Origin of the sequence: Streptomyces sp. NPDC000075, from assembly GCF_040301925.1 — a bacterium.
GTDB classification, from domain to species: domain Bacteria; phylum Actinomycetota; class Actinomycetes; order Streptomycetales; family Streptomycetaceae; genus Streptomyces; species Streptomyces polychromogenes.
This window is the reverse complement of the sequence record NZ_JBEPFL010000047.1, coordinates 1-53500: the sequence shown is the minus strand read 5'-3', so window position 1 is coordinate 53500 and position 53500 is coordinate 1. Positions and strand designations below refer to the sequence as shown.

Sequence of the window (53500 nt, the reverse complement as noted above, 5' to 3'; positions counted from 1 at the left end):
TCTTCTTGGCATCCACGATCCGCTTGGCGACGCGCTTGATGCCCTCGGCATCGGCTACGGAGGAGCCTCCGTACTTCTGCACGACAAGGCCCACGTGCGCTCCTCGCTCGGTCCGTCTCATTGCGCGTGCAGTCTAACGAGCGGCCGGGATCCGACCGCTCCGTACCGCATCATGAGACGGGATTATTTACGGCCGAGCCTACCGAGCTCCTGCTCCATGACCTGCCCCGCCTGCTCCACGAGGTCCTCCTCGGTGAGGTCCTCGTCGGTGTCCAGGCCGTCGAGGGCCGCGAGCGGCTGGTTGAGGCGGACGTGCGAGATCAGCGACTGGAGGGCACGCAGGGTGGCCGAGGCCGTCGGCCCCCAGTTGGTGAAGTACGAGAACTGCCACCACCACAGCGCCTCGGTGACCCGGCCCGCCTGGTGGTGGATGAGGCCGTGCCGCAGGTCGGCGACCACGTCCGCCAGGTCGTCGGAGATCCGGTGCGCGACCGGGGCCTTGCGCGGCTCGTACGGGTCGAAGACCTCGGAGTAGACGTCGACCGGCTCCAGCATCACGGCGAACCGCTCGCGCAGGACGTCCACGTCCGGCTCCGGGCCCAGGTCGGGCTCGTAGCGCTCGTCGGGCAGGACGTCCTGGTACGCGCCCAGCCGGCCGCCCGCCAGCAGCAGCTGGGACACCTCCAGGAGGAGGAAGGGGACGGCGCTGTCCGGGTCCTCGCCCTTGGCCACCTCGGTGACCGCGACGATGAAGGACTCGATCTGGTCCGCGATCGAGGCGGCGAAGTCGTCCGGATCCTGTCCCAGGGCGTGCAGCGTTGCGTCAGACATCAAGAAGTCGCCTTCCTTCAAAGGCCCGCCCGAGCGTGACCTCGTCCGCGTACTCCAGGTCTCCCCCGACGGGGAGCCCGCTGGCCAGGCGGGTGACCTTCAGGCCCATGGGCTTGATCATGCGGGCGAGGTAGGTGGCGGTCGCCTCGCCCTCCAGGTTCGGGTCGGTCGCGAGGATCAGCTCGGTGACCGTCCCGTCCGCGAGGCGCGCCAGCAGCTCGCGGATGCGCAGGTCGTCGGGGCCGACGCCCTCGATCGGGCTGATCGCGCCGCCGAGGACGTGGTACTTGCCCCGGAACTCGCGGGTCCGCTCGATCGCGACGACGTCCTTCGGCTCCTCGACCACGCAGATCACCGACGTGTCGCGGCGCGGGTCGCGGCAGATGCCGCACCGCTCCTCCTGCGCCACGTTCCCGCAGACCGCGCAGAACCGGACCTTCTCCTTGACCTCCAGCAGCGCGTGCGCGAGGCGCCGGACGTCGGTGGGCTCGGCCTGCAGGACGTGGAAGGCGATCCGCTGCGCGCTCTTGGGCCCGACGCCGGGCAGCCTGCCCAGCTCGTCGATCAGGTCCTGGACCACGCCTTCGTACAACGGACTGCCTTCTTTCGGTTCTGGTGCTGTGTTCTACAGGGAACGGGGACGGGACGGGAAGGGGCGGGGGCTAGAAGGGGAGGCCGGGGCTGCCGCTGCCGCCGCCCAGGCCCTGCGCCAGCGGGCCCAGCTTCTGCTGCTGGAGCGCCTGCGCGTTCTCGTTGGCGGCCTGGACCGCCGCGACGACCAGGTCGGCGAGGGTCTCGGTGTCCTCCGGGTCCACGGCCTTCGGGTCGATGACCAGGGCCCGCAGGTCACCGGAACCGGTGACGGTGGCCTTCACCAGACCGCCGCCGGCCTGGCCCTCGACCTCGGTCCGGGCCAGTTCCTCCTGGGCCGTGGCGAGGTCGCGCTGCATCTTCTGGGCCTGCTGGAGCAGCTGCTGCATGTTGGGCTGGCCACCACCGGGAATCACGGGTACTCACTCCATCTGCGCATCGGCCTGGCTGCGGCCGTCGGGAACGCTCGGTCAATCCGAGCCTACGTGCTCCCCGGGCGCCGCGCCCTACGCCGGGAGGACCAACTCTTTCGGGTGAGAGACGGGGCGTGCGCGTCCCTGTTGGGGACCTCCTTGCGGGCGGAAAACCGGGGATTCGTCGCCCATCGCGTGTCATTCGAAGGTAGGAAGAGCATGCGCACCATTGCGCACACGCGCACCACGACACGTCAGTGCAGGCAGAGGGAGTGCCCGGGTGAGTCAGCCGGAGATGCAGCCCGAGGGGCCACCCCGGGATCCCGCAGAGGACGGCGACCTGACCGGCCGGCCGTTCCCCCTCGGCGACTGGGGCGAGCCCGCCGAGCGGCTCGACGAGCTCTACCGGCGGGTGGAGGCCGACGCGCTGCGCACCGCCGAGTGGTACCTGTCGGACCGGGCCTGGAAGCGGCGGGGCGCGCGGACCCTGCGGGCGGGCGCGGCCGTGGGCGCCGTCACGGGCGCCGCGATGCCGCTGCTGGAGCTGACCGGCTCGGCCCCGGGCGTGGCCCCGTACGGTTACCTCTCCCTGCTGCTGGCCGCCGCCTGCCTGGCCTGCGACCGGTTCTTCGGGCTGACCTCGGGGTGGATGCGGGACGTGGCGACGGCGCAGGCGGTGCAGCGCCGGCTCCAGACGCTCCAGTTCGACTGGGCCTCGGAGAACGTGCGCGAGGTGCTGGGGCCGACGGAGGGCACGGCGAGCGAGGCCGCCGAGCGCTGCCTGACGGTGCTGCGGCGGTTCTCCGAGGACGTCACGGAACTGGTGCGCTCCGAGACGGCCGACTGGATGGTGGAGTTCCGGGCGGGGCCGACGCCGCTGGCCATGCAGTCCCTGGCCGCCGCCCCGGCCCGGCCGGACCCGGGCGTCCCCCCGGCCCGTTTCCCCCTCCCGCCGGGCACCCGCCCGAACATGCCGCGCCAGCGGCCCCCGGAGCAGCCGCGCTGAGGGGGCCGGGTCCGGTCAGCTGAAGATGATCATCGAGCCCTGGCCCAGGCTCCGGGTGGCCGCCGCGTGCAGGCCCAGCCATACGTGCCGCTCCCGCGCGAAGGGGCTCGCGTCGTACGGGATCGGTCCCGCGGGCTCCTCCAGCGCCGTCGGCCCGCCCGGCGGCGCCGGGGCGGCGGGCGGGTTCATGGGGTCTATCCCGATCGCGGGGGCGACGAAGGCCAGCTCGCGCAGCAGCCCCTGCGCCGACCCGAGCGGCCCGCCCCCGGCCAGCAGCTCGTCGTTGGCCAGTGGCGCGGGGAAGTCCACCGGGACGTAGGCCCCGGCGTGGTCGTAGTGCCAGACCAGGTGCGACTGCTGGGCCGTGGCCTCGAACATCTCCAGCAGCTGCTCGTAGTCCCCGCCCAGCTCGTCCACCGGCGTCACCGGCAGCCCGCAGATCTGGAGCAGGTACGCCCGCCGCAGGAAGTGCAGGGCGTCGTAGTCGAAACCGGCCACCGGGGCCACGTCCCCGCTCAGGCCCGGCATGTAGGCGAACACGGGCACCGACGGCAGACCCGCCTCGCCCAGCGCCTTGTCGTACGCGGCGATCTCCTCCGCGAAGGGGTTGTCGGGGCTGTGGCACAGCACGTCGACAAGGGGGACCAGCCACAGGTCACAGGCCACGCGGGCTCCGATCAGTCGTTGCCGCCGATCCGGCCAGCGTAATGCGCCGGACACGCTCCGCGAAGGGGTGCGCAGAACCCGGCGACGGGGTCCGGGCGGGAAGGGAGCCCCTCAGAGGGTCGCGGCCCAGTCCAGGCCGTGCTGGTTGTACCCGCGCACGATGCTGCGGACCGCCTCGGCGTCGGCCCGCGTCACGGCGTCGACCAGCTCGCCGTGCTTGTCCCACAGCGCGGCGGCGGGCTGGGGGGCCCGCTGGAGGTGGGGGACGGAGAAGACCCAGCACTGCACGCGGATCCGGTGCAGGAACTCGGTGATGTAGGTGTTGCCGACCAGCCCGCTGAGCTCGCGCCAGAACCTGAGGTCGTAGCCGATCAGCACTTCGAGCGAACCGCTGTGCGCGGCCCGCCGCGCCTCCTCCGCGCGGCGGCGCACGGACACCAGCAGCTCGGCCGAGCCGGGCGCGGTCCCGCATTCGACGAGCCGGCGGAAGATCCCGTCGAGTATCAGCATCCGGGCCTCGATCATGCCGCGGAAGTCGTCGACCGTGTAGACGCGGACCCGGAAGCCCCGGTGCTGCACGGATTCCAGCAGGCCCTGCGCGGAGAGGTCGACGAGCGCCTCGCGCACGGGGGTCGCGGAGACCTCGTACTGCTCGGCGATCTGCTTGACGGTGAACTCGGTGCCCGGGGGCAGCCTGCCCGCGAGCACCTCGTCACGCAGCGCGTCCGCGATCTGCTGTCGCAGGGTGTTGCGGGTGACACCTCCGCCGCTGCCTGACATAGGGGTCCGTCTCCTCGGTAGAACTTCGGACACCTTAGGCCAGGCAGCGCGGCCGAAACCGATCGGTTCCCCTCCGCTATACGGAGATAACGGCCGATATGCGGATGATCAGCTGCCCGTGGTGTGGCGGTCGGCGACCGTCAGGGCCTCGTCGAGGAGGGCCAGGCCCTCCTTGGCCTCGGCTTCCGTGACGGTGCACGGGGGGACGACGTGCGTCCGGTTCATGTTGACGAACGGCCACAGGCCGGACGCCTTGCAGGCGGCCGCGAACTCGGCCATGGGCGCGTTGTCGGCGCCGGCGGCGTTGTACGGGACGAGCGGCTCGCGCGTCTCCTTGTCCCGTACGAGCTCCACCGCCCAGAAGGTGCCCAGCCCGCGGACCTCGCCGACCGACGGGTGGCGCCCGGCGATCTCGGCGAGCCCGGGGGCGATCACCTCGGCGCCGACGCGGGCGGCGTTGCCGACGACGTCCTCCTCCTCCATCGCGTTGATCGTCGCGACGGCGGCGGCGCAGGCCAGCGGGTGGCCGGAGTAGGTCAGTCCGCCCGGGTAGGGGCGGGTGGCGAAGGTCTCGGCGATGGCGCCGGAGATGGCGACGCCGCCGAGCGGCACGTAGCCGCTGTTCACGCCCTTGGCGAAGGTGATCAGGTCCGGGGTGACGTCCCAGTGCTCGGCCGCGAACCACTTGCCGGTGCGGCCGAAGCCGGACATGACCTCGTCGAGGATGAAGACGATGCCGTAGCGGTCGCAGAGCTCGCGCACCCCGGCCAGGTAGCCGGGCGGCGGGGTCATGATCCCGGCGGTGCCGGGCACGGACTCCAGGATGACCGCGGCGACGGACTGCGGCCCCTCGAAGGCGATCGTGTCGGCGAGGTGGGCGAGGGCGCGCTCGCACTCCTCCTGCTCGGTGGTGGCGTGGAAGGGCGAGCGGTAGAGGAACGGGCCCCAGAAGTGGACGACGCCGGCGGAGGCGGTGTCCGAGGGCCAGCGGCGCGGGTCGCCGGTCAGGTTGATCGCGGCGGCGGTGGCGCCGTGGTACGAGCGGTAGGCGGAGAGCACCTTCTGGCGGCCGGTGTGCAGCCGGGCCATGCGGACGGCGTTCTCCACGGCCTCGGCGCCGCCGTTGGTGAAGAAGATCTTGTCGAGGTCGCCGGGGGTCCGCTCGGCGATGAGGCGTGCGGCCTCGGAGCGGACGTCGACGGCGAAACCGGGCGCCAGGGTGCAGAGCCTGGCGGCCTGCTCCTGGATCGCCGCGACCACCTTGGGGTGCTGGTGGCCGATGTTGGTGTTGACCAGCTGGGAGGAGAAGTCGAGGAAGCGGTTCCCGTCGTAGTCCCAGAAGTACGAGCCCTCGGCCCCGGCGACGGCCAGCGGGTCGATCAGGGCCTGGGCGGACCACGAGTGGAAGACGTGCGCGCGGTCGGCGGCCTTGACGGACGCGCCGGTGACATGAGGGGTCATGGCGTCACGCTAGAAGTGCGCAGGTGGGAAGGGATATCGGCGGACTGTATGGGGGTGGGGGGCCACCCTCGGCAGTCTGTCGGCCCCGGCAGCCGTTGACAGCATGCTGTCATGGTGGGAGCGTGGTTCCGTACCCGCCGCCTCGTCCTTCCGCATTCCCCGTCGGAGGCGTCCCATGAACGGCAGTCCCGTGAACGGCAGTCCCGTCACCACGGCTTACAAGCCCGTCCACCTCGCGGTCTACGACACGTACGCCGACTGGGAGACCGGGCACACCACCGCCCACCTCGCCCGGCGCGGATACCGGATCCGTACGGTCGGCCCGGCCGCTGGCGTCCCGGTCACCACCATGGGCGGCCTCCGCGTCCAGCCCGACCTGGCCCTCGCCGAGCTGCGCCCCGAGGACTCCTCGCTGCTGATCCTGACGGGCGCCGGGCTGTGGGACACCGGCGCGGACCTGGACCCCTTCGCGGCCAGGGCGCGCGAGTTCCTGGCGGCCGGGGTGCCGGTGGCGGCGATCTGCGGAGCCACGGCGGGCCTCGCCCGGGAGGGCCTGCTGGACGACCGCCCGCACACCAGCGCGGCCGCCGCCTACCTCGCGGCGCAGCCCGGGTACGGGGGTGCGGCCTGGTACGTGGAGGCCGACGCGGTCACCGCGGGCGACCTGATCACGGCGGGGCCGACGGAGCCGGTGGCCTTCGCGCGGGAGGTCTTCGCCCGGCTGGGGGTGTACGAGCCGGAGGTACTGGACGCCTGGTACCGGCTGTTCCACGACTCCGACGCCTCCGCGTTCCCGGTCCTGATGGCCGCCGCGGAGGCCGGCGGTGCCTGACCCGCTGCCGCGGGACCCCGCGCGGCCGCTGTCCGGGCGGGAGCGGCAGGACCTGCTCAGCCGGACCGCGCTGGGCGTGTTCCAGCTGAACGGGCAGTTCCTGGCCGTCTCCGAGGAGCTGGCCCGTCCGGCCGGGCTGACGGCCGCGTGGTGGCAGGTGCTGGGCGCGGTGCTGACGGAGCCTCTGCCCGTCGCGGGGATCGCCCGGCGGATGGGGATCACCCGGCAGAGCGTGCAGCGCGTGGCGGACCTGCTGACGGCGAAGGGCCTGGCCGAGTACGTGCCGAACCCCGCGCACCGCCGGGCGAAACTGCTCCGCCCGACGGAGGAGGGCCGCGCCGCGATCGCCCGCATCGACCCGGCCCACGCGGAGCTGGCGGCCCGGCTGACGGCCTTCCTGGGCGAAGCGGCCTTCGCGGAGACGGCGGCGGTGCTGGAGCGGCTGTCGACGGCACTGGCGGCGCTGGCGCCGGACGCCGGGCCGTCGGACACCGGGCCGTCGGACCGGGGTGGTCCGGAGGGAATGTGTCGAAGTCAATAAGCCTGCAAGCAAACCTTGTTGCCTCCGAGTAGCCCATCGCACACTGCGGCACATGGAGCCGTTGAAGGTAGTGGCACGACTGTGGGAGCGGATCGAGGCACGCGACTGGCACGGCGTGGCCCGGCTCGTCGCGGAGGACGCGGTCATCGAATGGCCGGTCAGCGGGGAGCGCATCGTGGGCAGGGCGAACTTCATCGCCGTGCTCAGCGACGAGGGCCCGGATACGGAGGAGAGGTCCATCGGCGGGGTGGAGGTGCTGCGCATCCTCGCCGACGGGGACCTCGTCGTCACCGAGGTGGAGATACCCGAGGACCACGTCCTGTACCGGGCCGTCTCCCTCTGGACGGTGCGGGACGGGGAGGTCGTCGCCGCGAGGGAGTACTGGACCAGCCCTGGACAGGACCCCGCGCCCCGCTGGAGGGCGGGGTACGTCGAGCCGCTGGCGGTGGACCGGGTGGCAGACTGAGCCGCGTGCTCACGCAACTCGCCGCCGCGACCGGGGTCCTGGCCCTGCTGACCGTCGTGCCCGGGCCGGACATGGCCGTCGTGACCCGGCGGGCCGTCTCGCGGGGGCGGGCGGACGGGCTGCGGACCGTCGGCGGGATCGCCGCCGGGCTGCTGCTCTGGGGCGCCCTCACCGTGGCCGGTCTCGCGGCGCTCCTCGCCGCGTCGGCGGAGGTGTACCTGGCGGTCAAGCTGGCGGGGGCCGCGTACCTGTGCCTCCTCGGCGTGCAGTCGCTCCGCCGGCCGGGGGTGGGGGCCGCGGCGGACGGGGACGGTGGCGGCGCGGCCGGTGGTGTTGACGGCGCTGGCGTTGGCGGCCCGGACGGCGGCGGTGGCGGGGGCCTTGGCGGCCCGGACGGCGGGCGGCGCGAGCGGGGCGGGGCCTGGCGGACCGGGCTCGTCAGCAACGCCCTCAACCCGAAGATCGCCGTGTTCTACACGGGCCTGCTCCCCACCCTCGCGCCGCCCGGCCTGCGCCCGGCGGCGGGGATGGCGCTGCTGGTGCTGGTCCACGTCCTGCTGACGCTGGCCTGGCTGGGGACGTACGTCTACGTGCTGTCGCGCGCCCGGCGCTTCTTCGCCCGGCCGCGCGTCCGCCGGGCGATGGACCGGGTGACGGGTGTGGTCCTGATCGGGTTCGGGCTGCGGGTGGCGACGTCGGCGTCGTAGCCGGGGTACCGGCGGGGGCCTCGCCGGTGGCGGGGCCGTCCGGTCCCTCAGCCGGTGAGGCGGTCCAGTTCCTCCGTGAGGGCGGCGCGCAGCGCGTCATGGCGGGGGGCCAGGGCGTGGCGGTCGCCGCGCCAGTACTCCTCGTCGGCGTACATCCAGACCGGCATCCGTACGCGGTGCTCGGGCTCCCAGTCGTAGCGCGGCCAGATGTGGGCGTGGAGGTACGGGTCGGTGTTGCCCAGGATCTCGATGTTCACGCGGCGGAAGGCCGGGTCGAGGCGGGCGCAGGCGCGCTCCACGGCCTCGGCGAACCGCTCCAGGTCGGTGAGGTAGGCGGCACGGCGGGCCGGCGGGAGGTCCGAGAGGCGGGTGACCGCGGGGTCGTCGGTCAGCAGGACCGAGTAGCCCGGGAGGAACTGCCGGTCGCCGATCACGGCGAATCCGGCGTCGAGGCGGCGCAGGACGGTCGGGTTCTGCCCCCGGTGCGCGCTGCCGATGCGGTCGTGCCGCCAGTCGTGGTCGCTCATTCCCGGACCCTAGCCGAGCGGACCTGGCTCTCAGGTAGGGCGTGTCATACCTGAGAGCCATCCGCGAAGCCCGCTCCGCAGTGTGATGCCGACCAGGGGTGCGGATTCCTAACTTCGTTACCGGAGCGGGCGAGTGCCCGATCGGGAGCGAGGCACGGGGGGCACCGCCATGAACGGCACCGGCACGAACAGCAGCAGTACGAGCGGCAGCGTCGCGAACGGCACCGCCACGAGCGGCACCGCCACGAACGGCAGCGGTACGAACGGCAGCGGCGCGAACGGCAGTCTGCGCGGCAGGGGCGTCCGGCGGGGCCGGGTCCTGCGCACGGTGCTGGCCGGGCTCGTCGCCGGGGCCGTGGTCGTCCCCGTGTCGGCCGCCGCGTCCCCTGGGGTGCCGGCGCCCGCACCGGCGGTGCTCGCCGGGTCCGCCGGCCCGCAGGAGCGCTACGCCGCGAACCTCGCCAACCTCGCCGAGGCGGCGCGTACGGCCGAGGAGGCGGGCCAGAGCGGCCGGGCGGCGAAGCTGCGGGAGATGGCCTCGGCGGGAGCGGGGGACGCCCGGTTCCTCACCTTCGACGGGCGGGGCGGGGGCCGGGTGGTGGAGGTGTTCGGCGATCTGGGCACCGCCGACCGGATCGCGGTGCTGGTGCCCGGCTCCGATACGACCCTCGACACCTACCGGCGCTTCCGCGACGGGGCGCTGAGCCTCCAGCGGCGGCTGGAGGAACAGCACCCGCGCTCCGCCGTGGTCGCCTGGCTCGGGTACGACACACCGGGCACCGTCAGCACCACCGTGCTGACCGCCGACCGGGCGGACCGGGCCGCCGCCGAACTGGGCCCGTTCCTGTCACGGTTGCGGGGGCTCACCACGGACGGGGCCCGGATGTCGCTGCTCTGCCACTCCTACGGCTCGGTGGTCTGCGCCCGTACGGCGACCGGGCCCGGGGTGACGGACATCGCGCTGTTCGGCAGCCCGGGTACGGGGGCCGACACCACCGCCGCACTGCCGACCCGGGCCCGGATATGGGCCGGCCGGGGCAGCGGGGACTGGATCGGGGACGTGCCCCATGTCCGCCTCGGCGGGATCGGCTTCGGCACCGACCCGGTGGACCCCGCGTTCGGCGCCCGGGTCTTCCCCGCGGGCAGCGCCGGGCACAGCGACTACCTCAAGCCCGGCACCGCCTCCCTCGACGGCCTGGCCCGCATCGTGCTCGGCACGGAGGTGCCCCGTGTCTGAGGTGCGCGGGCGCTGGGCCGCGCTCGCCGACCGCGTCGACCGGGCGACCCCGGAGGGACGGGACCGGTCCGTGGACGCCCTGCGGGCCTTCGCGATCCTCGGGGTCGTGTTCGGGCACTGGCTGGTCACCGCACTGACCGCCGAGGGCGGATCCCTGCACGGCACCAGCCCGCTGGTGCGCATGCCCTGGCTGGCCCCGCTGTCCTGGGTGTTCCAGACCCTGGCCGTGTTCTTCCTGGTCGGCGGTCATGTCGCGGCCCGGGGGTACGACTCGGCGCGGGTGCGCGGGGTGTCGTACCGGGCCTGGGTCGGGCAGCGGCTGGGCCGGCTGTTCCGGCCGGTGGCGGCGGTCGTCGCCCTGTGGACCGTCGTGGCGGCCGGGCTGCTGCTGGGCGGGGCCGAGTGGGACACCGTACGGACGCTGCTCACGCTCGTGTGGTCGCCGCTGTGGTTCCTGCTGGTGTTCGCGGCGCTCACCGCCGCGACCCCGCTGGTGGCCCGGCTCAGCCCGGTGTGGCTGGTGGCCGTGGTGGCGGGGGTCGACGCGTGGCGGTTCGGCTTCGGCGGGCCTCAGTGGGCCGGCTGGGTCAACGTCGCCGCGGGCTGGCTCGTGCCGTACACGCTGGGGGCCGCCTGGGCCCGGGGCGCGTTCACCCGGAGGCGGCGTCCGGCCCTGCTCCTGCTGGGCGGTGGGGTGGCCGCGGCCGCCGCGCTGGTCGTCTGGGGCGGGTACCCGGCGTCCATGGTGGGGGTGCCCGGTGCGGCGGTGTCGAACCTGAACCCGCCGACGCTGGCCGCCGTCGCCTTCGGTCTGGCCCAGTGCGGGCTGGCCCTGCTGGTGCGCGAGCCGCTGGGTCGGGCGATGCGCCGGCCCCGGCGGTGGGCGAAGGTGGCGCTGCTGAACCTGTCGGCGATGACGGTGTTCCTGTGGCACCAGACCTCGATGATGGCGGTCACCGCCCTCGGGCTGCTGGTCTCCGCCGATCTGCCCGGGCTGCACACGGTGCCCGCCTCGGCGGGGTGGATAGCCGCCCGGCTGCTGTGGCTGCCGGTGTTCGCGGCCGCCTTGGCCGTCTGCTGGGCCGCGTTCCGCGTCCACGAGCGGCCCCGGCCCCGGGCCGCCGGCCGGAGCGTGGCCGTCGGCGGGTCCTCCCGGGGGTCCGGTGAGCGGACTCCGGCAGCGGGCCGGGTGATCTCCCGTGCCTAGGCTGGGCGGTGTGAATGCGCAGAGCGAGCCCCCGGCCCCGGTCCCGGCCCCCGAGCGGGAGGGCCGCGCCCCGGTGGGGGTGGCCCGTCAGCTGTTCACCCTCGGGCGGGACCCGCTGCCCCCGATGAAGCGGCCCCGCTGGCTGGCCCGGCTTCCGCACGCCCTCGTCGGCTACCTGGCGGTGTTCTTCGGGTTCATGACGTCCGCTCAGCTCCAGGACCACTACGACGTGCACGATCCGCGCGTCGTCGTCCTGTCCCTCTTCACCGGCTTCTCCATCGTGGCCGCGATGTTCCGGCCGGTCGCCGCCTGGTGGCTCGGGATGGTGACGGCCGGGTTCATCGCCTGGGTGATTCACCGTGAGGTCGGACCGGGGCAGACCTGGCCGTGGACGCCGATCGGGCCGTTCGCCTTCGCGCCGCTGGTCCTGCTCGTGGCCCTGCGCGTGCCGCCCAAGGTCACGGCATGGGTCATCGGCATCCCCGTCGCGTCCACCGGCGTGGCCGAGATGCTCTTCAAACCGGAGCACGGGCAGAGCAGTGCGATCATCGCGCTCCTCGTGTGCGGTTTCGCCGGGCTCCTGGGGTACGCCCTGCGGGCGACACGGCTGGCCCGCAGCCAGCTCGTCGCGCAGGAGAGCCTCACGGAGGAGGAGCGGGCCCGGCGGACCCTGCTGGAGGAACGCAGCCGCATCGCCCGCGAGCTGCACGACGTGGTCGCCCACCACATGTCGGTGATCTCCATCCAGGCGCAGGTCGCCCCGTACCTGGTGGAGAACCCGTCCGAGGAGCTGAAGGAGAACCTGGCGGGCATCCGGGAGAACGCCCTGGAAGCCCTGACGGAGCTGCGCCGGGTACTGGGCGTGCTGCGGTCCGAGCAGCCGGGCGAGGGCTCCGGCCCGCACCACCCGCAGCCCACCCTCGCCGAACTGGACGGGCTCGTGGACAACGTGCGCGGCGCCGGACTGGAGGTCACCACCGAGATCGCGGGCGTGCGGCGGCCGCTGACCCCGGGCGTCGAGCTGACCGCGTACCGGATCGTCCAGGAGGCGCTGAGCAACTGCCTGCGGCACGCCCCCGGTTCCCGGGTGGAGGTGGGGATCGCGTACGGGCCGCGCGAACTGCACCTGTGCGTCGCGAACTCCGCCCCGACCCGGCCGGCCCCGCCGTCGCCGGGCGCGGGGCACGGGCTGCTCGGGATGCGCGAGCGGGCGGGCATGCTGGGGGGCGAACTGGCCGCCGGTCCCCGCCCCGGCGGCGGGTACGAGGTGAGCGCCGTGCTCCCCATGGACCCGCCGGGCCCGTCCCCCTCCGAGACGAAGAAGGACGTATGAGCACTCCGATCAGGGTGATGATCGCCGACGACCAGATGATGGTCCGGCAGGGCTTCACCGTCCTCCTCAACGCGCAGCCCGACATCGAGGTCGTGGGGCAGGCCGTCGACGGCGCGGACGCGGTGGCCAAGGCGGCCGAACTCGGGCCGGACGTCGTCCTGATGGACATCCGGATGCCCGGGATGGGCGGGATCGAGGCCACCTCGGTCATCACGGCCGTCCCGGACTGCCCCGTGAAGGTGCTGGTGCTGACCACCTTCGACCTGGACGAGTACGTCTACGAGGCGCTGCGCGCCGGTGCGTCGGGGTTCCTCCTCAAGGACGCCTCCGCCGATCAGCTGGCCGAGGCGGTACGGGTGGTGGCCGCCGGCGAGGCCCTGCTGTCGCCGAACATCACCAAGCGGCTGATCACCGAGTTCTCGCGGATGGGTGCCCCGCGCGCGCCGTCCAGGGCGCGGATCCAGGACCTGACGGAGCGGGAGACGGAGGTGCTGTCGCTGATCGCCCAGGGGCTGTCCAACGCGGAGATCGCGGAGCACCTGGTCCTGGCCGAGCAGACGGTGAAGACGCATGTGGGCCGGATCCTGGTGAAACTGGGGCTGCGCGACCGCACGCAGGCGGCGGTGTTCGCCTACGAGACGGGTCTGATCCGTCCGACGGGCTACTGACGGCCCCGCGTAGTACCTGAGAGGGACCCCGGGAAATCCCCTTCAGCGGCGACGCGGACCAACCCGGTCCCGGCCTACGGTTTGGACATGACCGAGACGACCCCCGGGGCGACCCCCCGGCCTCCCGAACTGCGACTGGCTTCGGGCTTGATCCAGAGCCTGCGTGACGACCTGCTCACCGACGCCTTCGCCTACCGGCCGCTCGCCCCGATGCGGACGGACGGGCGGCTGCCCCGGCTGCTGCCCCGGCGGATACGGCCGAAGGCGGCCTACCTGCCGCACGCTGCGGTCGCGGCGACGGCGTTCTTCGTGTTCCTGCTGGGGAACACCGACAACTTCAACGGGATGCCGCCGGTCCAGTCCCTGCTGATCGGGGTGCTGGCGGCGGCGCCGGTGCTGATGACTCTGGTGCGGCCCGTGGGGGCGTTCTGGGCGGCCCTGGCCGTCACCGCCGTGCTGTCCGTGCTCCAGGACCAGATCATGGTCTGGCCGTGGTCGCCGGCGACGTTCGTCGGGCATCTCGCCGTCCTGACGTTCGTGGCGATGCGGACCCGGCCCCGGGTCGCCGGGTGGATGTGGGTCGTCACGCTGGTGTTCGGGACGGCCCTGCCGATCCTCGTCGGCTCGGCGGGCTCGGTCCAGCCCGCGCCCATGGCGATCACCTCGGCGATGGCGCTGCTGGCCGTCACCGTCCGCAACACCCGCCGGGAGGCCAAGCAGGAGGTCACGGCGCAGCAGGAGGTGACGGCCGTCGAGCGGGACCGGCGGACGCTGCTGGAGGAGCGGACGACCATCGCGCGCGAGCTGCACGACGTGGTCGCCCACCACATGTCGGTGGTGGCGATCCAGGCGGAGGCGGCCCCGTACCGGGTGAAGAACCCGCCGCCGGAGCTGGAGGCGGCCTTCGCCACGATCCGGGAGAACGCGGTGGCGGCGCTGACGGAGCTGCGACGGGTGCTGGGCGTGGTCCGGTCCGCGGACTACGAGGCCCCCGAGGCCCCGCAGCCGACGCTGGCCTCCCTGGACGGGCTGCTGGCCAATGTGCGGGAGGCCGGGCTGAGGGTGGAGAAGACGGTCACGGGCGCGGTGCGCGAACTGCCGCAGGGCGTGGAGCTGTCGGCGTACCGGATCGTGCAGGAGGCGCTGAGCAACAGCCTGCGGCACGCCCCGGGCGCGGTGGCCGGGGTGGAGATCTCGTACGTGCTGGGCGGTCTGGGGATACGGGTCGTCAACGGGCCGGCCGTCGGGGACGTCCGCCCCTCCCCGGGGGCCGGGCACGGGATCACGGGGATGCGGGAGCGGGTGGCGATGCTGGAGGGGGAGATGACGGCCGGGGAGAGCGCCGGAGGCGGGTACGAGGTGGCCGTGTTCATACCGGTGCCCGGCCGGCCGCAGCCCGAGGAGGCACCGGTATGACGATCAGGGTGCTGATCGTCGACGACCAGATGATGGTCCGTGAGGGCTTCTCCGTCCTGCTGAACGCGATGGAGGGGATCGAGGTCGTCGGCGAGGCGGTCGACGGCAGGCAGGCCATCGCGCAGGTGGCGGCGCTGCGGCCGGACGTGGTGCTGATGGACATCCGGATGCCGGAGATGAACGGACTGGAGGCGACGCGGCACATCGTGGCGGCCGACTCGGACGCGAAGGTGCTGGTCCTGACGACCTTCGACCTCGACGAGTACGTGTACCAGGCGCTGCGGGCGGGGGCCTCGGGGTTCCTGCTGAAGGACGCGTCGGCGCGGCAGCTGGCGGAGGGGGTGCGGGTGGTGGCGGCCGGGGAGGCGCTGCTGGCCCCTTCGGTGACGAAGCGGCTGATCGTGGAGTTCTCGAAGCTCTCGGAGGTGTCACGGACCGCAGACCCCTCCGGGGTGGGGGAGTTGACGGAGCGGGAGACGGAGGTGCTGGTGCTGATCGCCCAGGGGCTGTCCAACGCGGAGATCGCCGACCGGCTGCTGGTCGCGGAGTCCACGATCAAGACGCATGTGAGCCGCATCCTGGTGAAGCTGGGGCTGCGGGACCGTACGCAGGCTGCGGTGTACGCCTACGAGACACGCCTGGTGACACCGGCTTAGGCTGCCGGGATGGGTTTTGATCCTTGGGACGCCGCCTTCGTCGCCGATCCGTACCCGGCCTACCGGGAGTTGCGGGAGCGGGGGCGGGCCGAGTGGTCGGAGGCGACCGGGCAGTGGCTGGTGTCGCACTACGCCGACGTGAGCGCGCTGCTGCGCGACCGCCGGCTGGGGCGGACGTACCTGCACCGGTTCAGCCACGAGGAGTTCGGGCGCGAGGCGCCGCCGCCGGAGCACGAGCCCTTCCACGTGCTCAACGGGAACGGGCTGCTCGACCTGGAGGATCCCGCGCACGGGCGGGTGCGGCGGCTGGTGTCGAAGGCGTTCACCCCGCGCACGGTGGAGGCGCTCGCCCCCGCCGTGGAGCGGCTGGCGCGGGAGCTGGTGGCCGGGCTGCTGGCCGACGGGGGCGGGGATCTGCTCACGGCCGTCGCCGAGCCGCTGCCGGTCGCGGTAATCGCGGAGCTGCTGGGGGTCCCGGAGGCGGACCGGGGGCTGCTCAGGCCCTGGTCGTCGGACATCTGCGGGATGTTCGAGCTGCGGCCGGACGCGGAGACCGCGCGCCGGGCGGTGGTGGCCAGCGTGGAGTTCAGCGCCTATCTGCGGGAGCTGATCGCCGAGCGGCGCCGGCGGCCCGGTGCGGATTTGATCTCCGCGCTGATCGCCGCCCACGATGAGGGAGGCCGGCTCAGCGAGCAGGAGATGATCTCCACCTGCGTCCTCCTGCTGAACGCCGGACACGAGGCGACGGTCAACACCACCGTCAACGGCTGGTGGGCCCTCTTCCGCAATCCCGGACAGCTCGCCGGGCTGCGCGCGCTCCCCGGATCCCCCGGTCCGGAAAAGTTGTCCACAGCTGTGGATGAACTCATGCGCTACGACACCCCGCTCCAGATGTTCGAGCGGTGGGTCCTCGACGACATCGCGATCGGGGACACCGTCATCCCGCGCGGCGCCGAGATCGCCCTGCTCTTCGGCTCCGCGAACCGGGACCCCGCGCGGTTCACGGACCCGGACGTCCTGGACCTCGGGCGGGCCGACAACCCGCACCTGACCTTCGGCGCCGGCATCCACTACTGCCTGGGCGCCCCGCTGGCCCGCCTGGAACTGGCCTCCTCCTTCGGGGCCCTGCTGGACGAGAAGGTCCCGCCACTGCGGCTCGTACGGGAGCCGCAGTGGCAGGACGGCTACGTCATCCGGGGCCTGCGGGAGCTGCTGGTCGAGTTCTAGAGGGAGCTACGCCGTCAGGTCGCGGCGGCGCAGGGCCGCCAGACCGGCCGCCGTCAGGGCCGCCGCCACGGCGGTGAGGACCAGGAGCGGCGCCGGGTCCCAGCCCCCGGGGCCCGGCAGCCTCGGCAGGTGGGCGAAGGGCGAGAGGTCCAGCACGCCCCTCGGCAGCTCCAGGGCGGGACCCAGCCAGCCCAGCGCCAGCGCGGCCCCGGCCACCGCCCACGCTGCGGCCGCGTACCGCGGCACCGCCCCGTACAGCAGGGCGGCCAGCCCGCCGAAGACCCACACCGCCGGGAGCTGCGCCAGGCAGGCGCCCACCGTGGCGGCCAGGTCCCCGCCGTGCCCGAGGCCCAGTCCGAGCCCGGCCAGGAGCAGGATCAGGGCCGGCCCCGCGAAGGCGACGGCCAGGTGGCCCCCGGCCCAGCGCAGCCGGCCGAGGGGGTGCGCGAGCAGCGGCTCGGCGCGCTGCGAGGTCTCCTCGCCGTGCAGCCGCAGGACGCAGGAGACGGCGAACAGCGCGGCGGCCATGCCCAGCAGCCCCGCCATCGCGGCGAGGAAGGCGTCGGTCAGCCCGCCCCGCCCGCCCATCCGCTCGATGATCTCGCGGGTGCGCTCGTTGCCGCCGACCACCTCGGCGACCCCGTCCGCCATCCCCCCGAAGACCACCCCGGCGGTCAGGAAGCCCGCGCTCCAGCCGAGTACGGCCCCCCGCTGGAGCCGCCGGGCCAGCGCCCCCGCCGAGCCGAGGCGCCCCTCGGCCGGCCCCGGCCGGGCGGGCAGGAGGCCCGCGCCCAGGTCGCGGCGGCCCGCCAGCGCGTAGGCGGCGGACGTCAGCGCCACCGCCCCGGCCGCGAACAGGCCGAGCACCCACCAGCGTTCGCCCGCGAAGGCCCGTACGTTCTCCAGCCAGCCCAGCGGGGAGGCCCAGGTCAAGGCCGACCTGCCGTCGGGGACCCCGGCGTCGCCCGCCGACCGCAGCACGAACGCGGCCCCCAGCACGGCCGCCACCAGCCCCTTCGCGGCCCGGGCGCTCCCGGTCAGCTGGGCGGCGACGGCCGCCACGGCCGCGAACAGCAGCCCCGCCCCGGCGATGCCCAGGCCGAGCGCGAGAGCCCCCGCCGCGCCCCGCCCCGCGAGCCCGCCGGCGATCAGCAGGGCCACGGCCGCGTCGGCGGCGAGCGCGGCCAGCAGGGCGGCCGTCAGCGGGGCCCGGCGGCCCACCACCCCGGAGCAGAGCAGCTCGTGACGGCCCGTCTCCTCCTCCTCGCGGGTGTGCCGCACGACGATCACCAGGCTCATCACGGCGGCGAGCACCGCCCCGTACACCCCGGCGCGCCACGCGGTGAGGGCCCCGAGGGACTCGCCGAACACCGGCCCGTACAGGGCCCGCATCGAGCCGTCGGCGTTCATCGAGGCGGCGACGGAGGCCCGTTCGGCCCCGGTGGAGTACACGGCTCCGAGCGAGCGGGGCATGCTCACCACCAGCAGCCCGGCCGCCAGCACCCAGATGGGCGCCGTCACCCGGTCGCGGCGCAGCGCCAGCCGCAGCAGCGTCCCGGTGCCGGTCAGCGGCCCGTTCACCGTCCGCTCACCCCGTCCGGCCGGCCCTCCGGGGCGTAGTGACGCAGGAAGAGTTCCTCCAGCGTGGGCGGGGTCGCGGTCAGCGAGCGGACGCCCGAGGCGGTGAGGGCGCGCAGGACGGCGTCCAGCCCGCCGGTGTCGGCCTGGAGGCTGATCCTCCGGCCGCGCACCTCGACGTCGTGGACGCCCGGCAGGTGCGCGATGCCGTTCGGCGGCCCGGCGAGCTCGGCGGTGATGGACGTACGGGTGAGGTGGCGCAGGGCGGTGAGGGTGCCGCTCTCCACGGTGCGGCCGGCGCGGACGATGCTGACCCGGTCGCAGAGGGCCTCGACCTCGCTGAGCAGGTGCGAGCTGAGCAGGACGGTGCGGCCTGCGTCGCGGGCCTCGGTGACGCAGCGCCGGAAGACCTCCTCCATCAGCGGGTCGAGCCCGGAGGTGGGCTCGTCGAGGACGAGCAGTTCCGCGCCGGAGGCGAAGGCGGCGACCAGGGCGACCTTCTGGCGGTTTCCCTTGGAGTACGTCCGGCCCTTCCGGGCCGGGTCGAGTTCGAACCGCGCGACCAGGTCGTCGCGCCGGGCCCGGTCGAGGCCGCCGCGCAGGCGTCCGTACAGGTCGATGACCTCGCCGCCGGTGAGGTCCCGCCAGAGGGTGACGTCGCCGGGGACGTAGGCGACGCGGCGGTGGAGGGCCACGGCGTCGGCCCACGGGTCGCCGCCGAGCAGGGTGGCGGTCCCGGCGTCGGCGCGCAGCAGGCCGAGCAGGATCCGCAGGGTGGTGGACTTGCCGGCGCCGTTGGGGCCGAGGAATCCGTGGACCTCGCCGGTCGCGACGTCGAGGTCGAGCCCGTCCAGGGCACGGGTGCGGCCGAACGCCTTGCGGAGCCCGGCGATGCTGATGGCCTTCGTCATGACTCCGAACGTACGCTTATTTCACAAAGTTGTGAAGATAGCGAATCGCGTAAAATCCATGACGTGACGATCGACGACGACGGAACACGGGACGGGGAAGCGGTCTCCCGCTTCGTGGAGCGGTTCGCCGCGCAGCTCACCGAGGCGGGCATGCAGCGCATGGCCGCCCGGGTCTTCGCCTGCCTGCTCGCCAGCGACGGCGGCGCGATGACCTCGGCGGAGCTCGGCGCGGCCCTGCGGATCAGCCCGGCGGCGGTATCGGGCGCCGTCGCCTACCTGGCACAGATCAACATGGTCAGCCGGGAGCGCGAACCGGGCTCCCGCCGGGACCGCTACGTGCTCCACAACGAGCTCTGGTACCAGACCTTCACCCGCCGGGACCAGGCCCTCGCCCGCTTCGAGCAGACCCTGCGCGAGGGCGCGGACAACCTCGGCAGGGACACCCCGGCGGGGGCGCGGGTGGCGGAGACGGCGGCGTTCTTCGCCTTCCTCGAGCAGGAGATGCACGGCGTGATGGACCGCTGGCGCGCCCACCGGGCCACCCTCGGCCTCCCGTAGCCGCCCGGCACCCCCGCCCGGCACCCCCGCCGGGCGGGGCCGGGAGCCGGCGTCAGCCCCGTGGCAGCGTCAGGGACCAGGCCCCCGGGTGGCGGGTCCAGGTGCGGCGGCGGACCGGGGGGCCCGGCGGGGCGTGGTCGGCGCGGTAGCGGAACGCCGCGCCGGGGCCCGCGACGGACACCGTCACCGTCTCCCCGGCCCCCGCCAGCGGCGCGCCGCCCGGGAACCGGACCACCACCCGCGCCGGCCCGCCGTCCTCCCGGGTCCGCACCGCCACGTCCTCCACCGGGCGGCCCTCGTCCACCAGCACCACCCCGTCGACCTCCACCCGCAGCGACTGCACCGGCCGGCCCGCGTCCCGCGCCGTAGCCGGAGCGGGCAGCAGGGTCCGCAGCAGCGACCGGTACCCCCCGGCACGCCGGACGGCCGGCGCCGGGGGCGCGGCGATCCGCAGCCCGCCCAGGACCACCGCGCCGCACTCGTCCACCAGCAGGTCGCGCGGCCGGGTCACCCCGTCCAGCGCGGCCCGCGCCGCGAACACCGCCGACAGCGGCACCCCGAGCGAGCGCGCCAGAGACAACGACCCCGCCGGCCCCACCGGCACCAGGGAGACCGCGCCGTCCCCCGCCCCCGGCTCCCCGTGCAGCAGCCCCACGGCCCGCACCAGCGCCCCGTCGTCACCCACCACCACCGGCCGCCGATGACCCCGGCGGGCGAGTGCCCGCGCGAATTCCTCCTGCGAATCCGGGAGGCAGATTTTCGCCGCCGCCCCCGCTGACAACACATCCTTCGCGATTCGCACGGACTCGCCGTCAAGACGGCGGGCGACCGGGTCGACGAGCACCAGCAGACCGCCTACCGGCGCGCCCGCATGGCTCATGGTGGGCTCTGGAGCCGACACCTCGGTCCTTCCTCGGGTAGCATCTTTGTGCAAGAGGCCCTTGCGCTATTGCGCCAGGGCCTTCGTCTATTCCGGGGCACCGGTCCGACGGCTCAGCCTGCGGTGTACATCGTCGTACGCCCCCTGACCTTGGACATGCCCCATCCGGAAGAGGTGTACGCCTGTGCCCGCTCTTGTGCTGCTCGGAGCTCAGTGGGGTGACGAGGGCAAGGGAAAGGCCACCGACCTGCTCGGTGGTTCCGTTGACTATGTGGTGCGCTACCAGGGCGGCAACAACGCCGGCCACACGGTGGTCGTAGGCGACCAGAAGTACGCGCTGCACCTCCTCCCCTCCGGCATCCTCTCCCCCGGATGCACGCCGGTCATCGGCAACGGCGTCGTCGTCGACCCGGCCGTCCTGCTCTCCGAGCTGCGCGGCCTGAACGAACGCGGCATCGACACCTCCAAGCTGCTCATCAGCGGCAACGCGCACCTCATCACGCCGTACAACGTCACCCTCGACAAGGTCGGCGAGCGCTTCCTCGGCAAGCGCAAGATCGGTACGACCGGCCGCGGCATCGGCCCGACCTACGCGGACAAGATCAACCGCGTCGGCATCCGCGTCCAGGACCTGTACGACGAGTCGATCCTCAGCCAGAAGGTCGAGGCGGCGCTGGAGAACAAGAACCAGCTGCTCGCCAAGCTGTACAACCGCCGCGCCATCGAGGTCGACGCGATCGTCGAGGAGATGCTGCAGTACGCGGAGCAGATCAAGCCGTACGTCGCCGACACCACTCTGATCCTCAACAACGCGCTGGACGAGGACAAGGTCGTGCTCTTCGAGGGCGGCCAGGGCACCCTGCTCGACGTCGACCACGGCACGTACCCCTTCGTCACCTCCTCGAACCCGACCGCCGGCGGCGCCTGCACCGGCACCGGCGTGGGCCCGACGAAGATCAGCCGCGTCATCGGCATCCTCAAGGCCTACACCACGCGCGTCGGCGCCGGCCCGTTCCCGACCGAGCTGTTCGACGAGGACGGCGAGGCGCTGCGCCGCATCGGCGGCGAGCGCGGCGTGACCACCGGCCGTGACCGCCGCTGCGGCTGGTTCGACGCCCCGATCGCCCGCTACGCGACCCGCGTGAACGGCCTGACGGACTTCTTCCTCACCAAGCTCGACGTGCTGACCGGCTGGGAGGAGATCCCGGTCTGCGTCGCGTACGAGATCGACGGCAAGCGCGTCGAGGAGCTGCCCTACTCGCAGACCGACTTCCACCACGCGAAGCCGATCTACGAAACCCTCCCGGGCTGGTCCGAGGACATCACCAAGGCCAAGACCTTCGCCGACCTGCCGAAGAACGCGCAGAACTACGTGAAGGCCCTGGAGGAGATGTCGGGCGCCCCGATCTCCGCCATCGGCGTCGGCCCCGGCCGCACCGAGACCATCGAGATCAACTCGTTCCTCTAAACGGGACGGCGACGCCGAGGGGCGGGGCACGCATCGCGTGCCCCGCCCCTCGGCCGTTCAGAACACCTCGGCGACGAGCCTCTTCTGGGCCTCCGCGAACAGCGCCCCCACCTGCATCATGTCGAGCCGGGCGGCCCCGCAGGTCAGCGAGGCGGTGAAGGTCGTGGTGCCGTCCGGCGAGCTGAACATCAGCGCGCCCCAGCCCCACATGCCGCCGTTGTGGGTGTAGACGGTGCGGCCGTCCTCCGTCTCCTGCACGAACAGTCCGAGGCCGTAGTTCAGCTTGGGGTGCGGGGTGCGCATCTCGTCCAGCAGCCCGGCGGGCAGGATCCGACCGCCCATCAGGGCGGAGATGAAGACGTGCAGGTCGCGGGTGGTCGAGATCATGTCGCCGGCGGCGGAGATCCAGGAGGGGTTCGAGCGGGTGACGTCGAGCGTCTTCCACTCGTCCGCGTCCTGGTAGGCGTACGTGGCGTGGGCGTGCGGCTCGGGGATCTCCGGCGAGTCCTCGGGCACCACGGTGCCCGTCAGGCCGAGCGGGGTGAGGATCCGGCGCCCCATCTCCTCGGCGAACGGGCGGCCGGTGACCTTCTCGACCAGCAGGCGGGCGAGGACGTAGTTGGTGTTGGAGTAGCTCCAGTCCGTGCCCGGCTCGAACCGCGCGGGCCTGGACAGGGCCAGCCGGACGAGCTCCTCGGGCCGGTAGGTGCGCAGCAGGTTGTCCACCCACTCCTGGCCCTCCCAGGCGATGCCCGGGGCGGTCGTCCCGTCCTCGTAGTACTCGCCGGTGAAGTTGAAGAGCCCGCTGGTGTGCTGGAGCACCATCCGCAGCGTGATGCGGGGGTCGAGCTCGTACTCGGGGAGGTGCCCGGCGACCGGGCCGTCGAGTTCGAGCAGGCCGTCCGCCACCAGGAGCAGGACGAGGGTCGCGGTGAAGGTCTTGGTGTTGCTGCCGATCCGGAAGTGCCCGTCGACCGGCGGCCGCTCCGCGGAGCCGGGCACGGCGACCCCGGCGCTGCCGGTCCACTCGCCGCGCGGGTCGTTCACGCGCAGCTGGGCCCCGGCCCAGCCGGAGTCGACGATGTCCTGGAGGGCCTGCTGGAGCTCGGGGCGGTGGGTGTCGGACATGGTGGTGCGCTCCTCTGGGTGGGCTGCCGGGCGTGCTAAGTGGGGTGGATCCGTCGTACGGGCGGTGCCGGTGGTGCGGGTGGTGCGAGTGGCGCCGGTGGTGCGGGCGGTGCCGGTGGTGCGGGCGCGGTGGGTTCTGCCGCCGTCCACGCGGGGCCTCAGTTGCTGCGGGCGGTGATGTCGCCGTAGGAGGTGGTCGCGCGGATGGTCAGGGCGGCGGCGGAGCCCTCGGTGTTGTTCAGCGCGTTGTGGATCCGGCCGTAGCCGGTGCCGGCGTCGAGGGTGGCGGAGACCCCCTGGGCGGCGGAGACCGAGATGGCGCCGTACCGGGTGGTCAGGGTGAGCGCGCCCCGGACGGCCTCGGCGACGGTGATGTCGCCGTTCTGCGTGTCGATCTCCGCGGGGCCGTTCAGGCGGCCGAGGCTGATGTCCCCGGACTGGAGGGTCAGCCGGGCGGAGGCGGCCTCCTCCAGCTCGACCCGGGCCTGCGCGCCCTCGAAGACCACGTCGCCCAGCGGGCCCGCGCCCTGGAACTCGGCGGCGGCCACGATCGCGGTGACGTGGGAGCCGGCCGGAAGCTGGACGGTGACGTCGACGGAGCCGGAGTGGCCGAGGACCTGGCTGCGGGCGGGGGCGGCGGCGATCCGCAGGACCCCGTCGCGGAACTCGACCGTGGTCTCCTCGGCGGCCTTCACGTCCCGGCTCCGGGAGGCGTCCACCGGGCGGACCTCGACGGTGGCGTCGGACCGGTCGGCGGCGATCAGCCGGATGCGTCCGGCGGGGATGTCGAGGACGGTCGAGACGGCGGTGGTGGCGGCGAACTTCTGCATCGTGGGCTCCTGGGCTCCGAGTCGTTTCTGACAGGAGAAACGCTAAGTTGCGTTCGCGAGACTGGCAACGCACTCGTTGCGCAAGGAGTCTGTTTTTGCAGCTCAGAGCCTTGAAATCGTTGCATCGGTTCCAAACCGAACGCAACGAAACCCAAGGATTCATTGCAATGAACTGGAGCTGAACGCTATGCTGGCCCCGCCACGGACCACCAAGGAGGCCGCAATGCCCGGAGGCAGACTCACCCAGCCCGAACGCCAGCAGATCGCCCTCGGGCTGGCCGACGGACTCGCCTACGCCGAGATCGCCCGACGGCTCGACCGTCCGACCTCGACCGTGACCCGCGAGGTCATGCGCAACGGCGGCCCCACCGCCTACCGCGCCGACCTGGCCCACCGGGCCACCGAGCACCGCGCCCACCGCCGCAAGCAGGCGGCGCCGCGCGGGGCGGAGGCACCGCCGCTGGCCTATGGGCGCGACGCGGACGCGGTGGCCGCGTACGAGGAGGTGTTCACGACGGTCCTGATCGCGACGGGCACGCCGAAGATGATGGCCCGCGTCATGACCTGCCTCTACACCAGCGACTCCGGCAGCCTCAGCGCGGCGGAACTCGTCCAGCGGCTCCAGGTCAGCCCGGCGTCCATCTCCAAGGCGATCGCCTTCCTGGAGAGCCAGGGGCTCGTCCGCCGGGAACGCGACGAACGCCGCCGCGAGCGGTACGTCGCCGACAACGACGTCTGGTACCAGTCGATGATCGCCAGCGCCAAGGGCACCGCCCACCTCGCCGAAACCGCGCGTCAGGGCGTGGGCGTCTTCGGCGCCGCCACCCCGGCCGGCGCCCGGCTGGAGAACATCGCGCGGTTCGTCGACTTCGTCTCCGAGAGCATCACCCGCGCGGCGGAACAGGCCCGCGAGATCCTCCACACCAAGCCGGAGCCGACGGATCCGGAGGACGGCGCCTGAGGGTTCCCCGCCCCGGCCCGTCACATCGGCGCGCTCCCGCGCGTCAGTGCGGTGAAGGCCGCCGCGCAGGGCGGCGGCCGTCCCCCCGGGAGGAACCCGCCATGACGGACACCCCGACCACCCCGATCTCCCGCATGCCCGACCCGGGCGCACACGTGCCGGAGCTCGCCGACATCAGCGCCGCCCTCTTCCGCGCCACCGGCAACCGGTCGGTGCCGCGCAGCACGATGAGCCTCGTCCACCTGCGGGCGGGGCAGATCGTCGGCAACACCTACCTGACGGTCCTGAACACCGGCTTCCTGCGCAAGGCCGGAGTGTCCGAGGAGCGGATCACCTCGGTCGCCTCCTGGCAGGACTCCCCGTACTTCGACCCGGCCGAACGCGCCGCCCTCGCCCTGGTGGAGGCCACCTTCCAGCCCGCCGCCCCGGGCCGGGAGCGGGTCTCGGACGAGCTGTACGCCGAGGCCGCGCGGCACTACGACGAGAAGGCGCTGGCCACCCTGACCATCGCGATCGGCCAGATCGGCTTCTTCATCGCCCTGGCCGTCATCGGCAAGCCGCAGCCGGTGGAGACGCTGGCCGCCCGGCAGTGGGACTGAGCTCCGGCCCCTACCAGGCCAGCTGCGAGATCTCCTCCGCCACCACCGCGCAGGCGTCCGCCGCCGGGTCGATCAGCGGGAAGTGGCCCACCCCCTCGACCATGGTCAGGCCGACGATCTCGCCCGCCCTGGCCGCGGCGGCCGCGTACGACTCCGCCACGGCCGGCGGGACCACGATGTCCTCGCGGCCCTGGACGACGGTCGTGGCGATCCCCGTCGGGAGGAGCGAGGCGGGGTCCGCCGACGGGCGGCGGGCCTCCCAGTGGGCCGGTCCGCCCAGCAGCTGGGCGGAGGCGCCGCCGCAGACGCCGAGCTCCTCCGCGACCTCGAAGTCCGCGATCGGGGCCAGGGCCACGACCCCGCGCAGACCCGGCGGGGCGGACAGCCGCCACGGGGAGCCGGGCGGCAGGACGTGGCGCGCGGCCGCCCACAGGGCCAGGTGCCCGCCCGCCGAGTGGCCCGTGACCACCGTCCGGCGCGGGTCGGCGGCGGGCAGGGCGGCCGCGAGGAGGCCGGGCAGGGCGTCCATGGCGGCGGCGACGTCGTCGAAGGTGTCCGGCCAGCGGCCCGCCACCGGGCCCTCGGCCCCCTGGTGCGGCAGTGAACTCCCGCGCCGGTACTCCACGTTGGCGACGGCGAAACCGCGCCTGGCCAGGAAGTCCGCGAAGGGGGTGATGTGCTGACGGTCGTACGGGGCGCGCCAGGCGCCTCCGTGCAGGACGACGACGAGCGGGGCCGGGCCGCGGGAGTCCCCGCGCGGGGCGTAGAAGTCGACGACCTGGTCCGGGTGTTCCCCGTAGGCGGCGCTCGCGTCCGGTGCGACCGGGGGGTGTGCGAAGGCCGAGGCGGCCTCGGCGGCGTCCCGTTCGACTGCGGGGTCCGTCATCGGCTCGACCTCTCGGTAACGCGTGTGACAGCGGGGACAGATGTTCCGGTGTATCCGGCAGAGCGGGACCGTATCAGGCCGCCACGTGCCCCTAGCCGCCGGGACGAGCCCGCACGGAGGCGGGCGGAGCCGTAGCCCCGCCCGCCCCGTGGTGTGACGTTTCGCTACCGCGTCACCCGAAAATGTGACCCAGCGTGCGCGCCGCGCGTTCCGCGTCGGCGAATCCGACGTACAGCGGGGTGAACCCGAAGCGCAGGACGTCGGGGGCGCGGTAGTCGCCCACGATGCCCCGGGAGATGAGCTCCGTCATCACCGCGCGGGCGTCGGCCGTGCGCAGGGAGACCTGGCTGCCGCGCTCGGCGTGCGCCTGCGGGGTGACCACCTCGACCAGGCCCGGCGGGACGTACGCCGCCACGCAGTCGAGGAAGAAGTCGGTCAGGGCCAGGGACTTGGCGCGGACGGCCTCGACGTCCACACCCTCCCAGGCGTCCAGGGCCGACTCCAGCGCCAGCATGGACAGGATGTCCGGGGTCCCGACGCGCGCCCGGGCCGCGCCCCGGGCGGGCGTGTACTGCGGCGTCATCGCGAAGGGTTCGGCGTGGCTGTTCCAGCCGGGGAGCGGGCTGTCGAAGGCATCCTGGTGGCGCTCGGCCACGTACAGGTACGCCGGGGCGCCGGGGCCGCCGTTGAGGTACTTGTACGTGCAGCCGACCGCGAGGTCCACGGCGTGCGCGTCGAGGCCGACGGGGAGGGCTCCGGCGCTGTGGCAGAGGTCCCAGACGATCAGCGCGCCCGCGGCGTGGGCGGCGGCGGTGAGGGCGGGCAGGTCGTGGAGCCGGCCGGTGCGGTAGTCCACGTGGTTGAGGAGCACCACGGCCGTGCCCTCGTCCATCGCGCCCGCCGCCTCGGACGGGTCGACGGGCACGAGCTCCAGGCCGGTCATCCGGGCGGCGGAGGCGGCGATGTAGCCGTCCGTCGGGAAGGTGGTGGCGTCGACGAGCATCCTGGTGCGGCCGGGCGCGGCCAGGCGGGCGGCGCCGACGAGGGCCTTGAACAGGTTGACGCTGGTCGAGTCGCCGACGGTCACCTGGCCGGGGGCGGCGCCGACGAGCGGGGCGATCCGGTCGCCGATCCGCTCGGGCGCGGTCCACCAGCCGCTCTCGTCCCAGGACCGGATGAGCAGCTCGCCCCACTGGCGCCCGACCACGTCGGCCACGGCGCCGGGCACCCCGGCCGGCAGGGCGCCGAGGGAGTTGCCGTCGAGGTAGACGACGCCGTCGGGGAGGGTGAAGCGCTCGCGGTGCTTGCCGAGCGGGTCTTCGGCGTCCAGGCGGGCGGCGCGGGCCTGGAGGTCCGTGAGCATCGCGTCAGACATGGCTGCGGGCCGTCCAGAGCTCGGGGAAGACGTTCTTCGCGGCGCGCTTCTCCAGCCAGGCCACCCCGGCGGAGCCGCCCGTACCGGTCTTGGCGCCCATCGCGCGGCGGGTGGCGACCAGGTGGTCGTTGCGCCAGCGCCAGACCAGCTCGGCCACGTCGGTGAGGACCTCGCCGAGGCGGTGCAGGTCGGCGTGGGCGCCCGTCGGGTCGGCGTAGAGCTCCGTCCAGACGGCCTCGACGGCGGCGGAGGGCTCGTACCGCTGGGACAGGTCCCGGTCCAGGACCGACTGCGGGACGGGCAGGCCGCGGCGGGCGAGCAGGCGCAGGGTCTCGTCGTAGAGGCCGGGCTCGTGGAGGGCCTTCTCCAGCTCGGCGTGGACGCGCGGGGCGCCGCGGTGCGGGACCAGCATGGACGCCGACTTGTCGCCGAGGAGGAACTCCATCCGGCGGTACATCGCGGACTGGAAACCGGAACCCTCGCCGAGGGCGCCCCGGTAGGCGTTGAACTGCGCGGGGGTCAGGTGGGCCAGCGGCCGCCAGGAGTGGTTGAGCGCCTCCAGCTCCCTGAGGGATCGTTTCAGCGCGTCCATCGCCACCGGGATGTCGTCCTCGCGCAGGGCGCGGGCGGCGGTCTCCCACTCGTGGACGATGACGGTGAACCACAGCTCCATGACCTGGGTCGTGACCAGGAAGACCATCTCGCCCGGATCGTCGGAGCGCAGGTGCTGGAGGTGGGTGAGGACGTCCGCCTGGACGTAGTCCTCGTACGGGGTGGTGCCGTCGAAGTCGAGGTTCGGGGTGTCCGAACCGGCTCCGGAGGCATCAAGGGCGTGCGACATCGCTGTCTCCTCGACACGTGCTTCCGGGTAGCGGTCCGCTCCTTCCGATTGGGTAAGTGGAGCCCCGGTCCCCTGCATCGCATCATAAACAGGAGATCCGGGGCGCCTCTAGGGCACTCGGCCCGGCCGTTACGCGAGCGTGTCCGCCGCCGTCGGCGAGGAGTCCCGCAGGAAGGTCGAGCAGCGCTCGTACTCGTCCTTCTCGCCGATGGCCTGGGCCGCCCGGGCCAGGGCGTGCAGGGCGCGCAGGAAGCCGCGGTTCGGCTCGTGCTCCCACGGCACCGGGCCGTGGCCCTTCCAGCCGGCGCGGCGCAGCGAGTCCAGGCCGCGGTGGTAGCCCGTACGGGCGTACGCGTACGACTCGACGGTCCGGCCGGCGGCGAAGGCCTCGTCGGCGAGGGCGGCCCAGGCGAGGGAGGAGGTCGGGTGCGCGGCGGCCACCTCGGCGGGGGCGGTCCCGGCGGCGAGGGCCTCGCGGGGCGCGGGCTCGTCGGGCAGGTGGGTGGGGGCGGGGCCCCCGAGCAGGTTCTGGTGAATCGACATGGGATCAGTGTGTCCGACGCGGCCGGGCGGCGGGGGCCGGGTGATCGGCGGGCGCCGTGTGGACGGAGGCCGTCCGGGCGGCGGGGGCCGCGGGCCGGCCGCCCGCCGCCGGGTGGCGGGGCGGCGCGGGGGCGGTGGGCGGGCGGCTCGCGGCGAGCTCGCGGCGCAGCACCGGGACGATGTGCTCGCCGAGGATGTCGATCTGCTCCAGCGCCGTCTCCAGCGGGATCCCGGCGTGGTCCACGGCGAAGAGCTGGCGCTGGCAGTGCCCGTAGGCCTCCCGGTGGCCAAGGATCTTCTCGATGACCTCGCCGGGACTGCCGACGGCCAGCGGGGTCCGGGCCGCGCACTCCTCCAGGGACCAGTGCCCCGCGTGGGCCGGCGAGCGGTCGAAGTACGGGCGGAACTCGCTCAGCGCGTCCTGTGAGCGGGCCCGGACGAACAGCTGGCCGCCGAGTCCGACGACGGCCTGCTCGGGGGTGCCGTGGCCGTGCTCCGCGTAGCGGGTGCGGTAGAGCCCGATCAGGCGGGCGTAGTGCTCGACGGGCGCGAGGAGGTTGGCGGCGAAGAAGCCGTCGCCGTAGTACGCGGCCCGCTCGGCGGCCTCCGGGGAGCGCACCGAGGCGTGCCACACGAAGGGCGGTACGCCGTCCAGCGGGCGGGGCGTGGAGGTGAAGCCGTCCAGACGGGCGCGGGAGCGGCCCCGCCAGTCGACGTCGGTCTCGCGCCAGAGGCGGTGCAGCAGGGCGTAGTTCTCACGGGCGAGCGCGAGGGCCTCGCGGAGGTCCTGGCCGAACCAGGGGTAGACGTCGGGAGTGTCGCCGCGGCCGGCGATCAGGTCGAGGCGTCCGCCCGCCAGGTGCTGGAGCAGCGCGTACTCCTCGGCGACGCGCACCGGGTCGTTGGTGGTGATCAGGGTGGTGGCGGTGGAGAGGATCAGCCGCCGGGTGCGGGCGGCCACGTACGCGAGCAGCGTGGCCGGGGAGGAGCAGACGTAGGGCGGCCTGTGGTGCTCGCCGGTGGCGAAGACGTCGAGGCCCGCCTCCTCGGCGCGGACGGCGAGGGCGGTCATGGCCCGGATCCGCTCGTGCTCGGTCGGCATGCGGCCGGCCCGGGGATCGGGTGCGAGCTCGCCGACGGAGAAGATGCCGAACTGCACGCCGCCCCTCCCGCCCGCTCGCGCCGTCCGCGCCGGCGCCATGCGTCCCGACCGTGCCCGATCTGCGGTGATCCGGCCAGGTCCGGGCCGGCAGTCCGTCAAGTCTCCGGGGGGTGGTGGGGACCCCACCACCCCTCGGGCGAGCGCGGTGACCGGCACACCTCCCCCAACGGGGGTTCCTCGTCGGACGGTAGAGGGGCAGTGGACGCACGCCGAGGGGGCATGTCGTGAAAGCGGTCATGAGCAGCACCACAACCATGAGCGGCACCAGCACCATCACGGGGGACGTGACGGGAGCGGGGAGGGGGACCGGAACGGGGACGGGGACGGGAAGCGGGACGGGGACGGGAAGCGGAACGGGGACGGGAAGCGGGTACGGGAACGGCGGCGGGACGGGGCGGCCGGATCCGGCCCGGGAGGCGGCCCGGGAGGCGGCCGACGACCTGTGCGCCGTCGTCCTGTCCTCACTACGCCGCAAGGACCAGCGGGAGAAGGGCCGGCAGTACGTACGGGGGCTGCTCGCCCTCCCCGGCCGCAAGTCGATGCGCGGGATCGCGGGCCAGGTCGGCGGCGGGGCGGCCGAGCAGAGCATGCACCACTTCATCTCCAGCTCCACCTGGGACTGGCAGCCGATCCGCGCCAACCTCTCCCGGTTCCTGGAGGCGGCCAGTCCGCTGACGGCGTGGGTGGCGCAGCCGATGGCCATCCCGAAGGGCGGGGAGCACTCGGTCGGCGTGGCCCACCGCTTCGACCCGCACCAGGGCCAGATGTTCCGGGGGCAGCAGGCGTTCGGGACCTGGTTCGCCTCGGCCGCGCTGGCCACACCGGTGGGCTGGGAGATGTACCTGCCGGAGGAGGAGCACGCGCAGGAGCACGCCCCGGGGGCCGCGGGCGAGCACAGCGCGCGGGCCGCGTACGAGGAGGCCGCGGCGGCCGCCGTGATCTCGACGGTGCGGCGCAGCGGGAGCCCGGTGCGGCCGGTGGTGCTGGACATCCGGCAGATCGGGACGCGCTCCACGATGAACCGTTTCGCCGAAGCCGGGCTGCCCGTCATCGCCCGGGTCGGCCCCTCCACCCCGCTGCTCGTCACCGATCCGGCGCTGCCCGGGCACGGCGCGGGCGTCCGCTGCGCGCGGGACGTCCTGCAGTCGGTGAAGGGGCTCAGCACGCCGGTGGAGTGGACCGACCCGGACCCGGCGGCCGGCGGCGGCCGGCACCGCAGCACCCTGGCGGTCGCGGTGCGGGTGATGATGCCCGACCCCTCCCCGGCCCGCCGGCGCCACCTGCTGCTGGTCGGCGAGTGGACGGACCCGCGCCGCGCTCCGTCGCAGATGTGGGTGACGGACCTGGTGCGGCTGCCGGTGGGACCGCTGCTGCGGCTGACCAAGCAGGGCCGGCGGGTGGCCTTCGCCGCCGAGCACAGCGGACAGGAGGCGGGGCTGCGGGACTTCGCCGGGCGGGCGCTGCCGGGCTGGCACCGGCACGTCACCCTGGCCTCGGTGGCGCACGCCGCCCGCGCGCTGACGGGGACGGAGGGCTACGGGGCCTCGTACGGGGCCGCGTAGGGAGAGGTCCCCGGCCGGCGGGCGTCGGTGCGGCGGTCGTGGAGGACGGTACGGGTCCTGCGCAGCCGCAGCGCCATCTGGATCTCCAGCGCCCGGGCGGGCTTCTGCCAGTCGGGGCCGAGCAGTTCGGCGATGCGCTCCAGCCGGCGGGAGACCGTGTTGGGGTGGACGTGCAGCGCCTCGGCGGCGTGCGTGGGGCTGGCCCCGGAGGCGAAGTACGCCTCCAGGGTGCGGGTCAGCTCGGTCGGCCGGTCGGTGTCGTACTCCAGGACGGGGCCGATGGTGCCGGCGATGTACGCCTCCACGTCGTGGTCGGCGGACAGCAGCAGGCCGAGGAAGCCCAGTTCGCGCAGGGAGGCCGTGCCCCCGGCCCCGCCGAGGGCGGTCAGCGCGTCGAGGCAGCGCACCGCCTCGGCGTAGACGCGGGCCACCTCGCCGGGGCCGCCGGTGGGTCCGGCGGCGCCGGTGGACACCGCGTGACCGAGCAGCGGGGACAGCTCGCCGGAGGCCCGGTGGGCGGCGGCGGAGGCGTCGGTGCCGGGCAGCACGAGGACGATGCAGCCCCGGCGGACCCCCTTGAGGCCGCCCATCCGGTACGCGTACGAGGTGGCCCAGGCGACGGCCTTGCCGAGCTCGCCGCCCTCGGGCCGGGCGACGACGACCACGTGCGGGCGGTCGAGGTCGATGCCGAGCCGGCGGGTGCGTTCGAGCAGGTGCGGGTCGACGGAGTGCGGCCGGTCGAGGAGGTCGGCGAGGAGTTCGTCGTGGACGGGCCCCTCGGCGGCGGCGGTGCCGCGCTGGATGAGCATCAGGCAGGCCACGGACTGGGCGGCCAGCTGGAGCAGCCGGACGTCCTCGTCGGCGAGCGGGGCCGAGGCGCTGAGCAGCAGCACCCCGAGGTCCTCGGCCCCGGCCAGGACGGGGGCCAGCCACAGGTCGCCGGGCAGCCGGACGGGGCGCCGGTCGGTGAGCGCCTGGAGGGCCCCCTTGGTGACGTCCTCCTCGTCCAGGCCGGGCAGTTCCCCGGTCGCCGTCAGCGGCCGCCCGCCCGGGTCGCGTACCTGGAGCACCCCGTCCAGCGCGTCGGCCGTGGCCCGGGCGAGGGTGGGCAGCCCGGCGCCGTCCAGGACGAGCCCGGCGAGCCGGGCGTGGCACTCCCACAGGTAACGGACGCGGGTGAGGGCGGTGTTCGTGCGCGAGCCGAAGGCCTCCAGCTCGCTCACCTGGTCGCGGGTCTGCTCCAGCAGCCGGGCCTTCTCGATGGCGACGGCGGCCAGGTCGGCGAGGGAGAGCATGATGCCGATCTCGTCCGGCGTGAACTGCCGTACGGCGCGGTCGGAGCCGTAGAGGGCGCCGAGCGTGGAGTCCCCGCGGCGCAGCGGGACGGCGATGATCGCGTGGAGGCTCTCCGCCTCGACGACGGCGTCGATGCCGGGGGCGTGCGCGATGGTGGGGTCGGCGAGGTAGTCGGGGGTCCACACCGGGGAGCGGCGGGCCTGCGCGATGCTGCCGAGGCCGCGCCCGGTGCCGAGTTCGAGACCCACGTTGAGGGCGGTCGTCTCGCCCTCGGAGGTGCGGACGTACGCCGATCCGTCCGGGCGGCTCAGGGACAGCCAGGCCATGTCGAAGCCGAGGAGACGGCGGGCGCGGCGGGTGATCAGGCGGAGCAGGCCGTCGATGTCGAAGGGGGACGTCAGGTCGTGCGCGGTGTCGACGAGCGCGGTGAGGGCGGCCTCGCGCTGCCGGCTGCGGCTCGCGCGGGCCTGGACCGAGCGGGCCAGTTCCAGGGCGCGGGTGAGCCCGTCGAGGGCGGCGTCGTCGGCTCCGGCCGCGCGCGCCTCGGTGAGCAGCGCGTCGTACCGGTCCGGCGGGGCGTCCTGGGCGAGCAGTTCCAGTACGGCCAGTGCGCCCGCGTCGTCCCCGCGCATCCTGCGCCCCCTCCGACCAGCCGTTTTCCCCGCGTCCCGTCCCGAACCTAGGTTCCGGGCGGCGGTGGGTCAAGCAGGGGCCGAAGGCGGGCCGTCAGCGGCGCACCGCCCCCGCGAGGGGGATCCCGGGGGCGGGGAGGGCGGCGCGCAGGGTGGTGACGCGGGCTTCGGCCCGGCGCAGGGCCGCCAGGTAGGCGCCGTCGGGGCGCTGGCCGCCGGCGCCGCGCAGGCCCGCGAGTTCCAGGAGCAGTTCGCCGTGGTGGCCGAGGGCGAGTTCGGCCTCGACCCACTGGCCGAGCACGGTGAGCCGGTCGGCCTCCAGGGAGGCCGTGCGGCCGCGCAGCCAGGTCCCGGCGTCGATGCCGTCCAGGGCGGGGCCGGTCCACAGGTCGAGGGCGCGGCGCAGCCTTAAGGCCGCCTGCGCGAAGTCCCCGCGGCCCATGGCCCGGTAGCCGGCTCCGGCCTCCCGTTCGAACTCGCGGACGTCGCAGCGGCCGCCGCCGGTGTCGAGGAGGTAACCGCCGGGCCGGGCGCACAGAACCGTCTCCGGGGTACGAACCGAGCCGGCCCCGAGCGCCTCCGCGAACCGCTCGCGCAGCCGGCGCACGGCGGTGTGCAGGACGGCCCGGGAGTCTTCGGGCGGGGTGTGGCGGGTGAGCTCGTCGGCGAGCACGCAGACCGGGACGAGGCGGTCGGGACAGGCCGCGAGGGCGGCCAGGACGTGCCGGGACGCCGCGGTGGGGGCGGTGATGGGCACACCGTTCTCGGTGACCCGAGGTGTGCCGAGTACCTCAATGTCCACAGTGTTCTCCCTGGGCAGGCGAGCAAAAAAATCATACCCGGAAGGATCTTTTTGGGAAGAGGGCGGGGCGCGTGGCGGACGGGACGTCTCAGACCGTGGGACCGCCGTCCTCGACCTGCGCGCATCCGTCGCCGTCGCCGCCGCCGGCCGGGAGCACCCCGTTCGCGCAGCCGACCCGGCAGGGGTGGACGCCCTGCGGCCCGTAGAGCGCCCGCGCGCCGCGCCCGGGGGCGCTGTCCAGCCGGATCGCCACGGCGGGGACCACCACGTTCGGCATCACGTGCGTGTAGAGCTCGGCGACCTGGGCGTCCAGGTCGAGGCCGAGGGTGTGCGACATGGTGTTCAGCCCCGCGTACGCGCCGACGATCAGCCGGGCGGGGACGACCGGGTCCACGCCGGGCAGCAGCTCCCCGCGCCGCCGGGCCTCGGACAGCACGGCCGCGTTCAGCTCGATCCAGGTCTCATAGGGCGTCACCCGGTCGAGGTGGGGGCCCGTCTGGTCCAGGGTCAGCCGGGCGCTCGCCCGGATCAGCACCTCGTGCCGCATCTGGTGCGAGAAGACCATGCCGATGTCGATGAACTCCTGCGCCTTGTACTGCTGCGGCAGGGCCTGCGGCTGCCCCTGGTTCTGGGCGTCTATGACGGACTGGGCCAGGCCCTCCTTCGACTCGAAGTGGAAGTAGAGGGCGCCCTTGGTCACCTTGGCGATGTTGACGATGTCCGAGAGCTTGGCCGCGTCGTAGCCGTGCTCCTCGAACACCACGGCCGCCGCGTCCAGGATGGCGCGGCGGGTGCGCACCGCCCTGTCCTGCTTGACCTGGGGTCGCTCTGTCCTCATATGTGGCGTCGCCTCTCCTGACCCGCCGGCTTTACATTCCCACGGGTACGTTTCTGCTGGGTTGATTCCACACCATCGCCCGGGCGGACGTCCACCGGCGTATGTCACCTCACGCGCACGGAAAAGGGGGTCCGCCCGTCCGTTTCCGGACGGGCGGACCCCCTTCGAGGCCCGGGGCGCTGGGAGCGCCGGGGACTACTTCAGCTTGGTACCCGTGGAGCGCAGGTCACCGCAGGCCTGGAGGACGCGCTTGGCCATGCTCGCCTCGGCCAGCTTGCCCCAGGTGCGCGGGTCGTAGGTGTTCTTCTTGCCGACCTCGCCGTCGACCTTCAGGACACCGTCGTAGTTGCGGAACATGTGGTCCGCGACGGGGCGGGTGAAGGCGTACTGGGTGTCGGTGTCGAGGTTCATCTTCACGACGCCGTTCTCCAGCGCGGTGGCGATCTCCTGCTCGGTGGAGCCGGAGCCGCCGTGGAAGACGAAGTCGAACGGGCTGGCCTTGCCGTACTTCTCGCCGACGCCCTGCTGGAGGTCCTTGAGCAGCTCGGGACGCAGGACGACGTTGCCGGGCTTGTAGACGCCGTGCACGTTGCCGAAGGAGGCGGCCAGCAGGTAGCGGCCCTTCTCGCCCAGGCCCAGGGCCTCGGCGGTGCGGATCGCGTCCTCGACGGTGGTGTACAGCTCGTCGTTGATCTCGTGGCTGACGCCGTCCTCCTCGCCGCCGGTCGGGGTGATCTCGACCTCGAGGATGATCTTCGCGGCGGCGGCCTTGGCGAGCAGCTCCTGGCCGATGGCCAGGTTGTCGGCCAGGGTCTCGGCGGAGCCGTCCCACATGTGCGACTGGAAGAGCGGGTTCAGGCCCTTGGCCACGCGCTCGGCGGAGATGTCGAGCAGCGGGCGGACGTAGCCGTCCAGCTTGTCCTTGGGGCAGTGGTCGGTGTGCAGCGCGACCGTGATGTCGTACTTGGCGGCGACGACGTGCGCGAACTCGGCCAGGGCGACCGCGCCGGTCACCATGTCCTTGTTGTACTGGCCGCCCAGGAACTCGGCACCGCCGGTGGAGATCTGGATGATGCCGTCGCTCTCGGCCTCCGCGAAGCCGCGCAGCGCAGCGTGCAGGGTCTGGGTCGAGGTCACGTTGATGGCCGGGTAGGCGAACTTGCCTGCCTTCGCCCGGTCGAGCATCTCGTTGTAGACCTCGGGGGTTGCGATGGGCATCTGTCCGCTCCTTGGATGTGCGGGGAGTGTGCTTATTGCGGGCCCTGACCTGGGGGCGACGTCAGACGTCGCGCCTATCTTTCCAGACTCGGCGCATCACTCCACCCCGCGTGACGGCCCTCGTACGGCGAGAAGGGCCGGGTGTTTCACGTGAAACACCCGGCCCTTCCGAAAAGGTGCAGGTCAGGAGCGGAGCTTGGGCTTCCGGGGACCTTCGTCACCAGTTGCGCCGAAGCCGCTCCGTGACCGCGTCACCACCCCTTCGCGACCACGATCCGAGACGTCCGGGCCGCCCGGGGGAGGGTCAGACCAGGCCCAGGTCTCCGAGCTCGTACCCGGTGAGGTAGGGCAGGCCCGCGCCGGCGATGGCCTCGGCCGCGCCGCGGTCCACGATGGTGGCGACGGCGACGACCTCGCCGCCGGCCTCGCGGACCGCCTCGACGGCGGTCAGCGGGGAGCCGCCCGTGGTGGAGGTGTCCTCGACGACCAGGCAGCGCCTGCCCTTGACGTCCGTGCCCTCGATCCGGCGCTGCATGCCGTGCGCCTTCTGCGCCTTGCGGACCACGAAGGCGTCCAGGCGGCCGCCGCGCGCGGCGGAGGCGTGCAGCATCGAGGTCGCGACCGGGTCGGCGCCCAGGGTCAGACCGCCGACGCAGTCGAACTCAAGGTCGGCGGTCAGGTCGAGCATGACCTGACCGACCAGCGGGGCGGCCTCGCCGTCGAGGGTGATGCGGCGGAGGTCGATGTAGTAGTCGGCCTCCTTGCCGGAGGAGAGGGTCACCTTGCCGTGCACGACGGCCTTGTCCTTGATCTGCTGCAGAAGCGCATCACGTACGTCACTCATGCCGTCGAGCTTAGTTGGACGCTAGCCGAGCCGGCGCCAGGTCCAGGTCGTGGAGACCTCCAGCGGGTCCACCGGGGTGACCAGGCGCGGAAGGGTGTTCAGGCCGTTCGGCGGACCCGACTGCGGTTCGACGCAGACGGCCTCGGGCTCCTCGTCGTACACGACCACCCATTCGGCGGGGCTGGCGACCTTCAGCTCCAGCTGCCCGGGCCAGGTGAGGGTGACGTCCACCCCGTAGGGCATCCCGAAGCAGTCGTCCCAGGGGCCGGGGAGGGGGTCGATCCGGCGGCCGGTGGGCAGGTGGTCCTCCCCGCGCTCCTCCTGCCAGGCGGGCTCGAAGGCGATCCGAGCCTCCTCGCCGCCGCTGGTCAGGGTGCGGTTGAACCAGGGGTGCCAGCCGGCCTGGGCCGGGAAGGAGTCCTGGTACGTCTCCACGCCCAGGGTGATCTTCAGTGAGTCCCCGGCCAGCTCGAAGACCTGGGTAACCCGGCCCGCGTACGGCCAGGGGTCGGCCAGGTCGAAGTAGAAGGCCGCCCCGGTGCCGGTCACGCCGGCGGTCCGCCAGGGCAGGTCGCGGCCGAGGCCGTGGATGGCGTGCGGGGGGTGGTTGACGGGCAGCTGGTGGAGGGTGCCGCCGTCGCGGAACCGGCCGTTCTCGGTGCGGCCGCACCAGGGGACCATCGGGAAGGACCCGTAGCGCGGTCCCTGGCGCAGCAGCTCCACGCCGTCGACGCGCAGGCTGCCGATCCGGCAGCCGTTCTCCTGGTCGATGGTGATGTCGGCGCCGCCGGCGCTCAGTTGCGTACTCATACGGCCGACCCTACGGCGACCGGGGTCGGCGGCCGCTCAACAACGGCTCGGCGGCGGTTCAGCGACGGCGGCGCAGCGCTCGTCCGACGACCACCGCCGAGGCCAGGGCCAGGGCCGCCGCAGGGGCGATCCAGCGCAGGGCGGGACCGCTGCCGCCGGCCGAAGGGGCCGGGACGGGGGCGTAACGGCCGCGCGGCGGCGCGTGGTCGACCTCCTCGGCGCTGCGGCCGATCATCGTGCGGCGGGCGTGGGCGGCCTCGGCCGGGGGGTTCGCCGGGGCGGTGGGATCGCCGGGGACGGCGGCCGCACCGGCCGCGGCGCCCTCCCCGGTCCCGTCGAGCTCCGGGAGCCCGGCGAAGTCGGGCAGGTCGGGCAGGTCGGGGAAGTCCTCGTCCAGGAAGGGGTCGAGGGACGGCGGGGGCACCTCGGCGTCGAACACGGACTCCGCGACCGCCTCCGGTCCGCCGCCCTCCTCCGGCGCGGACTCCTCCGGTTTCCACGGTCCGGCGGCTTCGGCCAGGTTCGCGCAGAGCCGGTCGAGGAGCCGCCGGAGGGCGGTGGTCAGGGCCTCGGCGTCGAAGGCCGCGGCCCGCCCGTCGGCGGTGGCGGTCACGTCGAACTCCAGCCGGGTACCGCCCTCGTGGGGGGTCAGGCTCAGCCCGATGGCGAGCGTGGCGCTGCCGGAGCCCCGGACCTCGGCGCCCTCGCCCCGCACGGTGAAGTGCTCCGGATCCCGCTCGGTCACCGCCAGCGTCCCCCGGTAGGTCACGGTGGCCGAGCCGACGCGCAGCCGCAGCCGCCCGGCGACCGGCCCGCCGGAGCCCGGGCCGCCATCCCCGCCGGAACCCGCGCCCCCACCGACGACACCGGCGTCCTCCCCGGAGCCCGCCGCCGGGCCCGAGTCCGCCGCCGGGCCGGAGTCGGCGTCCCGCTGGAGGCCGGGCACGCAGCGCGCCACCCGGGCGGGGTCGCGCAGCACGGCGCGCAGATCGTCTGCCGGTACCGGGACGAACACCTGATGCTCCATGCGGTCGAGCCTACCGACGAGAGCCGCCCCTGCACACGGACGCGACGCCCCCGCGGCTCAGGAGTAGCGCGGGTGCGGGAGCGTGGAGGGCGGCAGGCCGGTCAGCCGGGTGCGGGCCGCGTCCCGGGCGGCGTCCTGGAGGCCCCGGGTGGACACCGCGCGCAGGGCGGGCGTGTCGCGGTCCACCCGCAGCTCGGGGACCCGGTCCCGGGAGGCGAGGACGAAGCCCCAGTCCTGCGGCGGGGCGTCGGAGCCGCCGAGGGTGCGGTCGGGCCCGGCGGCGAAGCCGGAGAGGCGGCCGCCCGCGCTGTAGGGGGTGGTGAGCAGGCCGGCGGCGCGCAGGGTGGACTCGACGGTCCAGTACGTACGGGGCCGGGTGGTCAGCGGCCCGGCGTGCACGGCGATGCGCCCGCCGGGGTTCAGGGCCCGCGCGGCCAGCCCGTAGAACTCCTGCGAGTACAGCTTGGTGCTCGGGGTGATCCCCGGGTCGGGGAGGTCGGAGACGATCACGTCGAACCGGTCGCGCGCGGCGGGCCCCCGCAGCCAGCGGAAGGCGTCCTGGGAGACGACGCCCAGGCGCGGGTCCTCGTAGGCGCGCCCGTTGAGGGCGGAGAGCATGGGATCGGTGCGGGCGAGCTCGACCACCCCGGGGTCGAGCTCGACGACGGTGACGGAGGCGACGTCCGGGTAGCGCAGCACCTCGCGGGCGGCGAGCCCGTCACCGCCGCCGAGGACCAGGACCCGGGCGTGCGGGCCGGTCATCGCGGGGTGGACCAGGGCCTCGTGGTAGCGGTACTCGTCGTAGCCGCTGACCCGCAGCCGCCCGTCGAGGTAGAGGTCGAGGGAGCGCGGGGAGCCGGTGGAGGGGCCGGTCAGCACCAGCTCCTGCACCCCGGTCTGCACCGCGACCCGTACCTCGCCGCCGTAGACGGCGGTGCGCGCGACCCGCTCGAAGTCGTCGGCGAGCAGGGTGGCGCAGGCCAGCCCGGCGAGCACCAGGGCGTTGACCGCGAGGAGCAGCCAGCGGCAGCGCCGGCTGAGGTCGCGGCGGAACAGCCACAGGACGAGCCCGCCGCCGACGACGGCGTTGACGGTGCCGGTGAGCATGGCCCCGGTGAGCTGGCCGAGCACGGGGAGCAGCAGGAAGGGGAAGGCCAGCCCGCCGACCAGGGCGCCCACGTAGTCGGCGGCGAACAGGTCGGCGACGGCCCCGCCGGCGTCCTGTCTGCGGATGCGCTGGATGAGGACCATCAGCAGGGGGATCTCGGCGCCGATGAGGACCCCGATGGCGAAGGAGAACGCGACGAGCGCGGGCCGGGACTCGCCCAGCCAGGCGAAGCTCGCGTAGAGGGCCATGGCGGAGAAGCCGCCGAGCAGGGCGAGCCCGGCCTCGATGGCGGCGAACCCGAAGGCGGGCCGGGCGCGCAGCCGTTTGGCGAGGAGCGAGCCGACGCCCATGGCGAAGACCATGACGGACAGCACGACCGACGCCTGGGTGACGGAGTCGCCGATGAGGTACGAGCCGAGGGCGAGCAGCTCCAGTTCGTACACGAGCCCGCAGGCGGCGCAGACGAACACCGTGGCCAGGACGAGGAGTCGGCCGGTCCGGGGCTGTACGGGCAGGGCGGCCTGGACGGTCTGCACGCCCCGCGGCTCCGCCGCCGGGAGCACCCCGCGGGGGGCGGAACGGTCGATCATGCAGCGAACCGTACGTCACCGCCCACTGACACCCTGTCACCCACATGGGTGTAAGTGCCCCACTGATCCCGCCAGTTGGCGTAATCCCTACGCAACGTGGCGTACGGGACGGACGCTAGACCGGAGCCCCCATCCGCACGCCCACCCGGGTGCGGGTCGCCACCAGCTGCCCCTCCTGCGGATACGCGTGCCAGGTCCGCCAGCGCACCTGCCCCTCGTGCCGCTGCGCGAGCATCGCGGTGAAGGCGTGCGGGTCGCCCGGGAAGGTCCCCGCTAGGCCGTTCGGGTGGTCCGCGACCAGGGCGAGGAGCTCCTGGGCCCGTCCCGCGAAGGAGCCGCGCGAGAGGGTCTCGACGCGCGCGGCGAACTCGTACTCCCAGTCCCCCACCCGCTTCGCCACGCCCAGCGGCAGCGGCGTACGGCTGCCGGGCATGCAGGCGACCGTCTCCGAGCAGCGCACCTCGCCCTCCTCCAGGAGCACCTGATGGGAGGCGCCGAGCAGACGCAACTCCACCTTCGCGTCCTGGAGCTGGAGGTTCAGTACGGCCAGGGCGGGCAGCCGGTCGCGTCCCAGGGCCCAGGCGAGATCGGCGGCACGCGTGTCGGTGTAGGTGGTCTGGAGGGTCGTGAGCATGAGTCGGCTCCGCAAACGCGCGAGGGAGAGGGGCCGGGGCCCGCCAGCGGTATGCAACGGGTGGGGGGACACCGGCACGGGTCCTGGGGGTCGCCCCCAGCGGTAGCTGGGGGAGAAGTCCAGGGAGGTCCTCCGAGGACTGGTCTACTCAACCGAGGGAATCATGAAAGGCACGGCACTCACAGCGTTTTTACCCAACTTGACGGGGTTTACATCCCCTCGGGGGCTACCCGGTTCACGTGTTCAAGAACAGGCCGTCCGTACGCCTTCGTACGCACCCGAACAAGAAGACGCCCGAAGGAAGTTGTCCCCACCGGGCGCCCTGTCCACGCGGCCCGCGGCCGCACCGTTCCAGTGTCAGCTGCCCCCGCACCCGCCGCCACCGCAGGACGAGCCGCAGGACGACCCGCAGGAGGACGAGGAACCGCACGACGAGGAGGAGCCGCAGGAGGACGAGGAGCCCCCGCCGCCCGCCCACCAGCTGCCACCGGAACCCCCGCCGCTGCCGAATCCGCCGCCTCCGCCGGAGAGCTTCTTCGCGACCCAGACGACCACGCCCGCGATCGCCGCGACGATGACCACGACGACGACCATGTCCTCGCCCCCTTCCTGACCGACGCCCCGGTCCCCCGGGGGCGCGGGATCCCCTCGTCCCGCGTGCAGGGGGGATGCCCGCAGGCCAAACCCGCCAAAGCACACTTGAGCAACTCCAGAGGTTCCCCGCAGGATGGCGCCCATGAGCGCACCCGTGGGCAGCGACCGCCCCTTCCTGAACCGCCGCCTCGCGGCCTTCGGCACCACGATCTTCGCGGAGATGTCGGCGCTGGCCGCCCGCACCGGGTCCATCAACCTCGGCCAGGGCTTCCCCGACACCGACGGCCCCGCCGAGGTCGCCGAAGCGGCCGTCCGGGCGATCCGCGACGGCCGCGGCAACCAGTACCCGCCGGGCCCCGGCGTCCCCGAACTCCGCGAGGCGATCGCCGCCCACCAGCGGCGCTTCTATAACCTCGACCACGACCCCGACACCGAGGTGCTGGTCACCGCGGGCGCCACCGAGGCCATCGCCGCCGCCCTCCTTGCCCTCCTCGAACCGGGCGACGAGGTCATCGCCCTGGAGCCCTTCTACGACTCCTACGCCGCCTGCATCGCCATGGCGGGCGCCGTCCGCGTCCCGCTCACCCTGCGCGCCCCGGACTTCCGCCCCGACCTCGACGCCCTGCGCGACGCCGTCACCCCGCGCACCCGCCTGCTGCTGCTCAACACCCCGCACAACCCGACCGGCACCGTCCTCACCCCCGCGGAACTCGCCGCCATCGCCGAACTCGCCGTCGAGCGGAACCTCCTCGTCGTCACCGACGAGGTCTACGAGCACCTGGTCTTCGAGGGCGCCCACACCCCGCTGGCCTCCCTGCCCGGGATGCGCGAGCGCACCGTCACCATCTCCTCCGCCGGCAAGACCTTCTCCTTCACCGGCTGGAAGGTCGGCTGGATCACCGCCCCGCCCGCACTGGTCTCGGCCGTCCGCTCGGCGAAGCAGTTCCTCACCTACGTCTCCTCCGGCCCCTTCCAGTACGCCGTCGCCGAGGCCCTCGCCCTCCCCGACACCTACTACGACGCCTTCCGCGCCGACCTCGCCGCCAAGCGCGACCTGCTCGCCGACGGACTCACCGCCGCCGGCCTGCGGGTCTTCCGCCCGCAGGGCACCTACTTCATCACCACCGACGTCTCACCCCTGGGCGAGAAGGACGGCCTGGCCTTCTGCCGCGCCCTGCCCGAGCGCTGCGGGGTGGTCGCCATCCCGAACCAGGTCTTCTACGACGACCGCGAGGCCGGCGCCACCCAGGTCCGCTGGGCCTTCTGCAAGAAGACGGAGGTCCTCCGCGAAGCCGTGGACCGCCTCAGGGCCCTCTAGGGCCCGGCATGGACGCCACGACGAGACGGACCGCGCCCGCCCCCGCACCGGCCCCGTGGCGGCGGGAGCCCGCCCGGGCCACCGGGCGGGCTCTCGCGGTGTTCGCCGCCGTGCGCGGGGGCGGGGCGCTGGTGATCGCCCTCGGGGCCTGGTGGGCCGGGCGCGACCCCGTGAAGGTGCTCGGCGGCTCCTGGGACTCCTTCTGGTACCTGTCCATCGCCGCCCACGGCTACGGGCGCACCCAGATGTGGCCCGCCTCCGACTCCATCCAGAGCGACGCCGCCTTCTTCCCGCTGTTCCCGGTGCTGACGCACCTCTTCGGCGGCGGCCCCGTCGCCGCCCTGGCGGTGGCCTGGACGGCGGCGGGCGCCGCCGCCGCCGGGGTGTACCGGATCGGGGAGCGGCTGCTCGGGCCGCGGGCCGGGGTGCTGCTCGTCGCGCTGTGGGCCTCTCTGCCGCACGCGGTGGTGCTGACCCTCGCCTACACCGAGCCGCTGCTGTGCGCGCTGGCCGCCTGGGCCCTGTACGCCCTGCTGCGCGAGCGCTGGCTCTGGGCGGCCGCCCTGGCGGTGCTCGCCGGGCTGACCCGGCCCACCGGGATCGCCGTGGCCGCCGCCGTGAGCGCCGTGGCCCTGCGGGAGCTGCTGAGGGGCGGCCGCGCGCCCGCGGTGTGGGCGGCCGGGCTGCTGGCGCCCGCGGGCTGGACGGCGTACGTGGTGGCCGTCGGGGTGCGCCGGCACGAGCCGCTCGGCTACTTCACCGTCCAGCGGCAGTGGGGCTCGCGCTTCGACTTCGGCGCGGGGACGGTGGCCGCCGTGGGCCGGATACTGACCGGCGGGAACGTCACGGTCCCGGTGGCCGTGACGGTGGCCGGGCTGGCCGTGGCCGTGCTGTGCGCGGTGCTCCTGCCGCTGGACCGGGCGCCGCTGCCGCTGCTCGTGTACACGGGGGTCCTGCTGGTGATCACCGTCGGCGGGGCGGGGTTCTTCGAGTCGAAGCCGCGGTTCCTGCTGCCCGCGTTCCCGCTGCTGCTACCGGCGGCCGCCGCGATGGCGAGAGCCCGGCCCCGCACGGCGGTCGCGGTGACCGCCGGCCTGGCCGGGCTCTCGTACGGCTACGGGGCGTACCTCCTGCTCATCGCGAAGGTACCCCTCTAGCGGGCCGTGGGGCGGGGACGCCTACGCGTCGTCCCCGTCCTCGGAGTCGCCCTCCGCGGAGTCGACCTCCTTCTCCAGGCCGAGCTGCTCGATGAGCCACTTGTCGAACTCGATCGACGCGCGGACCCAGCTGACCGTGGAGGACACGAAGTGCTCCAGGCTGACGCCGGTGCCGATCAGCATCTGCGCCTCGCCGATCAGCCGGACGGAGCCGTCGTCGTGCGTGTGGCTGTAGACCTTGGGCCACAGGGTGCGGCGGTTCCAGTCGTCGATCGACTCGAGCAGCTGCGGCTTGTCGTCGATCGCGTGCGGACGGTCGTAGAAGGTCCTGACGGAGAAGACCTGCTGCTCGCCCTCGCCGCGGAACATGAAGTACGTCCGGAAGTCCTCCCACGGCGCCGCGAGGTCACCCTCGTCGTCGACGACGTACTTGAGCTCCATCTGCTCCAGGAGCTGCTTCACCAGATCCTGGTCGGGGACGACGGGGCCCGCCGGTCCTGTGGGCTGCGGTTCGGGCTGCCCCCCGAAGTTCGGAATCGAGGCCGGGTCGATGCTCACCGTGTACTTCCCTTCGTGCGGATACAGCCATCCTCCACCATCGCGCCCACCCCCTGTCCACCCCCGCACCACCGATCCGCTCCGGGCGGACAGGAGTGCCCGGCGGTCCTTACCGGTGCGACACTGCTACGCCCGCCGGGCGGCCTCCCCCGCCCGCGGCACGTCCTGGAACCGGTCGACGTCGAAGACCCGGCCCCTTACAGGGCCCGGCCGACCAGCAGGTCGTCGCCGGCCACGTCGACGCGGACCGTGTCGCCGTCCCTGACCTCGCCGGAGAGGATCTCCTTGGCCAGGCGGTCGCCCACCGCCGTCTGGATCAGGCGGCGCAGCGGGCGGGCGCCGTACGCCGGGTCGTTGCCCTTGTCGGCCAGCCAGGCCAGGGCCTCGGGCGTGACGTCCAGGGCCAGGCGGCGGTCGGCGAGGCGCTTCGCCAGGCGGGCGATCTGGAGCTCGGCGATGTGCGCCAGCTCGTCCCGGGTGAGGGCCGAGAAGACGACGAGGTCGTCCAGGCGGTTGAGGAACTCCGGCTTGAAGCTCGCCCGGACCACCTCCAGGACGCGTTCCTTCTTGTCCTCGGGCGTGGCGACCGGGTCCACGAGGAACTGGCTGCCCAGGTTCGAGGTCAGGATCAGGATGGTGTTGCGGAAGTCGACGGTGCGGCCCTGGCCGTCGGTGAGGCGGCCGTCGTCGAGCACCTGGAGGAGGATGTCGAAGACCTCCGGGTGGGCCTTCTCGACCTCGTCCAGCAGCACCACGCTGTACGGGCGGCGGCGGACGGCCTCGGTGAGCTGGCCGCCCTCCTCGTAGCCCACGTAGCCGGGCGGGGCGCCGACGAGCCGGGCCACGCTGTGCTTCTCGGAGTACTCCGACATGTCGATGCGAACCATGGCCCGCTCGTCGTCGAAGAGGAAGTCCGCGAGGGCCTTGGCCAGCTCGGTCTTGCCGACGCCCGTGGGGCCCAGGAAGAGGAACGAGCCGGTCGGCCGGTCCGGGTCGGCGATGCCGGCCCGGGTGCGGCGCACGGCGTCGGCGACGGCCCGTACGGCCTCGGTCTGGCCGATCAGGCGGCGCCCCAGCTCCTCCTCCATGCGCAGGAGCTTCTGGGTCTCCCCCTCCAGGAGGCGGCCGGCCGGGATGCCGGTCCAGGCGCCGACCACGTCCGCGATGTCGTCCGGGCCGACCTCGTCCTTGACCATGCTGTCCTTGACCGGGCCTGCCTTGGCCTCCGCCTCCTCCTCCGTGGCCTCGGCCAGCTCGTGCTCCAGCGCGGGGATCTCCCCGTAGAGCAGCTTGGAGGCGGAGTCGAAGTCCCCGTCGCGCTGGGCGCGCTCGGCCTGGCCGCGCAGGTCGTCCAGGCGCTCCTTGAGCTCGCCGACCCGGTTGAGGGACTGCTTCTCCTTCTCCCAGCGGGCGGTGAGGCCGCGCAGCTCCTCCTCCTTGTCGGCGAGGTCCTTGCGCAGCTTGTCCAGGCGCTCGATCGAGGCCGGGTCGGACTCGTTCCGCAGCGCCAGCTCCTCCATGCGCAGCCGGTCGACGGAGCGCTGGAGCTCGTCGATCTCCAGCGGGGAGGAGTCGATCTCCATGCGCAGCCGGGAGGCGGCCTCGTCGACGAGGTCGATGGCCTTGTCGGGGAGGAAGCGGGAGGTGATGTACCGGTCGGAGAGGGTGGCGGCGGCGACGAGGGCGCTGTCGTTGATGACGACCTTGTGGTGGGCCTCGTAGCGGCCCTTGAGGCCGCGCAGGATGGCGATGGTGTCCTCGACGGTGGGCTCGGCGACCAGCACCTGCTGGAAGCGGCGCTCCAGCGCCGGGTCCTTCTCGATGCGCTCGCGGTACTCGTCGAGGGTGGTGGCGCCGACCATCCGCAGCTCGCCGCGGGCCAGCATGGGCTTGAGCATGTTGCCCGCGTCCATGGCGGAGTCCCCGCCGGCGCCGGCGCCGACGACGGTGTGCAGCTCGTCGATGAAGGTGATGATCTGGCCCTCGCTCGACTTGATCTCGGCGAGGACGGTCTTGAGGCGCTCCTCGAACTCGCCCCGGTACTTCGCGCCGGCGACCATCGCGCCGAGGTCGAGGGAGACGAGCCGCTTGTTCTTCAGGGACTCGGGGACGTCGCCCTTGACGATGCGCTGGGCGAGGCCCTCGACGACGGCGGTCTTGCCGACGCCGGGCTCGCCGATGAGCACCGGGTTGTTCTTCGTGCGGCGCGAGAGGACCTGGACGACGCGCCGGATCTCGTGGTCGCGGCCGATGACGGGGTCGAGCTTGCCCTCGCGGGCGGCGGCCGTGAAGTCGGTGCCGAACTTCTCCAGGGCCTTGTACCGGCCCTCGGGGTCGGGGGTGGTCACCCGCCGTCCTCCTCGTGCGTTCTCGAAGGCGGCCAGCAGCTTCTTCGCGGTCGCGCCCTGGTCGGAAAGGACCTCACCGGCCCGGCCGCCCTTGGCGGCGACGGCGATGAGGAGGTGTTCGGTGGAGAGGTAGTCGTCGCCGAGGGCCTTCGCCCGGGAGTCGGCCTCGGCGAGCACGGCGAGCAAGTCGCGGCTGGGCTGCGGCGGCGCGACCGTGGAGCCGGTGACGCTGGGCAGGGCGGCGAGCAGCCGCTCCGCGCCGGCGCGGACGGCGGCCTGGTCGGCCTCGGTCGCGGCGAGCAGGTCGGTGATGTTCTCGTTGTCCTCGCCGGCGAGCAGGGCCAGCAGCAGGTGCGCGGGGGTCAGGTCGGCGTGGCCGTCCTTGACGGCCCTGCTGGTGGCCGCGTTCAGCGCGTCACGGCTCTTGTTGGTCAGCTCGGCGTCCACTCTCGGTTCTCCTCTCCGGCGGGGCGGGTGCGTAACTCTGACAGGTTCAGCGTCTGCAAAGTTGAGTCTATTCCACTCAAGGCCGGTTTCGGTGCGCACCTATGCTTCGGACCATGCCTGTTTCGAAGCCGGTCCACGACGTACTCAACCCGACGCCCGCATACCTCGCCTTCTGGCGGGAGCGGCACGTCTGCACCCTGACCACCCCCCGGCCCGACGGCACCCCGCACGTGGTCCCGGTGGGCGTGACCTACGACCCGGAGGCCGGGATCGCACGGGTGATCAGCAGCAAGCACAGCAAGAAGGTGCGCAACGTGCTGGAGGCGCCGGACGGCGCCGCGCGCGTGGCGGTGTGCCAGATGGAGGGCCGGCGCTGGGCCACCCTGGAGGGGCGCGCGGTGGTCCGTACGGACGAGGCCTCGGTCGCCGACGCGGTACGCCGCTACGCGGAGCGGTACGGGCGCACGCCCTCGCCGAACCCGGACCGGGTGGTCCTGGAGATCGTCCTCGACCGGGCCATGGGGCGCGCCTGAGGAAAAACGGCCGGATTCGAGCGGTCCTCAAGCGGCCCGCTAGCGGTTCTCAGCGAATCCCCGGCGGGATGTCCGGTTCGGGCACTGGACGCGGACAGCACAACGGCGCCATCGTGGTCAGGTCCACGATGGCGCCGTTGTGTGGGGGTAGCACCTGGAGCGATCTGCAACGACGGGGGAATCGCCTCAGGCACTGCGGGGGGTGGCGGTGGTGATATCGGGTTCGAAGAGCTGGTGATCACGCTGATCGAGGTTGACGAAGACCATGCCGTACCGCACTTCACAGCGGACGGGCTGCGGTGCGCCCCGGGGGCGGCGCAGGCAGCGGTAGGCACGGACGTCCTCGTCCTCCTCGCGCACGATGACGATCGGCTGGCCGAACAGGGTGACCATCAGCGAGTCGCCGGCGTAGGGGATCGCCGTCGCGAGGTCGATGAACTGCCAGCCGGAGCGGTACGCCGATGCCATCTCTCGCCGGAAGTCGCGGTCGTCGGGGGTCATCAGGCTGCCTTCGCAGGCATGGTGTCCCAGCCGAGATCGGTACCGAGGGCTTCGGTACGCGAGCTGGGGGCCACGTCCCAGCCGAGGTCGGGCTTACCGGCCGGACCGGAGGCCGCGAGAGCAGCCGGTCCCGCGCTTCCCGCGCCCCCGCCGACGGCGGCGGCCGTCCCGAAGACCGCAACGGCGGAGAAAACAACGGCAAGCGCCGAGCGAAGCATTCTCTTATACATGGTCGGCTTCGTCCTCACTTGATGGAATCCTCTCCCCCGCACTGTCAGACGATGGCTCATTCAGGCACGTCAGTGCCACAGGGACGATGCATCATGTTCTTACATGTTCAGGACCCTGGGGGGTGGAGATTTGGTAAGAAGCGAGACAAACCCGACACATCGCCACCCCGTCACGGAGATGTGCGCCGAGGGAGCGCGTGTGTACGCCGCGGCCCTGAGCACCGGCCGCATCGCCCGCGGCGAGGTCAGGAACGCCCCCTGCCTGCTCGAATTCGCCCTCCTGCGACCCGACCCGGATGACGCCAACCAGCTCCGCGCGGTTCCCCCGTCCGTCGCGCTCGCCCAGCGGCTCCATCCCCTCGAACGGGAGATCCAGGACCGCAGGCGCACCGCCGTCGAACTGACCGACGCGTTCGAGCCGTTCCTCACCATCAGCGCCCAGAGCCCCGCCAACACCCACGCCATCACGGTGCTGGAGGGATTCGACCAGATCAACGCGGCCCTCGACCTGGCCACCGCCGAGTGCCACACCGAGGCCCTGACCGTCCAGCCGGGCGGCGGCAGGTCCTCGTTCATCCTCTCCGAGGCCCTGGAACGCGCCCAGCCGCTGATCGACCGCGGGGTCAGCATCCGCACGCTCTACCAGCACACCGTGAGGCACAGTCAGGGCACTCTCGCCTACGTGGACCGGGTGTCCACGGGCAAGGTGGAGATCCGCACGCTGGAAGAGCTCATAGAGCGTCTCATGATCTTCGACCGTACGGTGGCCTTCATCCCGGCGAGCGATGACCGGAAAGTGGCCCTCGAACTGCGCCACCCGGGGCTGATCGACTATCTGATCCGGGTCTTCGAACAGCTGTGGCGCCGGGCCGTCCCCCTCACCGACGAGGTCACGTACACCCACAGCCCCGACGGCATATCGGGCGTCCAGCGCTCCATCGCCCAGCTCCTCATCGAGGGGCACGTCGACGAGGCGATCGCCCGCCGCCTCGGGATGAACGTACGCACCTGCCGCGCCCACATCGCGAAGCTGGCCAACGCCCTCGGCAGCGGCAGCAGGGCGCAGCTGGGCTATCTCATCGCCCAGTCCGGCATCCTGCACAGCGAGGGCGACGCGGAGGCCGCCACGGGCTTCCAGGGGGCCCGCTGAGGGGCTCACGGCGCCCCGCCGAGGCGTTCCGGGGGTCATCCCCGGGGAATATGCCGAAGGCCCCGTCCAGGACCCCGTGAGGGGCCCGGACGGGGCCTTCGTACGCTCTGCCGACCGCGCCGGCGGTCCGGCCGTCGGCGCGGGCCTTCAGCCGGGCCGCCGGCCGGGCCGTCAGTCCATCGGGCGCTTGGGGCGCCAGACGACCAGGGCACTGCCCGGCTGCGGCGGCTGGTACGGGACCAGGTCGCGGCGGTACGAGGCGTGCACCGCGGCCTCGCGGGCCTGGAGCGCGGCGGCCGCCCCGTCCACGGCGGCGGACAGTTCGGCGACGCGCTGCTGGAGCGCGGCCACCTGGTTCTCCAGTTCGATGATCCGCTTGATGCCCGCCAGGTTGATGCCCTCGTCCTGGGACAGCTGCTGCACCGTGCGCAGCAGCTCGATGTCCCGGGCCGAGTAGCGCCGGCCGCGCCCGGCCGTGCGGTCCGGGGAGACCAGGCCGAGGCGGTCGTACTGGCGGAGGGTCTGCGGATGGAGTCCCGAGAGCTGGGCGGCCACCGAGATCACGTAGACCGGGGTCTCGTCGGTCAACTGGTAAGCCCCGTCACCGAAGCGGGACTGTCGTCGGCGGCCTTCCATGTCAAGCTCCCTTCGCGGACTCGAACAGCAGGGCGCGCGGGTCCTCGTCCCCGGTGGCGTCCCGGTACATCTCCAGGGCCTCGCGGGCCTTGTCGGACAGTTCCGCCGGTACCGCGACCTCCACCGTGACCAGCAGGTCGCCCCGGGTGCCGTCCTTGCGGACCGCGCCCTTGCCGCGGGCCCGCATCGTACGGCCCGTCGGGGTGCCCGGGGGCAGCTTCAGCGTCACCGCCGGGCCGCCCAGGGTGGGGACCTTGATGTCGGCGCCCAGGGCCGCCTCGGCGATCGTGACGGGCACGGTCACCGTGAGGTTGTCGCCCTTGCGGCCGAACACCGGGTGCGTCCCGACGTGCACGACGACGTAGAGGTCGCCCGCCGGGCCGCCGCGCTCGCCCGGGGCGCCCTTGCCGCGCAGCCGGATCCGCTGGCCGTCGGAGACGCCCGCCGGGATCCGGACCTGCATGGTCCGGGAGGACTTGGCGCGACCGCTGCCCTTGCAGACCTCGCAGGGGTTCTCCGCGATCAGGCCGCGGCCCTTGCAGTCCGCGCAGGGGTCGGTCAGCGAGAAGCCGCCGCCGCTGCCCCGGGAGACCTGTCCGGTGCCGACGCAGGTCGGGCACACGCGGGGCGTGCCGTTCTTGTCGCCGGTGCCCGAACAGGCCTTGCAGGGGGCCTGCGAGGACATCCGCAGCGGGACGGTCGCCCCGTCCACGGCCTCGGTGAAGGAGAGCGTGACCTCGGACTCGATGTCCTGGCCTCGGCGCGGCTGGGTGCGGGTGCCCGCACCGGCGCCGGCGCCTCGGTTGAACAGGCCGCCGAAGACGTCGCCGAGACCGCCGCCGAAGCCGCCCTGGCCGGCGCCCTGGGCGCCCCCGAAGAGGTCGCCCAGGTCGAAGTTGAACGAGCCGCCCCCGCCCGGACCGGGGCGGAAGCCCCCGTTGCCGAACAGGGCGCGCGCCTCGTCGTACTCCTTGCGCTTCTTGGCGTCGCCGAGGACGTCGTTCGCCTCGGAGATCTCCTTGAAGCGCGCCTCGGCCGAGGCGTCGCCCTTGTTGGCGTCCGGGTGGAACTCGCGGGCGAGCTTCCGGTACGCCTTCTTGATCTCGGCCTCGGTGGCGTCCTTCGGGACACCGAGGACCTTGTAGTAGTCCTTCTCGACGAAGTCCTTCGTGCTCATCCCCGGTGACCCTCCTCTCGGATACCTACATGGTGTGCGTCAGCCCTTGTCGGGGGCATCCGTGTCCTTGTCGGACGGCGTGTCGCCGTCGGCGGACTCGGACTTCGCGGCGGGGGCCGCGCCCGGCTGGGGCTCGGCCACCGCGACCCGCGCGGGGCGGATCGTACGCTCGCCGATCCGGTACCCCGGCTGCAGGATCGCCACGCAGGTCGTCTCGGTGACGTCCGGCGCGTACGAGTGCATCAGGGCCTCGTGGATCGTCGGGTCGAAGGGCTCGCCCTCCTTGCCGAACTGCTGCAGCCCCATCTTGGCGGCGGCCGTCTCCAGCGACTCGGCCACCGACTTGAAGCCGCCGACCACCTCGCCGTGCTCCCGGGCCCGGCCGATGTCGTCCAGGGTCGGGAGGAGCTCCGACAGCAGGTTCGCGACCGCGATCTCCTTGACGGCGACCCGGTCCCGCTCCACGCGGCGGCGGTAGTTCTGGTACTCGGCCTGGAGCCGCTGGAGGTCCGCGGTGCGCTCGCCGAGCGCGGTACGGGCCTGGTCGAGCTGCGCCAGAAGCGCTACGTCCTGAGCTGCGTCCCCGGCCGGGGCCGCCTCCTTCTCCTTGGAGGAGTCGGCGGCCTTCGGCTCGGCGTCGTCCGCGCCGGTGGGGACTTCGGGCTTCTCGTCGAAGCCCGGGGTCTCCTCCGACATCAGACCTGGCCGCCCTTCGGCTTGTCCTCGTCGACGATCTCGGCGTCGACGACGTCGTCGTCGGCCTTGGCCTGGCCCGCGTCACCGGCGCCGCCGGCGGCCTGGGCGGCCTGCGCGTCGGCGTAGATGGCCTGGCCGAGCTTCTGGCTGACCGCGGCGAGCTTCTCCGTGGCGGTGCGGATCTCGGCGGTGTCCTCGCCCTTGAGCTTGTCCTTCAGCTCGGTGACGGCCGTCTCCACCTCGGTCTTGACCTCGGCCGGGACCTTCTCCGCGTTGTCCGCGAGGAACTTCTCCGTCTGGTAGACGAGCTGCTCGCCCTGGTTGCGGGACTCGGCGGCCTCCTTGCGGCGCAGGTCCTCGTCCGCGTACTGCTCCGCCTCCTGGCGCATGCGGTCGACCTCGTCCTTGCCGAGCGAGGAGCCGCCGGTGACGGTCATCTTCTGCTCCTTGCCCGTGCCGAGGTCCTTCGCGGTCACGTGCATGATGCCGTTGGCGTCGATGTCGAAGGA

The 53500-nt window shown here is 73.4% G+C and carries 55 protein-coding genes; 22 read left to right on the top strand and 33 right to left on the bottom strand.

The genetic code is table 11. From position 1 onward, the window contains the following. Positions 1-183: 183 nt before the first annotated feature. The 3 genes from ABT403_RS35460 to ABT403_RS35450 all read right to left on the bottom strand — a co-directional run bounded on the left by ABT403_RS35460 (position 184) and on the right by ABT403_RS35450 (position 1838). Positions 184-831 carry a DUF5063 domain-containing protein gene (locus tag ABT403_RS35460; protein WP_344169231.1) on the bottom strand — a complete coding sequence of 216 codons (648 nt, stop codon included), beginning with the start codon at positions 829-831 and terminating at the stop codon, positions 184-186. Then, positions 824-1423, bottom strand: coding sequence for a recombination mediator RecR (gene recR / locus ABT403_RS35455; protein WP_344169234.1), 600 nt, complete (start codon positions 1421-1423; stop codon positions 824-826). Before recR ends, ABT403_RS35460 begins: the two co-directional genes overlap by 8 nt. A 70-nt stretch (positions 1424-1493) precedes the next feature. Further along, positions 1494-1838, bottom strand: coding sequence for a YbaB/EbfC family nucleoid-associated protein (locus tag ABT403_RS35450; protein ID WP_344169238.1), 345 nt, complete (start codon positions 1836-1838; stop codon positions 1494-1496). 277 nt (positions 1839-2115) lie between these two features. Between ABT403_RS35450 and ABT403_RS35445 the strand changes: the two genes are divergently transcribed. After that, positions 2116-2841: an SLATT domain-containing protein gene (locus tag ABT403_RS35445; RefSeq protein WP_344169241.1), complete on the top strand. Its 726-nt coding sequence runs from the start codon at positions 2116-2118 to the stop codon at positions 2839-2841. A gap of 15 nt (positions 2842-2856) precedes the next feature. Here the strand turns inward: ABT403_RS35445 and ABT403_RS35440 are convergent, their stop codons facing one another. The 3 genes from ABT403_RS35440 to ABT403_RS35430 form a co-directional block, all read right to left on the bottom strand. Beyond that, positions 2857-3507, bottom strand: a complete 651-nt coding sequence (locus tag ABT403_RS35440) for a putative DNA-mimic protein (RefSeq protein WP_344169244.1) — start codon at positions 3505-3507, stop codon at positions 2857-2859. Positions 3508-3618: 111 nt separating this feature from the next. Continuing rightward, complete coding sequence (locus ABT403_RS35435; RefSeq protein WP_344169247.1) at positions 3619-4287, bottom strand: GntR family transcriptional regulator; 669 nt, start codon at positions 4285-4287, stop codon at positions 3619-3621. Between the two features lie 108 nt (positions 4288-4395). After that, positions 4396-5748, bottom strand: coding sequence for an aspartate aminotransferase family protein (locus ABT403_RS35430; RefSeq protein ID WP_344169250.1), 1353 nt, complete (start codon positions 5746-5748; stop codon positions 4396-4398). Positions 5749-5923: 175 nt separating this feature from the next. Between ABT403_RS35430 and ABT403_RS35425 the strand changes: the two genes are divergently transcribed. From ABT403_RS35425 to ABT403_RS35410, 4 genes are read left to right on the top strand one after another with little or no spacing between them, the layout of a single operon-like run. After that, positions 5924-6580 (top strand): DJ-1/PfpI family protein, encoded by a 657-nt coding sequence (locus ABT403_RS35425; protein WP_344169253.1) that lies wholly within the window; start codon positions 5924-5926, stop codon positions 6578-6580. Next, positions 6573-7121 (top strand): MarR family winged helix-turn-helix transcriptional regulator, encoded by a 549-nt coding sequence (locus ABT403_RS35420; RefSeq protein ID WP_344169256.1) that lies wholly within the window; start codon positions 6573-6575, stop codon positions 7119-7121. The genes ABT403_RS35425 and ABT403_RS35420 overlap by 8 nt, the downstream gene beginning before the upstream one ends. Before the next feature lie 52 nt (positions 7122-7173). Next, positions 7174-7587: a nuclear transport factor 2 family protein gene (locus ABT403_RS35415; protein WP_344169259.1), complete on the top strand. Its 414-nt coding sequence runs from the start codon at positions 7174-7176 to the stop codon at positions 7585-7587. Between the two features lie 5 nt (positions 7588-7592). After that, a complete protein-coding gene (locus ABT403_RS35410; RefSeq protein ID WP_344169262.1) occupies positions 7593-8294 on the top strand; it encodes a LysE family translocator in 702 nt (233 codons plus the stop codon). A gap of 47 nt (positions 8295-8341) precedes the next feature. Here ABT403_RS35410 and ABT403_RS35405 read toward each other — a convergent pair whose 3' ends face one another. Next, on the bottom strand, positions 8342-8821 hold the full coding sequence (locus ABT403_RS35405) for an HIT family protein (RefSeq protein WP_344169266.1): 480 nt from the start codon (positions 8819-8821) through the stop codon (positions 8342-8344). Between the two features lie 169 nt (positions 8822-8990). Between ABT403_RS35405 and ABT403_RS35400 the strand changes: the two genes are divergently transcribed. The 7 genes from ABT403_RS35400 (at position 8991) to ABT403_RS35370 (ending at position 16565) form a co-directional block, all read left to right on the top strand. Beyond that, the gene (locus ABT403_RS35400) at positions 8991-10058 is read left to right on the top strand and encodes an alpha/beta hydrolase (RefSeq protein WP_344169269.1); all 1068 of its coding nucleotides are present in this window, start codon (positions 8991-8993) and stop codon (positions 10056-10058) included. Beyond that, positions 10051-11265 (top strand): acyltransferase family protein, encoded by a 1215-nt coding sequence (locus ABT403_RS35395; RefSeq protein ID WP_425580340.1) that lies wholly within the window; start codon positions 10051-10053, stop codon positions 11263-11265. The genes ABT403_RS35400 and ABT403_RS35395 overlap by 8 nt, the downstream gene beginning before the upstream one ends. Before the next feature lie 10 nt (positions 11266-11275). Beyond that, positions 11276-12598 carry a sensor histidine kinase gene (locus tag ABT403_RS35390; RefSeq protein WP_344169272.1) on the top strand — a complete coding sequence of 441 codons (1323 nt, stop codon included), beginning with the start codon at positions 11276-11278 and terminating at the stop codon, positions 12596-12598. Continuing rightward, positions 12595-13266 (top strand): response regulator, encoded by a 672-nt coding sequence (locus tag ABT403_RS35385; protein WP_344169275.1) that lies wholly within the window; start codon positions 12595-12597, stop codon positions 13264-13266. The genes ABT403_RS35390 and ABT403_RS35385 overlap by 4 nt, the downstream gene beginning before the upstream one ends. An 87-nt stretch (positions 13267-13353) precedes the next feature. Continuing rightward, positions 13354-14682, top strand: a complete 1329-nt coding sequence (locus tag ABT403_RS35380) for a sensor histidine kinase (RefSeq protein ID WP_344169278.1) — start codon at positions 13354-13356, stop codon at positions 14680-14682. Further along, on the top strand, positions 14679-15338 hold the full coding sequence (locus ABT403_RS35375) for a response regulator (protein WP_344169281.1): 660 nt from the start codon (positions 14679-14681) through the stop codon (positions 15336-15338). Before ABT403_RS35380 ends, ABT403_RS35375 begins: the two co-directional genes overlap by 4 nt. Before the next feature lie 9 nt (positions 15339-15347). After that, a complete protein-coding gene (locus ABT403_RS35370) occupies positions 15348-16565 on the top strand; it encodes a cytochrome P450 (RefSeq protein WP_344169283.1) in 1218 nt (405 codons plus the stop codon). Positions 16566-16571: 6 nt separating this feature from the next. Here the strand turns inward: ABT403_RS35370 and ABT403_RS35365 are convergent, their stop codons facing one another. Next, on the bottom strand, positions 16572-18146 hold the full coding sequence (locus ABT403_RS35365; RefSeq protein ID WP_344169286.1) for an ABC transporter permease: 1575 nt from the start codon (positions 18144-18146) through the stop codon (positions 16572-16574). Beyond that, the gene (locus tag ABT403_RS35360) at positions 18143-19054 is read right to left on the bottom strand and encodes an ABC transporter ATP-binding protein (RefSeq protein ID WP_344169289.1); all 912 of its coding nucleotides are present in this window, start codon (positions 19052-19054) and stop codon (positions 18143-18145) included. Before ABT403_RS35360 ends, ABT403_RS35365 begins: the two co-directional genes overlap by 4 nt. Before the next feature lie 63 nt (positions 19055-19117). On the opposite strand from ABT403_RS35360, the gene ABT403_RS35355 reads away from it, so the two are divergent. Then, the gene (locus ABT403_RS35355) at positions 19118-19612 is read left to right on the top strand and encodes a GbsR/MarR family transcriptional regulator (protein ID WP_344169293.1); all 495 of its coding nucleotides are present in this window, start codon (positions 19118-19120) and stop codon (positions 19610-19612) included. A gap of 52 nt (positions 19613-19664) precedes the next feature. Here the strand turns inward: ABT403_RS35355 and ABT403_RS35350 are convergent, their stop codons facing one another. Continuing rightward, the gene (locus ABT403_RS35350) at positions 19665-20303 is read right to left on the bottom strand and encodes a diacylglycerol kinase (protein WP_344169296.1); all 639 of its coding nucleotides are present in this window, start codon (positions 20301-20303) and stop codon (positions 19665-19667) included. Between the two features lie 373 nt (positions 20304-20676). Here ABT403_RS35350 and ABT403_RS35345 point away from each other — a divergent pair, with 373 nt between their 5' ends. Beyond that, positions 20677-21960, top strand: coding sequence for an adenylosuccinate synthase (locus ABT403_RS35345; RefSeq protein WP_045945791.1), 1284 nt, complete (start codon positions 20677-20679; stop codon positions 21958-21960). A gap of 57 nt (positions 21961-22017) precedes the next feature. Here the strand turns inward: ABT403_RS35345 and ABT403_RS35340 are convergent, their stop codons facing one another. Continuing rightward, a complete protein-coding gene (locus ABT403_RS35340) occupies positions 22018-23088 on the bottom strand; it encodes a serine hydrolase domain-containing protein (protein WP_344169393.1) in 1071 nt (356 codons plus the stop codon). Positions 23089-23246: 158 nt separating this feature from the next. Beyond that, a complete protein-coding gene (locus tag ABT403_RS35335) occupies positions 23247-23918 on the bottom strand; it encodes a DUF4097 family beta strand repeat-containing protein (protein WP_344169303.1) in 672 nt (223 codons plus the stop codon). Positions 23919-24141: 223 nt separating this feature from the next. Between ABT403_RS35335 and ABT403_RS35330 the strand changes: the two genes are divergently transcribed. Together ABT403_RS35330 and ABT403_RS35325 are read left to right on the top strand one after the other, a co-directional pair. Then, positions 24142-24879 carry a GbsR/MarR family transcriptional regulator gene (locus ABT403_RS35330; RefSeq protein WP_344169306.1) on the top strand — a complete coding sequence of 246 codons (738 nt, stop codon included), beginning with the start codon at positions 24142-24144 and terminating at the stop codon, positions 24877-24879. A 101-nt stretch (positions 24880-24980) separates the two neighbouring features. Continuing rightward, positions 24981-25478, top strand: a complete 498-nt coding sequence (locus ABT403_RS35325; protein WP_344169309.1) for a carboxymuconolactone decarboxylase family protein — start codon at positions 24981-24983, stop codon at positions 25476-25478. A gap of 10 nt (positions 25479-25488) precedes the next feature. Here the strand turns inward: ABT403_RS35325 and ABT403_RS35320 are convergent, their stop codons facing one another. From ABT403_RS35320 to ABT403_RS35300, 5 genes are all read right to left on the bottom strand, one after another. Beyond that, the gene (locus ABT403_RS35320; protein WP_344169312.1) at positions 25489-26364 is read right to left on the bottom strand and encodes an alpha/beta hydrolase; all 876 of its coding nucleotides are present in this window, start codon (positions 26362-26364) and stop codon (positions 25489-25491) included. Positions 26365-26536: 172 nt separating this feature from the next. Next, complete coding sequence (gene kynU, locus ABT403_RS35315; protein WP_344169315.1) at positions 26537-27739, bottom strand: kynureninase; 1203 nt, start codon at positions 27737-27739, stop codon at positions 26537-26539. Then, positions 27732-28580 carry a tryptophan 2,3-dioxygenase family protein gene (locus ABT403_RS35310; protein ID WP_344169318.1) on the bottom strand — a complete coding sequence of 283 codons (849 nt, stop codon included), beginning with the start codon at positions 28578-28580 and terminating at the stop codon, positions 27732-27734. The genes kynU and ABT403_RS35310 overlap by 8 nt, the downstream gene beginning before the upstream one ends. Positions 28581-28709: 129 nt before the next feature. Beyond that, a complete protein-coding gene (locus ABT403_RS35305; RefSeq protein WP_344169321.1) occupies positions 28710-29123 on the bottom strand; it encodes a DUF3151 domain-containing protein in 414 nt (137 codons plus the stop codon). 4 nt (positions 29124-29127) lie between these two features. Beyond that, positions 29128-30282, bottom strand: a complete 1155-nt coding sequence (locus ABT403_RS35300; RefSeq protein WP_344169324.1) for a CE1758 family FMN-dependent luciferase-like monooxygenase — start codon at positions 30280-30282, stop codon at positions 29128-29130. A gap of 239 nt (positions 30283-30521) precedes the next feature. Between ABT403_RS35300 and ABT403_RS35295 the strand changes: the two genes are divergently transcribed. Then, complete coding sequence (locus ABT403_RS35295; protein WP_344169327.1) at positions 30522-31847, top strand: IS701 family transposase; 1326 nt, start codon at positions 30522-30524, stop codon at positions 31845-31847. On the opposite strand, the gene ABT403_RS35290 is transcribed toward ABT403_RS35295, so the two are convergent. The 9 genes from ABT403_RS35290 to ABT403_RS35250 all read right to left on the bottom strand — a co-directional run bounded on the left by ABT403_RS35290 (position 31820) and on the right by ABT403_RS35250 (position 41646). Beyond that, positions 31820-33775 carry a helix-turn-helix domain-containing protein gene (locus ABT403_RS35290; protein ID WP_344169330.1) on the bottom strand — a complete coding sequence of 652 codons (1956 nt, stop codon included), beginning with the start codon at positions 33773-33775 and terminating at the stop codon, positions 31820-31822. The two genes, ABT403_RS35295 and ABT403_RS35290, sit on opposite strands and share 28 nt — an antisense overlap. A gap of 94 nt (positions 33776-33869) precedes the next feature. Beyond that, positions 33870-34577 (bottom strand): AfsR/SARP family transcriptional regulator, encoded by a 708-nt coding sequence (locus ABT403_RS35285; protein WP_344169333.1) that lies wholly within the window; start codon positions 34575-34577, stop codon positions 33870-33872. Between the two features lie 88 nt (positions 34578-34665). Then, the gene (locus ABT403_RS35280) at positions 34666-35415 is read right to left on the bottom strand and encodes a ScbR family autoregulator-binding transcription factor (RefSeq protein WP_344169336.1); all 750 of its coding nucleotides are present in this window, start codon (positions 35413-35415) and stop codon (positions 34666-34668) included. 195 nt (positions 35416-35610) lie between these two features. Next, on the bottom strand, positions 35611-36633 hold the full coding sequence (gene fbaA, locus ABT403_RS35275) for a class II fructose-bisphosphate aldolase (RefSeq protein WP_344169338.1): 1023 nt from the start codon (positions 36631-36633) through the stop codon (positions 35611-35613). Positions 36634-36937: 304 nt separating this feature from the next. Then, the gene (gene pyrE / locus ABT403_RS35270) at positions 36938-37477 is read right to left on the bottom strand and encodes an orotate phosphoribosyltransferase (protein WP_344169341.1); all 540 of its coding nucleotides are present in this window, start codon (positions 37475-37477) and stop codon (positions 36938-36940) included. A 21-nt stretch (positions 37478-37498) separates the two neighbouring features. Beyond that, a complete protein-coding gene (locus ABT403_RS35265) occupies positions 37499-38287 on the bottom strand; it encodes an aldose epimerase family protein (protein WP_344169344.1) in 789 nt (262 codons plus the stop codon). 58 nt (positions 38288-38345) lie between these two features. Continuing rightward, positions 38346-39314: an SRPBCC domain-containing protein gene (locus tag ABT403_RS35260; protein WP_351650671.1), complete on the bottom strand. Its 969-nt coding sequence runs from the start codon at positions 39312-39314 to the stop codon at positions 38346-38348. Between the two features lie 57 nt (positions 39315-39371). Beyond that, positions 39372-41012: a polyamine aminopropyltransferase gene (locus ABT403_RS35255; protein ID WP_344169350.1), complete on the bottom strand. Its 1641-nt coding sequence runs from the start codon at positions 41010-41012 to the stop codon at positions 39372-39374. A gap of 115 nt (positions 41013-41127) precedes the next feature. Beyond that, on the bottom strand, positions 41128-41646 hold the full coding sequence (locus ABT403_RS35250; RefSeq protein WP_344169353.1) for a DUF2617 family protein: 519 nt from the start codon (positions 41644-41646) through the stop codon (positions 41128-41130). A gap of 304 nt (positions 41647-41950) precedes the next feature. Here ABT403_RS35250 and ABT403_RS35245 point away from each other — a divergent pair, with 304 nt between their 5' ends. From ABT403_RS35245 to ABT403_RS35235, 3 genes are all read left to right on the top strand, one after another. Next, a complete protein-coding gene (locus tag ABT403_RS35245; RefSeq protein WP_344169356.1) occupies positions 41951-42259 on the top strand; it encodes a hypothetical protein in 309 nt (102 codons plus the stop codon). Between the two features lie 114 nt (positions 42260-42373). Beyond that, complete coding sequence (locus ABT403_RS35240; RefSeq protein ID WP_344169359.1) at positions 42374-43558, top strand: pyridoxal phosphate-dependent aminotransferase; 1185 nt, start codon at positions 42374-42376, stop codon at positions 43556-43558. A gap of 8 nt (positions 43559-43566) precedes the next feature. After that, positions 43567-44715 (top strand): hypothetical protein, encoded by a 1149-nt coding sequence (locus tag ABT403_RS35235; protein WP_344169362.1) that lies wholly within the window; start codon positions 43567-43569, stop codon positions 44713-44715. Positions 44716-44736: 21 nt separating this feature from the next. Here ABT403_RS35235 and ABT403_RS35230 read toward each other — a convergent pair whose 3' ends face one another. Together ABT403_RS35230 and clpB are read right to left on the bottom strand one after the other, a co-directional pair. Further along, a complete protein-coding gene (locus ABT403_RS35230; RefSeq protein WP_344169365.1) occupies positions 44737-45273 on the bottom strand; it encodes a type III secretion system chaperone family protein in 537 nt (178 codons plus the stop codon). A 197-nt stretch (positions 45274-45470) separates the two neighbouring features. Further along, positions 45471-48068 carry an ATP-dependent chaperone ClpB gene (clpB, locus tag ABT403_RS35225; protein WP_344169368.1) on the bottom strand — a complete coding sequence of 866 codons (2598 nt, stop codon included), beginning with the start codon at positions 48066-48068 and terminating at the stop codon, positions 45471-45473. A gap of 113 nt (positions 48069-48181) precedes the next feature. On the opposite strand from clpB, the gene ABT403_RS35220 reads away from it, so the two are divergent. Then, a complete protein-coding gene (locus tag ABT403_RS35220; protein ID WP_344169371.1) occupies positions 48182-48601 on the top strand; it encodes a pyridoxamine 5'-phosphate oxidase family protein in 420 nt (139 codons plus the stop codon). A gap of 186 nt (positions 48602-48787) precedes the next feature. Here ABT403_RS35220 and ABT403_RS35215 read toward each other — a convergent pair whose 3' ends face one another. After that, entirely contained in the window at positions 48788-49102 is a 315-nt protein-coding gene (locus ABT403_RS35215) for a Rieske (2Fe-2S) protein (protein WP_042820115.1), read from the bottom strand. 333 nt (positions 49103-49435) lie between these two features. Between ABT403_RS35215 and ABT403_RS35210 the strand changes: the two genes are divergently transcribed. Continuing rightward, positions 49436-50482 (top strand): helix-turn-helix transcriptional regulator, encoded by a 1047-nt coding sequence (locus ABT403_RS35210; protein ID WP_344169376.1) that lies wholly within the window; start codon positions 49436-49438, stop codon positions 50480-50482. Between the two features lie 171 nt (positions 50483-50653). Here the strand turns inward: ABT403_RS35210 and ABT403_RS35205 are convergent, their stop codons facing one another. The 4 genes from ABT403_RS35205 to ABT403_RS35190 all read right to left on the bottom strand — a co-directional run. Further along, complete coding sequence (locus ABT403_RS35205; RefSeq protein ID WP_079428299.1) at positions 50654-51118, bottom strand: heat shock protein transcriptional repressor HspR; 465 nt, start codon at positions 51116-51118, stop codon at positions 50654-50656. Position 51119: 1 nt separating this feature from the next. Next, on the bottom strand, positions 51120-52295 hold the full coding sequence (gene dnaJ / locus ABT403_RS35200) for a molecular chaperone DnaJ (protein WP_344169381.1): 1176 nt from the start codon (positions 52293-52295) through the stop codon (positions 51120-51122). 39 nt (positions 52296-52334) lie between these two features. Continuing rightward, a complete protein-coding gene (gene grpE, locus ABT403_RS35195; protein WP_344169384.1) occupies positions 52335-52991 on the bottom strand; it encodes a nucleotide exchange factor GrpE in 657 nt (218 codons plus the stop codon). Beyond that, positions 52991-53500: Hsp70 family protein (locus ABT403_RS35190; RefSeq protein ID WP_351650665.1), on the bottom strand; the 510-nt coding region annotated here is incomplete at its 5' end. The genes ABT403_RS35190 and grpE, both read right to left, overlap by 1 nt.

Bases quoted from the DNA above. Each gene is read 5' to 3' on its own strand.
- ABT403_RS35460 (WP_344169231.1), bottom strand. From the start codon at position 831: ATGTCTGACGCAACGCTGCACGCCCTGGGACAGGATCCGGACGACTTC.
- ABT403_RS35435 (WP_344169247.1), bottom strand. From the start codon at position 4,287: ATGTCAGGCAGCGGCGGAGGTGTCACCCGCAACACCCTGCGACAGCAG.
- ABT403_RS35430 (WP_344169250.1), bottom strand. From the start codon at position 5,748: ATGACCCCTCATGTCACCGGCGCGTCCGTCAAGGCCGCCGACCGCGCG.
- ABT403_RS35425 (WP_344169253.1), top strand. From the start codon at position 5,924: ATGAACGGCAGTCCCGTGAACGGCAGTCCCGTCACCACGGCTTACAAG.
- ABT403_RS35415 (WP_344169259.1), top strand. From the start codon at position 7,174: ATGGAGCCGTTGAAGGTAGTGGCACGACTGTGGGAGCGGATCGAGGCA.
- ABT403_RS35405 (WP_344169266.1), bottom strand. From the start codon at position 8,821: ATGAGCGACCACGACTGGCGGCACGACCGCATCGGCAGCGCGCACCGG.
- ABT403_RS35400 (WP_344169269.1), top strand. From the start codon at position 8,991: ATGAACGGCACCGGCACGAACAGCAGCAGTACGAGCGGCAGCGTCGCG.
- ABT403_RS35385 (WP_344169275.1), top strand. From the start codon at position 12,595: ATGAGCACTCCGATCAGGGTGATGATCGCCGACGACCAGATGATGGTC.
- ABT403_RS35380 (WP_344169278.1), top strand. From the start codon at position 13,354: ATGACCGAGACGACCCCCGGGGCGACCCCCCGGCCTCCCGAACTGCGA.
- ABT403_RS35375 (WP_344169281.1), top strand. From the start codon at position 14,679: ATGACGATCAGGGTGCTGATCGTCGACGACCAGATGATGGTCCGTGAG.
- ABT403_RS35370 (WP_344169283.1), top strand. From the start codon at position 15,348: ATGGGTTTTGATCCTTGGGACGCCGCCTTCGTCGCCGATCCGTACCCG.
- ABT403_RS35360 (WP_344169289.1), bottom strand. From the start codon at position 19,054: ATGACGAAGGCCATCAGCATCGCCGGGCTCCGCAAGGCGTTCGGCCGC.
- ABT403_RS35340 (WP_344169393.1), bottom strand. From the start codon at position 23,088: ATGTCCGACACCCACCGCCCCGAGCTCCAGCAGGCCCTCCAGGACATC.
- ABT403_RS35335 (WP_344169303.1), bottom strand. From the start codon at position 23,918: ATGCAGAAGTTCGCCGCCACCACCGCCGTCTCGACCGTCCTCGACATC.
- ABT403_RS35330 (WP_344169306.1), top strand. From the start codon at position 24,142: ATGCCCGGAGGCAGACTCACCCAGCCCGAACGCCAGCAGATCGCCCTC.
- ABT403_RS35325 (WP_344169309.1), top strand. From the start codon at position 24,981: ATGACGGACACCCCGACCACCCCGATCTCCCGCATGCCCGACCCGGGC.
- ABT403_RS35320 (WP_344169312.1), bottom strand. From the start codon at position 26,364: ATGACGGACCCCGCAGTCGAACGGGACGCCGCCGAGGCCGCCTCGGCC.
- kynU (WP_344169315.1), bottom strand. From the start codon at position 27,739: ATGTCTGACGCGATGCTCACGGACCTCCAGGCCCGCGCCGCCCGCCTG.
- ABT403_RS35310 (WP_344169318.1), bottom strand. From the start codon at position 28,580: ATGTCGCACGCCCTTGATGCCTCCGGAGCCGGTTCGGACACCCCGAAC.
- ABT403_RS35305 (WP_344169321.1), bottom strand. From the start codon at position 29,123: ATGTCGATTCACCAGAACCTGCTCGGGGGCCCCGCCCCCACCCACCTG.
- ABT403_RS35295 (WP_344169327.1), top strand. From the start codon at position 30,522: ATGAGCAGCACCACAACCATGAGCGGCACCAGCACCATCACGGGGGAC.
- ABT403_RS35290 (WP_344169330.1), bottom strand. From the start codon at position 33,775: ATGCGCGGGGACGACGCGGGCGCACTGGCCGTACTGGAACTGCTCGCC.
- ABT403_RS35280 (WP_344169336.1), bottom strand. From the start codon at position 35,415: ATGAGGACAGAGCGACCCCAGGTCAAGCAGGACAGGGCGGTGCGCACC.
- fbaA (WP_344169338.1), bottom strand. From the start codon at position 36,633: ATGCCCATCGCAACCCCCGAGGTCTACAACGAGATGCTCGACCGGGCG.
- pyrE (WP_344169341.1), bottom strand. From the start codon at position 37,477: ATGAGTGACGTACGTGATGCGCTTCTGCAGCAGATCAAGGACAAGGCC.
- ABT403_RS35265 (WP_344169344.1), bottom strand. From the start codon at position 38,287: ATGAGTACGCAACTGAGCGCCGGCGGCGCCGACATCACCATCGACCAG.
- ABT403_RS35260 (WP_351650671.1), bottom strand. From the start codon at position 39,314: ATGGAGCATCAGGTGTTCGTCCCGGTACCGGCAGACGATCTGCGCGCC.
- ABT403_RS35255 (WP_344169350.1), bottom strand. From the start codon at position 41,012: ATGATCGACCGTTCCGCCCCCCGCGGGGTGCTCCCGGCGGCGGAGCCG.
- ABT403_RS35250 (WP_344169353.1), bottom strand. From the start codon at position 41,646: ATGCTCACGACCCTCCAGACCACCTACACCGACACGCGTGCCGCCGAT.
- ABT403_RS35240 (WP_344169359.1), top strand. From the start codon at position 42,374: ATGGCGCCCATGAGCGCACCCGTGGGCAGCGACCGCCCCTTCCTGAAC.
- ABT403_RS35235 (WP_344169362.1), top strand. From the start codon at position 43,567: ATGGACGCCACGACGAGACGGACCGCGCCCGCCCCCGCACCGGCCCCG.
- ABT403_RS35220 (WP_344169371.1), top strand. From the start codon at position 48,182: ATGCCTGTTTCGAAGCCGGTCCACGACGTACTCAACCCGACGCCCGCA.
- ABT403_RS35215 (WP_042820115.1), bottom strand. From the start codon at position 49,102: ATGACCCCCGACGACCGCGACTTCCGGCGAGAGATGGCATCGGCGTAC.
- ABT403_RS35210 (WP_344169376.1), top strand. From the start codon at position 49,436: ATGTTCAGGACCCTGGGGGGTGGAGATTTGGTAAGAAGCGAGACAAAC.
- ABT403_RS35205 (WP_079428299.1), bottom strand. From the start codon at position 51,118: ATGGAAGGCCGCCGACGACAGTCCCGCTTCGGTGACGGGGCTTACCAG.
- dnaJ (WP_344169381.1), bottom strand. From the start codon at position 52,295: ATGAGCACGAAGGACTTCGTCGAGAAGGACTACTACAAGGTCCTCGGT.
- grpE (WP_344169384.1), bottom strand. From the start codon at position 52,991: ATGTCGGAGGAGACCCCGGGCTTCGACGAGAAGCCCGAAGTCCCCACC.